54 protein-coding genes and 2 pseudogenes (1 of these 56 only partly in view) are annotated in these 56379 nt (G+C 70.1%); 21 read left to right on the forward strand and 35 right to left on the reverse strand.

Features of this window, described 5'->3' with window-relative positions; translation table 11 throughout:
• Positions 1-785: transposase (locus AB0H84_RS43995; protein ID WP_357618320.1), on the reverse strand; the 785-nt coding region annotated here is incomplete at its 3' end.
• 176 nt (positions 786-961) lie between these two features.
• Between AB0H84_RS43995 and AB0H84_RS44000 the strand changes: the two genes are divergently transcribed.
• Both AB0H84_RS44000 and AB0H84_RS44005 read left to right on the forward strand, forming a co-directional pair.
• Positions 962-1246 carry a hypothetical protein gene (locus AB0H84_RS44000; RefSeq protein ID WP_357618323.1) on the forward strand — a complete coding sequence of 95 codons (285 nt, stop codon included), beginning with the start codon at positions 962-964 and terminating at the stop codon, positions 1244-1246.
• Positions 1243-2328, forward strand: coding sequence for a transglycosylase SLT domain-containing protein (locus tag AB0H84_RS44005; RefSeq protein ID WP_357618326.1), 1086 nt, complete (start codon positions 1243-1245; stop codon positions 2326-2328). The genes AB0H84_RS44000 and AB0H84_RS44005 overlap by 4 nt, the downstream gene beginning before the upstream one ends.
• A gap of 1626 nt (positions 2329-3954) precedes the next feature.
• On the opposite strand, the pseudogene AB0H84_RS44010 reads toward AB0H84_RS44005, so the two are convergent.
• From AB0H84_RS44010 to AB0H84_RS44020, 3 genes and pseudogenes are all read right to left on the reverse strand, one after another.
• A pseudogene (locus tag AB0H84_RS44010) lies at positions 3955-4647 on the reverse strand (protein kinase); the annotation flags it as partial.
• 98 nt (positions 4648-4745) lie between these two features.
• Positions 4746-5912, reverse strand: a complete 1167-nt coding sequence (locus AB0H84_RS44015; RefSeq protein ID WP_357618329.1) for a S8 family serine peptidase — start codon at positions 5910-5912, stop codon at positions 4746-4748.
• A 99-nt stretch (positions 5913-6011) separates the two neighbouring features.
• The gene (locus AB0H84_RS44020; RefSeq protein ID WP_026214895.1) at positions 6012-6284 is read right to left on the reverse strand and encodes a WXG100 family type VII secretion target; all 273 of its coding nucleotides are present in this window, start codon (positions 6282-6284) and stop codon (positions 6012-6014) included.
• 131 nt (positions 6285-6415) lie between these two features.
• Here AB0H84_RS44020 and AB0H84_RS44025 point away from each other — a divergent pair, with 131 nt between their 5' ends.
• From AB0H84_RS44025 to AB0H84_RS44045, 5 genes are all read left to right on the forward strand, one after another.
• On the forward strand, positions 6416-7135 hold the full coding sequence (locus AB0H84_RS44025) for an SDR family oxidoreductase (RefSeq protein ID WP_357618332.1): 720 nt from the start codon (positions 6416-6418) through the stop codon (positions 7133-7135).
• 27 nt (positions 7136-7162) lie between these two features.
• Positions 7163-8914 (forward strand): biotin carboxylase N-terminal domain-containing protein, encoded by a 1752-nt coding sequence (locus tag AB0H84_RS44030; protein ID WP_357618335.1) that lies wholly within the window; start codon positions 7163-7165, stop codon positions 8912-8914.
• Between the two features lie 163 nt (positions 8915-9077).
• Positions 9078-9512 carry a helix-turn-helix domain-containing protein gene (locus AB0H84_RS44035; RefSeq protein ID WP_357618338.1) on the forward strand — a complete coding sequence of 145 codons (435 nt, stop codon included), beginning with the start codon at positions 9078-9080 and terminating at the stop codon, positions 9510-9512.
• Positions 9461-9700, forward strand: a complete 240-nt coding sequence (locus AB0H84_RS44040) for a transposase (protein WP_357618341.1) — start codon at positions 9461-9463, stop codon at positions 9698-9700. Before AB0H84_RS44035 ends, AB0H84_RS44040 begins: the two co-directional genes overlap by 52 nt.
• Positions 9701-9854: 154 nt before the next feature.
• Positions 9855-11255 carry a hypothetical protein gene (locus tag AB0H84_RS44045; RefSeq protein ID WP_357618344.1) on the forward strand — a complete coding sequence of 467 codons (1401 nt, stop codon included), beginning with the start codon at positions 9855-9857 and terminating at the stop codon, positions 11253-11255.
• 355 nt (positions 11256-11610) lie between these two features.
• Here AB0H84_RS44045 and AB0H84_RS44050 read toward each other — a convergent pair whose 3' ends face one another.
• A complete protein-coding gene (locus AB0H84_RS44050; protein ID WP_357618347.1) occupies positions 11611-12168 on the reverse strand; it encodes a hypothetical protein in 558 nt (185 codons plus the stop codon).
• Positions 12169-12296: 128 nt separating this feature from the next.
• Here AB0H84_RS44050 and AB0H84_RS44055 point away from each other — a divergent pair, with 128 nt between their 5' ends.
• Positions 12297-12824: an AAA family ATPase gene (locus AB0H84_RS44055; RefSeq protein ID WP_357618350.1), complete on the forward strand. Its 528-nt coding sequence runs from the start codon at positions 12297-12299 to the stop codon at positions 12822-12824.
• A complete protein-coding gene (locus AB0H84_RS44060) occupies positions 12825-13376 on the forward strand; it encodes a GNAT family N-acetyltransferase (protein WP_357618353.1) in 552 nt (183 codons plus the stop codon).
• On the opposite strand, the gene AB0H84_RS44065 is transcribed toward AB0H84_RS44060, so the two are convergent.
• From AB0H84_RS44065 to AB0H84_RS44125, 13 genes and pseudogenes are all read right to left on the reverse strand, one after another.
• Positions 13336-14460, reverse strand: a complete 1125-nt coding sequence (locus AB0H84_RS44065) for an FAD-dependent oxidoreductase (protein ID WP_357618356.1) — start codon at positions 14458-14460, stop codon at positions 13336-13338. The genes AB0H84_RS44060 and AB0H84_RS44065 overlap by 41 nt on opposite strands.
• A gap of 105 nt (positions 14461-14565) precedes the next feature.
• Complete coding sequence (gene sigJ / locus AB0H84_RS44070; RefSeq protein WP_357618360.1) at positions 14566-15456, reverse strand: RNA polymerase sigma factor SigJ; 891 nt, start codon at positions 15454-15456, stop codon at positions 14566-14568.
• A gap of 70 nt (positions 15457-15526) precedes the next feature.
• The gene (locus AB0H84_RS44075) at positions 15527-15808 is read right to left on the reverse strand and encodes a gas vesicle protein K (RefSeq protein WP_357618362.1); all 282 of its coding nucleotides are present in this window, start codon (positions 15806-15808) and stop codon (positions 15527-15529) included.
• Entirely contained in the window at positions 15805-15996 is a 192-nt protein-coding gene (locus AB0H84_RS44080; protein ID WP_357618365.1) for a gas vesicle protein, read from the reverse strand. The genes AB0H84_RS44075 and AB0H84_RS44080 overlap by 4 nt, the downstream gene beginning before the upstream one ends.
• Positions 15993-16889, reverse strand: coding sequence for a GvpL/GvpF family gas vesicle protein (locus tag AB0H84_RS44085; protein WP_357618367.1), 897 nt, complete (start codon positions 16887-16889; stop codon positions 15993-15995). The genes AB0H84_RS44080 and AB0H84_RS44085 overlap by 4 nt, the downstream gene beginning before the upstream one ends.
• On the reverse strand, positions 16886-17176 hold the full coding sequence (gvpJ, locus tag AB0H84_RS44090) for a gas vesicle protein GvpJ (protein WP_357618625.1): 291 nt from the start codon (positions 17174-17176) through the stop codon (positions 16886-16888). Before gvpJ (AB0H84_RS44090) ends, AB0H84_RS44085 begins: the two co-directional genes overlap by 4 nt.
• 28 nt (positions 17177-17204) lie before the next feature.
• A complete protein-coding gene (gene gvpO, locus AB0H84_RS44095) occupies positions 17205-17540 on the reverse strand; it encodes a gas vesicle protein GvpO (protein ID WP_357618370.1) in 336 nt (111 codons plus the stop codon).
• 4 nt (positions 17541-17544) lie between these two features.
• Entirely contained in the window at positions 17545-17775 is a 231-nt protein-coding gene (locus tag AB0H84_RS44100) for a gas vesicle protein GvpG (protein WP_357618372.1), read from the reverse strand.
• A 3-nt stretch (positions 17776-17778) separates the two neighbouring features.
• Complete coding sequence (locus AB0H84_RS44105; protein WP_357618375.1) at positions 17779-18591, reverse strand: GvpL/GvpF family gas vesicle protein; 813 nt, start codon at positions 18589-18591, stop codon at positions 17779-17781.
• A gap of 206 nt (positions 18592-18797) precedes the next feature.
• Positions 18798-18971: pseudogene (gene gvpJ, locus AB0H84_RS44110) on the reverse strand (gas vesicle protein GvpJ); the annotation flags it as partial.
• A 168-nt stretch (positions 18972-19139) separates the two neighbouring features.
• Positions 19140-20144, reverse strand: coding sequence for a LacI family DNA-binding transcriptional regulator (locus AB0H84_RS44115; protein ID WP_357618378.1), 1005 nt, complete (start codon positions 20142-20144; stop codon positions 19140-19142).
• On the reverse strand, positions 20141-22909 hold the full coding sequence (locus tag AB0H84_RS44120) for a glycoside hydrolase family 3 C-terminal domain-containing protein (protein WP_357618380.1): 2769 nt from the start codon (positions 22907-22909) through the stop codon (positions 20141-20143). Before AB0H84_RS44120 ends, AB0H84_RS44115 begins: the two co-directional genes overlap by 4 nt.
• Before the next feature lie 99 nt (positions 22910-23008).
• On the reverse strand, positions 23009-24208 hold the full coding sequence (locus AB0H84_RS44125; protein WP_357618383.1) for an ROK family transcriptional regulator: 1200 nt from the start codon (positions 24206-24208) through the stop codon (positions 23009-23011).
• 177 nt (positions 24209-24385) lie between these two features.
• On the opposite strand from AB0H84_RS44125, the gene AB0H84_RS44130 reads away from it, so the two are divergent.
• From AB0H84_RS44130 to AB0H84_RS44140, 3 genes are read left to right on the forward strand one after another with little or no spacing between them, the layout of a single operon-like run.
• Positions 24386-26023, forward strand: a complete 1638-nt coding sequence (locus AB0H84_RS44130; RefSeq protein WP_357618386.1) for an extracellular solute-binding protein — start codon at positions 24386-24388, stop codon at positions 26021-26023.
• Between the two features lie 34 nt (positions 26024-26057).
• Positions 26058-27029 (forward strand): ABC transporter permease subunit, encoded by a 972-nt coding sequence (locus AB0H84_RS44135; protein WP_357618389.1) that lies wholly within the window; start codon positions 26058-26060, stop codon positions 27027-27029.
• Positions 27026-27943: a carbohydrate ABC transporter permease gene (locus tag AB0H84_RS44140; RefSeq protein WP_357618392.1), complete on the forward strand. Its 918-nt coding sequence runs from the start codon at positions 27026-27028 to the stop codon at positions 27941-27943. The genes AB0H84_RS44135 and AB0H84_RS44140 overlap by 4 nt, the downstream gene beginning before the upstream one ends.
• 8 nt (positions 27944-27951) lie before the next feature.
• Here AB0H84_RS44140 and AB0H84_RS44145 read toward each other — a convergent pair whose 3' ends face one another.
• From AB0H84_RS44145 to AB0H84_RS44160, 4 genes are all read right to left on the reverse strand, one after another.
• On the reverse strand, positions 27952-29070 hold the full coding sequence (locus tag AB0H84_RS44145) for a CU044_5270 family protein (protein ID WP_357618395.1): 1119 nt from the start codon (positions 29068-29070) through the stop codon (positions 27952-27954).
• Positions 29071-29075: 5 nt separating this feature from the next.
• Positions 29076-29606 carry a sigma-70 family RNA polymerase sigma factor gene (locus AB0H84_RS44150; RefSeq protein ID WP_357618398.1) on the reverse strand — a complete coding sequence of 177 codons (531 nt, stop codon included), beginning with the start codon at positions 29604-29606 and terminating at the stop codon, positions 29076-29078.
• 144 nt (positions 29607-29750) lie between these two features.
• Positions 29751-30959: a serine hydrolase domain-containing protein gene (locus tag AB0H84_RS44155; RefSeq protein WP_357618401.1), complete on the reverse strand. Its 1209-nt coding sequence runs from the start codon at positions 30957-30959 to the stop codon at positions 29751-29753.
• Between the two features lie 37 nt (positions 30960-30996).
• Positions 30997-31374 (reverse strand): hypothetical protein, encoded by a 378-nt coding sequence (locus AB0H84_RS44160; RefSeq protein WP_357618404.1) that lies wholly within the window; start codon positions 31372-31374, stop codon positions 30997-30999.
• 229 nt (positions 31375-31603) lie between these two features.
• Here AB0H84_RS44160 and AB0H84_RS44165 point away from each other — a divergent pair, with 229 nt between their 5' ends.
• Entirely contained in the window at positions 31604-32491 is an 888-nt protein-coding gene (locus AB0H84_RS44165; RefSeq protein ID WP_357618406.1) for an NmrA/HSCARG family protein, read from the forward strand.
• A 405-nt stretch (positions 32492-32896) separates the two neighbouring features.
• On the opposite strand, the gene AB0H84_RS44170 is transcribed toward AB0H84_RS44165, so the two are convergent.
• Positions 32897-33589: a TetR/AcrR family transcriptional regulator C-terminal domain-containing protein gene (locus tag AB0H84_RS44170; protein ID WP_357618409.1), complete on the reverse strand. Its 693-nt coding sequence runs from the start codon at positions 33587-33589 to the stop codon at positions 32897-32899.
• A gap of 117 nt (positions 33590-33706) precedes the next feature.
• Between AB0H84_RS44170 and AB0H84_RS44175 the strand changes: the two genes are divergently transcribed.
• Positions 33707-34894: an FAD-dependent monooxygenase gene (locus AB0H84_RS44175; protein ID WP_357618412.1), complete on the forward strand. Its 1188-nt coding sequence runs from the start codon at positions 33707-33709 to the stop codon at positions 34892-34894.
• Between the two features lie 23 nt (positions 34895-34917).
• Here AB0H84_RS44175 and AB0H84_RS44180 read toward each other — a convergent pair whose 3' ends face one another.
• Together AB0H84_RS44180 and AB0H84_RS44185 are read right to left on the reverse strand one after the other, a co-directional pair.
• Positions 34918-35136: a DUF397 domain-containing protein gene (locus AB0H84_RS44180; protein ID WP_357618415.1), complete on the reverse strand. Its 219-nt coding sequence runs from the start codon at positions 35134-35136 to the stop codon at positions 34918-34920.
• Complete coding sequence (locus AB0H84_RS44185) at positions 35121-35624, reverse strand: DUF5753 domain-containing protein (protein WP_357618418.1); 504 nt, start codon at positions 35622-35624, stop codon at positions 35121-35123. The genes AB0H84_RS44180 and AB0H84_RS44185 overlap by 16 nt, the downstream gene beginning before the upstream one ends.
• Here AB0H84_RS44185 and AB0H84_RS44190 point away from each other — a divergent pair.
• The gene (locus AB0H84_RS44190; RefSeq protein WP_357618421.1) at positions 35602-35967 is read left to right on the forward strand and encodes an ATP-binding protein; all 366 of its coding nucleotides are present in this window, start codon (positions 35602-35604) and stop codon (positions 35965-35967) included. The two genes, AB0H84_RS44185 and AB0H84_RS44190, sit on opposite strands and share 23 nt — an antisense overlap.
• A 16-nt stretch (positions 35968-35983) precedes the next feature.
• Here the strand turns inward: AB0H84_RS44190 and AB0H84_RS44195 are convergent, their stop codons facing one another.
• Together AB0H84_RS44195 and AB0H84_RS44200 are read right to left on the reverse strand one after the other, a co-directional pair.
• Complete coding sequence (locus AB0H84_RS44195; protein WP_357618424.1) at positions 35984-36805, reverse strand: patatin-like phospholipase family protein; 822 nt, start codon at positions 36803-36805, stop codon at positions 35984-35986.
• Positions 36806-37110: 305 nt separating this feature from the next.
• Complete coding sequence (locus tag AB0H84_RS44200; RefSeq protein WP_357618428.1) at positions 37111-39816, reverse strand: cellulose binding domain-containing protein; 2706 nt, start codon at positions 39814-39816, stop codon at positions 37111-37113.
• A 201-nt stretch (positions 39817-40017) separates the two neighbouring features.
• Here AB0H84_RS44200 and AB0H84_RS44205 point away from each other — a divergent pair, with 201 nt between their 5' ends.
• The gene (locus AB0H84_RS44205; protein WP_357618431.1) at positions 40018-40764 is read left to right on the forward strand and encodes a glycoside hydrolase family 16 protein; all 747 of its coding nucleotides are present in this window, start codon (positions 40018-40020) and stop codon (positions 40762-40764) included.
• Here AB0H84_RS44205 and AB0H84_RS44210 read toward each other — a convergent pair.
• The 7 genes from AB0H84_RS44210 to AB0H84_RS44240 all read right to left on the reverse strand — a co-directional run bounded on the left by AB0H84_RS44210 (position 40715) and on the right by AB0H84_RS44240 (position 51036).
• Positions 40715-41179, reverse strand: a complete 465-nt coding sequence (locus AB0H84_RS44210) for a hypothetical protein (protein WP_357618434.1) — start codon at positions 41177-41179, stop codon at positions 40715-40717. The two genes, AB0H84_RS44205 and AB0H84_RS44210, sit on opposite strands and share 50 nt — an antisense overlap.
• A gap of 116 nt (positions 41180-41295) precedes the next feature.
• A complete protein-coding gene (locus AB0H84_RS44215) occupies positions 41296-44175 on the reverse strand; it encodes a glycoside hydrolase family 3 C-terminal domain-containing protein (RefSeq protein ID WP_357618437.1) in 2880 nt (959 codons plus the stop codon).
• 14 nt (positions 44176-44189) lie between these two features.
• On the reverse strand, positions 44190-45011 hold the full coding sequence (locus AB0H84_RS44220; RefSeq protein ID WP_357618440.1) for a carbohydrate ABC transporter permease: 822 nt from the start codon (positions 45009-45011) through the stop codon (positions 44190-44192).
• Positions 45008-45871: a sugar ABC transporter permease gene (locus tag AB0H84_RS44225; RefSeq protein ID WP_357618443.1), complete on the reverse strand. Its 864-nt coding sequence runs from the start codon at positions 45869-45871 to the stop codon at positions 45008-45010. The genes AB0H84_RS44220 and AB0H84_RS44225 overlap by 4 nt, the downstream gene beginning before the upstream one ends.
• Positions 45872-47179 (reverse strand): extracellular solute-binding protein, encoded by a 1308-nt coding sequence (locus AB0H84_RS44230; RefSeq protein ID WP_357618446.1) that lies wholly within the window; start codon positions 47177-47179, stop codon positions 45872-45874.
• Positions 47180-47197: 18 nt separating this feature from the next.
• Positions 47198-49486: a TIM-barrel domain-containing protein gene (locus AB0H84_RS44235; protein ID WP_357618449.1), complete on the reverse strand. Its 2289-nt coding sequence runs from the start codon at positions 49484-49486 to the stop codon at positions 47198-47200.
• Between the two features lie 161 nt (positions 49487-49647).
• The gene (locus AB0H84_RS44240; RefSeq protein WP_357618452.1) at positions 49648-51036 is read right to left on the reverse strand and encodes an NAD(P)H-quinone dehydrogenase; all 1389 of its coding nucleotides are present in this window, start codon (positions 51034-51036) and stop codon (positions 49648-49650) included.
• 195 nt (positions 51037-51231) lie between these two features.
• Here AB0H84_RS44240 and AB0H84_RS44245 point away from each other — a divergent pair, with 195 nt between their 5' ends.
• Positions 51232-51723: a gamma-glutamylcyclotransferase gene (locus AB0H84_RS44245; RefSeq protein WP_357618455.1), complete on the forward strand. Its 492-nt coding sequence runs from the start codon at positions 51232-51234 to the stop codon at positions 51721-51723.
• On the opposite strand, the gene AB0H84_RS44250 is transcribed toward AB0H84_RS44245, so the two are convergent.
• Positions 51720-53021, reverse strand: coding sequence for an MFS transporter (locus AB0H84_RS44250; RefSeq protein ID WP_357618458.1), 1302 nt, complete (start codon positions 53019-53021; stop codon positions 51720-51722). The two genes, AB0H84_RS44245 and AB0H84_RS44250, sit on opposite strands and share 4 nt — an antisense overlap.
• A 110-nt stretch (positions 53022-53131) precedes the next feature.
• On the opposite strand from AB0H84_RS44250, the gene AB0H84_RS44255 reads away from it, so the two are divergent.
• The 4 genes in view from AB0H84_RS44255 to AB0H84_RS44270 are tightly spaced (at most 28 nt apart) and all read left to right on the forward strand, a layout consistent with a single transcriptional unit that may run on beyond the window.
• Positions 53132-54124 (forward strand): Lrp/AsnC family transcriptional regulator, encoded by a 993-nt coding sequence (locus tag AB0H84_RS44255; RefSeq protein ID WP_357618461.1) that lies wholly within the window; start codon positions 53132-53134, stop codon positions 54122-54124.
• On the forward strand, positions 54121-55425 hold the full coding sequence (locus AB0H84_RS44260; RefSeq protein WP_357618463.1) for a M20/M25/M40 family metallo-hydrolase: 1305 nt from the start codon (positions 54121-54123) through the stop codon (positions 55423-55425). The genes AB0H84_RS44255 and AB0H84_RS44260 overlap by 4 nt, the downstream gene beginning before the upstream one ends.
• Positions 55426-55428: 3 nt before the next feature.
• Positions 55429-56232, forward strand: coding sequence for a purine-nucleoside phosphorylase (locus AB0H84_RS44265; RefSeq protein ID WP_357618466.1), 804 nt, complete (start codon positions 55429-55431; stop codon positions 56230-56232).
• Between the two features lie 28 nt (positions 56233-56260).
• Positions 56261-56379: the start of a phospho-sugar mutase gene (locus AB0H84_RS44270; RefSeq protein ID WP_357618469.1), read on the forward strand. The gene runs 1510 nt beyond the window's last position; 119 of the gene's 1629 nt are visible here — the first part of the coding sequence; the start codon lies at positions 56261-56263; the stop codon falls past the right edge of the window.

Here is a 56379-nt window from a genome sequence, read left to right on the forward strand (position 1 = left end):
GCCTTGTGCGCGCCGTCGAGGCGCTGCCTGCGCACCTTGGCGTGCAGCGCGGCCACCCGCCAGGCGGCCTTACGCCGCCGCTTGCTGCCCCGCTTGGTGCGGGCGAGGTGGCGCTGGGCATTGGCCAGACGGCCGGCGGAGGTGGTCAGGTGGCGCGGGTTGGCCAGGTGCTCGCCGTCGCTCGTGGTGACCAGCGACGCCACGCCCATGTCGATCCCGGCGACCGCTCCGGTCGCGGGCGGGGGCACGGCGGGGACGTCGTCGCACGACAGCACGACGTACCAGCGGGAGCCTTCCCGTTTGACGCCGATCGTCTTCACCCGGCCCTTCACGGCCCGGTGCTGGTGCACCCGCACATGTCCGATGCCGAGCAGGTAGACCCGCCGCACCGGTTCGTGCGGTTGGGAGTCCCACCTCGCGCCGTTCTTGGTCGCGGGCCACTCCACGATGTCGAACCGGCCCCGGCCCTTGAAGCGCGGGTACCCGGCCTTCTGCCCGGCCCTGACTCTGCGGAAGAACGCCGCGAACGCCCTGTCCAGACGGCGCAGGGTCTGCTGCTGGGAGCCTGCCGACCAGCGGCCCTGCCCGTCAGGGTCGGCTCTGCCAATCTCTTTCAGCTCCGCCGACTGCTCGCCGTAGCGGATCGTGACACCGGCCTTGGCGTAGGCGGTGCGGCGGTGCTCCGGCGCGGCGTTGTACAGCTGCCGGTGATCTTCCAGGCACTGCGTGAGCGCGGCGGCCTGCTTGCCGGTGGGGCGCAGCAGGAACGTGAACGACCTGCGCACTCCCACCTCCCACGTTCGGTAACGAGACGACCACGGTATCGGCCGGCACCGACAAAACCCGGAAGGACAGCTGTGATGCGCGGACCAGGCAGGTCAGGGCACGCTCGGGCCTTGACGGCCCTCCCGCTCCCGATTCCCCCGACGGCTGAAGCCGCCGGTCCCCTCGGGAGCATCTGATGGCAGGACTGGACATCCACTTCGACGCGCTCGACGACTGCCGGTCGTCCGCCAAGACGTTGATCGGCAAGTTCGGCGACCTGGCCGACGGCTACCCGGCCGGCCGGCCCGACTCGACGATCTTCGGCAAGCTGGGCGACTCCTCCGCCCTGGCGGACGCCGTGAGCACCGTCGAGACCACGGCGGACAGCGAGTTCGGTCAGGTCAAGAGCCTGGTGGAGAGCGTCGAACGGGCGCTCGACCAGGTGCAGGAGAACGTACGGAGAGCGAACGACCCGTCATGAGCGCACCTGAAGGCATTCGCGAGCTGCCCAACGGCCCGGAGCTGGCGGCCATGGCCGACAACGTCACCGGCAGCCCCTCCTCGATCCGCGCCATCGCCAAGCGCTGGCGTGCGGCCGCGAGCAGCGTGCTCTCTCACACCGGCACGCTCGGCTCCGCCGTGACCACCGTGGACCTCGCCTGGGAAGGCGCGTCGGCGGACGCGTTCGTGACCTACATGGCCGACTACGGCAAGGCCGGGCAGGATCTCCACGACGCGCTGCTCAACTGCGCCACCTCGCTGGACAACGCCGCCGACGCCCTGGAGACCGCCCAGGGGAAGGTGGACGGCATCTGCGACCGCCTCCTCACCCGGGTGAGGACGTACAAGAGCAACAACCCCGACGCCAAGCAGGACGAGCTCGACAGCGCGATCGGCCGCATGGTGAACGAGGAGATCGAGAACGCGCGTAAGCCGGTCCAGGAGGCCAAGCAGGCCGTCACCGACGCCAAGGACGCGATCGGCAGGCACATGAAAGAGCGGAAGACCACGTTCGCGCAGATCAAGAGGGCCGGCGAGCAGGAGTTCGTGCCCGGCCCCGGGCACCGGCTGGACTGGCGGCGGACGGTGAGCTACACCGCGCAGTCCGCCGAGACCGGCGTCGGCGGCAGCCCGATCGCCGCCGGCGCCGGCGGGTACGGGCCCAGCGGCCTGCCCCCCGCGAACGGCGGGGGCGCGGCTCCTTCCGGCAAGGTCAAGGAGTGGATCGAGCAGGCCATCGCCATCCTGCGCGAGCAGGGCTACCCCGTCGACAAGATGAACCCCAACGACATCGGGACGATCATCCAGTTCGAGTCGGGCGGCAACCCCCACGCCATCAACCTGTGGGACTCCAACGCCGCCGCGGGGCACCCGTCGAAGGGCCTGATGCAGACCATCGACCCGACCTTCAACGCCTACTCGATCGCCGGCCACAAGGACATCTACAACCCTGTGGACAACATCATCGCGGGCGTGCGCTACGCCATCGAGCGCTACGGCTCAGTGTCCGCGGTGCCGGGGATCGTCGGGATGAGGACCGGAACCGGCTACCGCGGTTACTGAAACCCGGCTCTAGCCGCAGTTGCCCCAGTCGGAGCTGGTGCGGCCCGAACCGGCGCTGCCGGAGTACCGCACGCACTTGCCCTTGGCGGTCAGCTTGACGGGGCCCGCGTAGTACTCGTAGTTGCCCGAGTCGGTGTTGCTTTCGCCGCCCTGCACCTCAAGCGTGGCGCTGACCGGGGTGGCCTTGCCGACGTCCGGGCCCGACTTGATGGTGACCACGCAGTTCTGGCTCGTGCTGTTGTTCCAGAGCTGGTACGTGGTGCCGCCGTTGAACGAGCTCGACCGCTGGACGACGAACCCGCTGCCGCACACCTGGGTCGCGGTGTAGGGGTTCGTCTTCGGCGGCGGAGGGGTCGTCTTCGTCGGGGTGGGCTTCGCCGTGGTCTTGGTGGGGGTCGGCCTCGCCGTGGTCTTCGTCGGAGTCGGCTTCGCCGTCGTCTTGGTCGGGGTGGGCCTCGCCGTCGTCCGCGTCGGCGTGGGAGTCGGCTCCGGCTCCCTGGTGGGCTCCTTCGTGGGCTCCTTCGTGGGCTCCTGAGTCGGCGTCGGCGTGGGGCTGGGCGGCACGGTCTTGGTGACCGTGGCTGTCGGCCTGGCGTGCTTGGTCGCCTTGGACTTGGTCGGCTTGCCGCTCGCCACCGGCTGCGTCTGCGTCGGCTGCACCGTCGCCGTGACCGTGGGGATGGGGACCGGCTGGGTCACGATCTGCGTCGGCGTCGGCACGGTCGTCAGGACCGGCACCTCAGGGCCGCCCGTGGCGCTGTCGGTCGGGAGCGTCATGGGACCGACCCCGCTGTCGTCAGGGGTGGGGGTGGCGGCCCACGGCGCCGTCACCTCCGTCTGCGGCTGCGTGGGCGCGCCGCTCACGGATCCCTGGGCGGCGAAGGCGTCGGCCTGCTCCTGCTGCTGCTTCGTCGGCTCGCCGCTGGCCGCGGCGGCCGGTGCGAAGGTGACCTTGTCGGAGTACTGGCTCGCGCCCCACAGGCCGAGCCCCGACAGGAGCACGACCGCGGTCACACCGGCCACGAGGCCGACCGGGAACGGCTTGCGCGGCTGGCTGTCACCCTGCCCGCCGGGCACGACGGTGGGGGTCCAGCCGGGGGGCTGGCTCGGCGGGCCGGGCGGAGGCCCCCAGATCTGCGTCGGCTCCACCGGGCCGGGCTCCATGGGGCTGTGCTGCATGGAGCCCGGCTGCATGGGGTTGTGCTCCATGGGACCCGGCTGCATGGGGCCGTGCGGCATCGGGCCCTGCTGCATGGGGACCGGGCCCATGGGGCCGTGGTCCGCGGGGCTGGGCTGCATCGGGCCCGACTGCATGGGGCCGGGCTGGATGGGGCCGGGCGGCATCGGGCCCTGCGCCATCGGCCCCTGCGCCATCGGCCCCTGCGCCATCGGCGCCTGTGGCATCGGGCCTTGGGGCGGCATCACGGGCGTCTGCGCGCCTTCGATGGACAGCTGGATGGGCAGGATCGCGGGCGGCGCCTCGCCCCCGGGGTGCGCCTCGAGCAGGGTGGTGGGGCCGTCGCCAGGCGCGGGCGGCGGCACCGGCACGCCCTCGATCGCCGGGGCGGGCATCGCCACGTTGCTGTCGCCGAGCAGCCGCAGCAGCGCCGTGTACGTCGTCGGCCGGCCCGACACGTCCTTGGACAGCGCGGCCAGCACGACCTGCCGCAGCGGCTCGGGCAGCTCGCCCACCTCGGGCTCGCCGTTCAGCACGGACTCGGCGTCCTGCCCGAACGGCGCCGACCCGGTCGCGGCGAACACGACGGTCGCGGCCCACGCGAACAGGTCCGCGTACGGGCCGTACCTCAGCCCGTTGATCTGCTCGGGCGCACGGTAGCCGAGCTCGCCCGCGGGGTCGCCGATCTCGATGTCGGTGACGCGGAGCCCCTCGTCGGTGAGGATCACGTTCGACGGGGTGAGCCCGCGGTGCGCGAACCCGGCCAGGTGGACCGCGGTCAGCGCGGTCAGCATCCCCACGGCCACGCGCTCCAGCGAGTCCCCGCTCAGGGGCCCGTCGGCGGCAACGGTCTCGGCCAGCGTGCGGCCCTCGACGTGCTCCCTGACGACGTACGCCAGGCCGTTGTCCATGCCGGCGTCGATGGTCCGGGCCACGTAGGAGCTCGACACCTTCGCGACGCTCTTGAGCCTGCCCACGAAGCCGGGGTCGGCGGGGTCTTCCTGCAGCGTCTTGATGGCGACGCGTGCCGCGCCCTCGGACTCCTGTCCCAGGTATACGACGCCCCGAGGCCCTTCGCCGAGCCGGTCCACGATGTCGTGGCCACCGATGTGCTCAGGCAAAGAGGAGTCCTTCTCGGCCATGACCGTCCTTCCGAGCTTTCCTCGTGATCACGGGACATTTAATCAAATAAGCCACATACGCATCAGTAGTTTCGGTCGGGCGATCTGACTGTTAACCGTCAATTCGGACCGGAGCCGGGAGTCGCTCCCGTTGCGGCGGTGCGCGAGCCAGCACGCCAGCCTCGCCGGCGACCCATCGGGACGATCATCCAGAACGCCATCACCACCGCGGTCAGCGACAGCCCGCCGGCCGCCACGGCGGTCGCCACCTCCATCGAGCGGCTGTCAGGGGGCACGGCCTTGCGTACCGCCGAGGCCGGGAGCGGCGGCGGCACCGGCGCGGCCACCGCCACCTGCTCGGACGGCAGGAGCATGGTGACCGCCAGGAACGGGTTGACCATGCCGGCGCCGGTGCCCTTGCCCGAGGCGCCGTCCGCGGTCAGCATGATGCGGCGGCGTACGCGTACCTGGTCGAGGTTGGGGAAGCGGGCGCGCACCAGGGCGGCGACGCCCGCCACGTACGGCGCCGCGTAGCTCGTGCCCTCCAGCTTGCTCTGGTAGCCCTTGCCCGTCCACGTCGAGCTGATCTCCTGCCCCGGGCCGAGCACGGCGACCGCGTTCGGGTTGGAGAACGTCGAGCGCCCGCCGCTCGGCGTGGCCGCGCCCACGGCGAGCACGCCGTCGTAGGCCGCCGGGTAGGAGGGGGACGACGTGCCGTCGTCCTTCTGCTGGTTGCCCGCGGCCGCGACGATCACGATGTCCCTGCCGAGCGCGTAGTTGACGGCCGCCCTGAGGTCGGGCTGGTCCTGCGCCTCGATGGAGACGTTGATCACGTCGGCGTTCTCGTCGGCGGCGGCCCTGATGGCCTTGGCCAGCACTGACACATCGCCGGACGTGTCGTTGGACTGTTTGATCGACAGGAGCCTGACGCCCGGCGCGACGCCGTAGAACGGGACGTCGTTGCGGGGCTGGCCGGCGATGATGCCCGCCACCGCCGTGCCGTGCCCGACGCAGTCGCGGTAGGTGGTGTTGGTGAGGTCGGCCTTGCCCGCCAGGCGGATCTGGGGGTGGGTCTCGTCCACGCCGCTGTCGATGACGGCGACGGTGACGCCCTGGCCCATGGTGAGCGGCCAGACGCGCTGGACGTTCAGTCGCCGCTGGGCCCAGCTCTCGGCGATCGCGGGGCTGGCCCTCTTGGGGTTGCACTTCACCGGCTCCTGCGCCAGCGCCGGGGCGGCCGAAAGGTGCAGGGCGAGCGCGCTCGCCACCAGGGCGCGACCAATCATGGGGGAAAAGCGTAGCTTGCCCGGTTCACCCGATCGCGTGGTCCGCCGGAATCAACGGAACGAAGCCCCGGCATCTTCGCCAGGGCCTCTGTCCGTTGCTCATTTCGTTGCGGACTCGATGTTCTGGCGGTAGGTGCCGATGACCCGGGAAGCCTCCTGCAGCTCCTCGGTCATGCGCTGGAAGGCCGTACGGTAGTTCTGCCACGCCTGCTGGAAACGCTGAGCGCCCGGCCCCGTCCACGCCGTGCCGACCTTGGCGGCCTCCCGGTCGAGCGCGGTCATGGTGGTGCGGACCGCCTCCGACTGCTGCGTGAACTGGCTGGCCATCTGCTGCATTTCCGCGGGGTCTCCGCCGAGCATGCTCTGGCTCATGCATACCTCCTGGAACATGGGGAAAGCGCCCTCAACTTAAAGGGGGGCCACCGGCCGTCGCCGGAGTTATGCCAAGCGGCTATGGTCTACCCGAGGATTGTTCGGATTCGTCCCTGGGAGCTGTCCGTCACATGCGCGAGGTTGTGGTGACAGGCGGAGGCACCGGCATCGGGTACGCCGTTGCCGCCGCGTTCGTCTCGCTCGGCGACCACGTCACCATCACCGGCCGGCGCGAACACGTCCTCAAGGAGGCCGCGTCGCGGCTCGGGGCGGCGTACGCGGCCTTCAACGCCGCCAGTCCCGTCGCGGTGAAGGAGGCGCTCGACAGCCTGCCGCGGCACGTGGACGTGCTGGTCAACAACGCCGGCGGCAACACCAACCTCGACCGCAGGCAGTCCGGCGAGCTGATGGACGTGGCCGAGGCCTGGTGGGCCAACCTCAACGCCAACCTGATGTCCGCCGTCCTCGTGACCACCGCGCTGGCGCCGCGCATCAGGGAAGGCGGCCGGGTCGTCTCCATCGGCTCGATCGCGGCACGCGGCACGGGCTCCGGCTCGTACGGCGCCGCCAAGGCCGCCCTGGAGTCCTGGACCGCCGACCTCGCCGCCGAACTCGGCCCCAGGGGCATCACGGCGAACGTCGTCTCCCCCGGTCTCGTCCTGGACACCGAGTTCTTCCGCGGGCGGCTGACGGAGGAGGGCATCAAGGCCCGCGTGCAGAACACGCGCAACGGCCGCCCTGGCACTCCCTCCGACGTGGCGGATACCGTTCTCTTTCTGGCCTCCGCGGGAGCCAGGCATGTCACCGGGCAGGTGCTTCACGTGAACGGCGGCGCGTACCTGGGTCGCTGAACTCTCTCAAGGAAGGACGTCGGGTCGGTGCGGAAGGTTCTGATCGCCAATCGGGGCGAGATCGCCGTACGTGTGGCACGCGCGTGCAAGGACGCCGACATCGGCAGCGTCGCCGTCTACGCCGACCAGGATCTCGAGGCGTTGCACGTCAAGGTCGCCGACGAGGCGTACGCGCTGGGCGGCCAGTCCCCTGCCGAGACCTACCTGCACATCGACAAGCTGCTGGAGATCGCGCGCCGCTCCGGTTCGGACGCCGTGCACCCCGGATACGGCTTCCTGTCCGAGAACGCCGCCTTCGCGCAGGCGGTCATCGACGCGGGCCTGACCTGGATCGGCCCGCCGCCGTCCGCCATCGCCGCGCTCGGCGACAAGGTGCGGGCCAGGCATATCGCGCAGAAGGTCGGCGCGCCGCTGGTCGCCGGTACCAAGGACCCGGTCTCCGGAGCCGGCGAGGTCGTCGCGTTCGCCGAGGAGCACGGGCTGCCGATCGCGATCAAGGCGGCGTACGGCGGCGGCGGCCGCGGCATCAAGGTGGCGCGCAGGCTGGAGGAGGTCGCCGAGCTGTACGAGTCGGCCGTGCGCGAGGCCGTCGCGGCGTTCGGGCGGGGCGAGTGCTTCGTGGAGCGCTACCTCGACCGGCCCCGCCACGTCGAGACGCAGTGCCTGGCCGACTCCCACGGCAACGTGGTCGTGGTCAGCACGCGCGACTGCTCGCTCCAGCGCCGCCACCAGAAGCTCGTGGAGGAGGCGCCGGCGCCGTTCCTGTCCGAGGAGCAGGTCGAGATCCTCTACACCAGCTCCAAGGCCATCCTGAAGGAGGCCGGATACGTCGGGGCCGGCACGTGCGAGTTCCTCGTCGGCCAGGACGGGACGATCTCGTTCCTGGAGGTGAACACGCGGCTGCAGGTCGAGCACCCGGTCACCGAGGAGGTCTCGGGCATCGACCTGGTCCGGGAGATGTTCAGGATCGCCGACGGGGAGGCGCTCGAATACGGCGACCCTGCGCTGCGCGGCCACTCGATCGAGTTCCGGATCAACGCCGAGGACGCCGGGCGCAACTTCCTGCCCGCTCCCGGGACGCTGACCGTCATGCGCGCGCCCTCCGGCCCCGGGGTGCGGCTCGACTCCGGGTACGAGGCCGGGATGACGGTACCGCAGACGTTCGACTCGCTCGTGGCGAAGCTGATCGTCACGGGGCGGACGCGGGACGAGGCCCTGCAGCGGGCCCGGCGGGCGCTCGCGGAGTTCGAGATCTCGGGGATGCCCACCGTCCTGCCGTTCCATCGGGCCGTCGTGTCCGATCCGGCCTTCGCCTCGGCGCCGTTCTCGGTGCACACGCGGTGGATCGAGACCGAGTGGGAGAACACGGTCGCGCCGTACGACGCGGAGAGCGCCGCCGGGCCGGCCGCCGCGGCGCGCGAGACGGTGACGGTCGAGGTCGGGGGCAAGCGCCTGGAGGTCGTCCTGCCCGCCGGGCTCGCCGCGTCCGGACCCGGCGCCGCCGCCCCCGGCAAGGCGCCGCGCAGGGGCGGCGGCTCCAGGAAGTCGTCGGCGGCGGGCGGTGACGCGCTGGTCAGCCCGATGCAGGGGACGATCGTCAAGGTCGTGGCCGGCGACGGGGACGTGGTGGCCGCGGGCGACACGGTCGTCGTCCTGGAGGCCATGAAGATGGAGCAGCCGCTGGCGGCCCACAAGTCGGGCACGATCACGGGGCTCACGGCGGCGGTCGGGCAGACCGTCACCTCCGGCGCCACGATCTGCGAGATCAAGGACGCCTGACCAGATCAAGGGCTTCTGGCCCGCATCCATCAGGTTCGCGCGGAGGGGGCCGCCTGCTTCAACCGGCGGGAAATCCGCGCTCCCTGCCCCCGGATTTTGTCGGCGTCTGCCGATAGTGTGGTGGTCTCGTTACAGAGCGTGGGAGGTGGGGGTGCGCAGATCGTTGAAGTTCCTGCTGCGCCCCACCAGCAAGCAGAGCGCCGCGCTGGCGGCGTGCCTGGAGGACCACCGGCAGTTGTACAACGCGGCGTTGGAGCATCGGCGCACGGCCTACCGCAAGGCCGGCGTCACCATCCGATACGGCGACCAGTCCGGGGAACTGAAGCACATCCGCGCCGACGACCCCGAGGGGCAGGGCCGATGGTCGTTCTCGTCCCAGCAGGCCACTTTGCGCCGTCTGGACAAGGCGTTCGGGGCGTTCTTCACGCGGGTGCGCCAGGGCTGTACGCCGGGTTTTCCCCGGTTCAAGGGGCGCGGCTGGTTCGACACAGTGGAGTCGCCGCGAAGTCCGGGCTCAACCGAAGCATCCTGGATGCGGGTTGGGGGGTGTTCCTGCGAGTCCTCGCGCACAAGGCTGAAAGCGCCGGTCGAGAGCTGATCGCGGCGAACCCCGCCGGCACCTCCCGCACCTGCGCCCGGTGCGGGCACAGCGCTCGGGAGAACCGCCTTGGCCAAGCCGTGTTCCGATGTACGGCGTGCGGGCATAGCGCGCACGCCGACGTGAACGCGGCGATCAACATTCTCAGGGCAGGGCTTGCCCTTCGCGACGCTGCGCAAGCGGCTTAGCGAGAAGCCGCTCCCTTCAGGGGTACGGAGGAGTCACGGCTCCAGGCTCTTCTGCCACGGTGCGCGCTTGCGGGCGCGCCTGAGGGTAGCGTGCCCAGTGAGGAACTTTGCCGATCGCCCGTTCGTCCTCATGGGCGAAGGAGGCTTGCTGCCAATGACCCATTCGCTGCGCCGCGCAGGGGCCGCGATCGCGGCCCTGATCGCCGGTCTGATCGTCGTTCTTGCGCTGTCCCCTGCCGCCAACGCGGCGGCTCCCCCTGATGCTCAGTCGGTGGTGTCCTATTGGAAGGACAAGAAGGACCCGCTCTTCGTGGAGTCGGGCTCGCCGCTGACCTCTGATCAGCAGAGTGAGATCCGTGACGCGCTGAAGGGGGCCGACAGCAAGATCTACGCTGTGGCGCTGCCCGACGGCACGATCACCGACTCCAATGTTGCGTCCTACATGAGCTCGCTCAACTCCGCGCTGACGGCCGCGGGCCGCAACCGGGCCACGTTCGCCGTGCTCGACGGCCAGACGCTGTTCGCCGCCTCCAGCGCCATCCGCCAGCCGGGTGTCGCGGGCCGGCTGGCCGACCTCTCGGTCACCGCGAACTCCGGCAACGTCGTGGACGGGATGAAGGACTTCGTCAACCGCGTGGACCTCGCGGTGAAGGGCGACCGCTCCGCCCTCGACACCGGCAGCCAGGCCAACCCCGGCGCCGGCGGCACCGCGGCGCTGATCGGCCTGGGCGCGCTGGCCCTGGTCGGCGGTGGCGGCTACTTCCTCTACTCCAGCAACAAGAAGAAGAAGCGGGCCATCCAGGAGGCCAAGGACCTGGCGGCCGTCAAGCAGACCGTGGACGAGGACGTCACCAAGCTCGGCGAGGAGATCACCGCCCTCGACACCGACGTGACGCTCGCCGGCCAGGGCGGCAAGCACATCGAGGAATGGCAGCAGGCGCTCGACTCCTACGAGAAGGCCAAGACGCAGCTGGCCACCGTCCAGCGGGCCGACCAGGTTCGCGACGTCACCCAGACCCTCGAGGACGGCCGCTACGCGCTGGCCGTGGTCAAGGCCAAGGTCAACAACGAGCCGGTCCCCGAGCGGCGCGCCCCCTGCTTCTTCAACCCGCAGCACGGCCCGTCCGTCCGTGACGTCCGCTGGGCCCCGCCCGGCGGCGCGCTCCGCGACGTGCCGGCCTGCCGGATGGACGCCGAGGCCGTGGAGCGCGGCTTCGACCCGCAGCTGCGCGAGGTCATGGTCGACGGCCACCGCCGCCCGTACTACGACGCCGGCCCGGCGTACCAGCCGTACGCGTACGGCTACTACGGCGGTTTCGGCGACGTCATGACCGGCATGTTCATCGGCACCATGATGGGCAGCATGCTCAGCGGCGGCTGGGGCTACGGCGGCTACGGCGCCGGCTACGCCGAGGGCTACGCGGACGGCGGAGGCGACTTCGGCGGGGGCGGCGACTTCGGCGGCGGCGGCGACCTGGGTGGCGGCGGCTGGGGCGACTTCGGCGGCGGCGGCGGAGACTTCGGCGGTGGCGACTTCGGCGGCGGCGACTGGTAAGCCCTGAGGCCCACAGGTAGGGGCCTCCGCAGGGGGCGTTGCGCGGATCATCTCCGGGCAGCGCCCCCTTCGCGTTCCCCGCAAGGCGGGGTCCGCGCATGGAGACGCGCCACGCGCGAAAGAGAGCTCGGGCAGCGCCCTGTGGGGGCAGGCCCCACACCCCCGGCAAGGCATGGAGGGGCGCTGGAGGGGCGCCGGCCACTTCCACGAAGCCCGTCAGGTCAGGCCGTACAGGCGTGGCAGGTCGACGAGGATCACGTCGGCGCGCGCCGGCCGCCCCGATGAGGTCTTGGGTGAAGCCCGTAGTGGAGAAGACGGCCGTGATCATGCCAGCCGTCTCCTGGCGCTGCTGAACTCAGGCTTTCTCAGGCCATCGGCCCTCGATGTAGTGGCAGACGAGCGCAGCGTGGGAGAGCGGGGTGGCGGGGTCGTCGACGTCGCCGTTGGTCGTGTAGTCGAGAAGAACGACGTCGCCGCTGTCGGCGAGCCGCCGCAAGCGCTCCACGAGACTGCTCACCCTGTTCTCCAGGACCCAGCGGTAGGCGGGTAGATAGATGCGGTGCCGTGCGGTCGGGTAGTCCAGCAATCGGCTGCCGTAGAGGCCGTCTCGGTGGCCGCGCACCAGCCCGTGCTTCCGCACGGTGCGTTTGAGGCCGGTCATGTTGGTGATGTCGAGCTTGGTGGCGTCGACGTCGGCGGTTTCGAAGACCTTGAGTGCCTGCCAGATGCCCTCGACCGTCTGGCTGTAGACGCCCGGGGTCTGCGGGACGGGGATGCCGCCGTGCGGGAAGAACGGGCTCATCCTCACCCAGGGCTCACCCGCCTTGGAGGTCACGTCGATGATCTGGGCACCGGGATGGGCCTTGGCGAGCGAGGCGGCTGAACGGCGGCGGCCGGCGACCTGAATCGGCATGGTGACAACCCTTCGGTCAGGAACGGACGCGGTACAGCTTGGCCGTAGGGGGCGACACTTTCGCGACCGCCGGAGCGGGCTAGGGCCCGCTGAGGCGACCTTCGCGCATTTCGGGCAGCATGAATCCCATGCTCATCGTCATCGGTGGCCTCCCCGCGACAGGCAAGACGACGCTCTCCCGCCTCCTGTCCACCCGCCTCGGCGCGGTCCACGTGCGTATCGACACCATCGAGCAGGCGATCGTCCGCTCCGGTCTGGCCCGCCAGCCCATCGGCCCCGCGGGCTACATGGTGGGGTACGCCCTGGCCGCGGAACATCTGCGCCAGGGGCTGGGCGTCGTCGCGGAGTCGGTGAATCCCCTGGCCGTCACCCGCGACGCGTGGCGGGAGGTCGGGGTCAAGGCAGGCGTACCGGTGGCCGAGGTGGAGGTGGTCTGCTCCGATCGGGAGGAGCACCGGCGCCGTGTCACCTCGCGCTCGATCGACATCCCCGATCTGCGGCCGCCCACCTGGCAGGAGGTCGTCGACCGCGAATACGAGCCGTGGGATCGCGGGCGCATCGTCGTGGACACCTCCGGCCAGACACCGGAGGAGTCGCTCGGCGTCCTCCTCAGGAGCCTGGATCAAGACAAACTCGAGATCCGTACTATCGGCTGAATGACCTACCTCGCCGAGGGAGCCCGCGTCGGGATCCGCCACATCAGCCGCCAGGACCGCGCCGAGTTCCTGGCCCTGAACCGGGAGAGCGCCGACCTGCTCGCCCGCTGGATGCCCGGTGAGCCCATCACCACCGATGAGGTCTTCGAGGGGTACGTGGCGCGCTTCGACGGGCCGGCCAACGAGGGCCTCGTGATCTGCCGCCTCGACACCGGTGCGATCGTGGGCCGGGCCAACATCAACAACATCGTCCGGGGCACCCGCCAGGACGGCACCCTCGGATACTGCGCCTACTCCTCCACGACCGGGCGCGGGTATCTGACGGAGGGGCTGCGCCTGCTGGTCCGGTACGCGTTCGGCGAGCTGGGGCTGCACCGCATCGAGGCGAACATCCAGCCGACGAACGCCCCCTCGCTGAGCCTGATCAAGCGCGTCGGCTTCCGGCGAGAGGGCTTTTCGCCGAACTTCCAGTACATCGACGGCGCGTGGCGGGACCACGAGCGGTGGGCGATCACCGTGGAAACGGCCGGTACGGGCCCGGATGGCGCATAGCCCAGACGGTGCCGCGCGAGATGGCCTCCTTGAACGCCGCGGAGGCCGGGCCGGTGAGTACGGCGTCGACCGGACTGTCGTCGCCCCGGGTGAACTGGGTGACCCCGTCGTGCCGGCCCAGGCTGATGTTCTGCCAGACGTACCGGAACCTGGCGCGCCGCGGCTCACGCCCGGTCAGCAGGTCGGCCACCGCCTCGCCCCCGTAGATCCCCATGGGCAGGCCCGTCTGGCAGGCCATCCGGGTCGGCCGCCCGCTCCGGTCGGCCGCCGCGGCGTCGCCGATGCCGAACACCTCCGGATGTGACACCGACCGCAGTGACCGGTCCACGAGCATGCGGCCGTGCCGGTCCGTGGCCAGCCCCGCCGCGGCGGCGAGATCGGGTACGCGGAACCCGGCCGCCCACACCACGGTCTCGGAACGCAGCTCATCCCCGGACTCCAGCAGCGGGCCGCGGGGCCCGACCTTGGCGACCGACGCGTGCTCGCGTACGGCGATGCCCATGCGGGAGAAGGACCTGTGGAGGTGGCGGCGGGCCCGTGCGGAAAGCCCCTTCCCGATCAGGCCGGCGGAGAGGAGGGAGACGCGCAGCCCGGGGATGGTCTCGGCGAACTCGGTCGCGGCCTCGATGCCGGTCAGCCCGCCGCCGATCACGGTCACCTCGCGGGTCTCCGCGAGCCGCGCCCGCAGCCGGACGGCCTCGTCGGCGGTGGCCAGCGTGTACGCGTGCTCGCGCACCCCCGGCACGGCGTCCAGCTCGGCGGCGCTCCCGAGCGCGTAGACGAGCAGGTCATAGGAGAGGTCGTACGGGGCCGCGTCCAGGCGAACCCTCCTCGCCTCCGGGTCGATCCCGATCACCCGGGCGACCACCAGCTCGATGCCGGTGCCGGCGAGCAGGCCGGCCAGCGGCAGGTCGGGCAGCCGCTGGCCCGCGGCGAGCTGGTGGAGCCGGATGCGCTCCACGAAACGCTCGGTCGCGTTGACCAGCGTCACCCGGACGTCCGCGCCCCGCAGCCGCCGGGCGGCCCGCTTGGCCGCCCCCAGCCCCGCGTAGCCGGCGCCCAGCACCACGATGTGGTCGGTCATGGTTCCTCCAGAGTCCGAAGTCCCCACTTGAACCGGCGAGCCGGCCCGTCCGTGACACCTCCGCACTGTGATCGCGCTCACACCAGCCCCCAGAGCGGGTCGGCGTCAGGCGAGCTGGGCGGCGGCGAAGGCGAGTTTGGCCGGGCTGACCATGGTCCGGATCGCGACGACGCGCTCCCCGGCGATCTCGAGAGCCATGATCGCCAGCACGTCACCGCCCAGCTGCCGGATCAGCACCGCGGGCTCCCCGTTGACGTCCAGGACCTCGGCCCGCACCCCGGCCGCTTTCGGATGCGAGGGCAGCCCGCCCAGGTAGCGCAGCACCTTGGCCAGTCCGAGCACGGGCCGGCGTGCCGCGGTCGCGCCGCCGCCGTCGGCCCAGGCGACCACGTCCTCGGCGAGCAGCCGCTCCAGGGCGGCGACGTCCCCGGTCATGGCCGCTTCCAGGAACCCCTTCACGATGCGGCGGTGATGCTCCCGGTCGCTCTCGAACCGCTTGCGCGGCTCCCCCACGTGCGCCCTGGCCCGCCGGTGGAGCTGCCGGGAGTGGGCCTCGTCGACGTCCAGGATGTCGCCGATCTCCGCGTGGCTGTGCCCGAACGCCTCCCGCAGCACGAACACCGCCCGCTCCGTCGGCGTCAACCGTTCCAGCAGGATCAGCATGCCCAGCGACACGGATTCGCGCTGCTCGACCGTCTCCAGCGGACCGAGCGCGCCGTCAGCGGTGAGCACCGGCTCCGGCAGCCACGGCCCCGCGTAGCTCTCCCGCTGCCGCCGCGCGGAGGCGAGCTGGTTGAGGCAGAGGTTGGTGACCACCTTGGTCAGCCACGCGGCGGGCACCTCGACGGGCCCGGAGGCCCGGCTCCAGCGCAGATACGTCTCCTGCACCATGTCCTCGGCCTCGGAGGCGGAGCCGAGCAGCCGGTACGCCAGCCCGAACAGCCGGGCCCGCTGCCCCTCGAACACCTCCACCGACCCCGCGCCATGGCCATCCATCCGATCGATGCTAACCAGAGGCCGTTCCGCCCCGGTTCGCGGCACCGGCGAGCGGGGCCGCTGGAGGCCGCTAGAGGAGGGTGCCGAGGGGGCCCAGGTCCAGGTTGAGGTCCTCGGGCGCCAGGCCGAAGCGGTCGCAGAGGTCGGTCATCGCCTCCTCCAGGCGCATCAAGGTCGCCCCGAGGGCCTCGATCTGCTCGTCCGACAGGCTCCCCTGCTCCATGCGCCGTACGCACTGGCGCTCCACGAGCTGGCGGATCAGCTCGACCAGCGTGAGCACGAGGCGGCTCAGGTCGCGCTCGATCGTCTCCGAGTCGGCGGCTATGCGCAGGCCGGGACGGTCGACGCTCACGCGGCCTCATCCCCCTCGATCGAGACGATGATCGTACGGAGCGAGATGCGCACGAGGTCCACGTCCGCGATCGACAGGACGACGTCGCCGGTCAGGACGACGCCGCCCTCCAGCAGCCGGTCGAGGAGGTCCACGAGGGCCACGCGTTCGGGCGGGATCCGGTCGTCGGCCACCACGTCACGTCTCAACGCGCCTCCATGACGGTGAAGGAGTACGGGGCCCACGGGCCGGTGAGACGCACCTCCACGCCGTCGCCGCCGAGGCTGCCGGCCGTCGCGGCGAACTCCTCGTCGCGCTCCTCGTCCACGAGGTAGGCGCCGTTCAGCAGCATCGCCTCCTTCCGGCCGGAGAGCTGCGGGTCCTGGGCGCGGTGGCGGCAGCTGGCGACGGCGAGCGACGACAGGGCGGCGTGAATGTGCTCGGCGCGGCCGGCGATCTGCCGGCGGGCCCGCTCCCGGCCGCGCAGGCTCGCCTGACGGCGCTGGAGATACGCGGTCCCGGCCCCTCGAACGCCGTCCCCGGCCGCGCGATCTACGTCTCCCTGTGCCCGGTCGCCGTCCCCGGCCGCGCGGTGGCCGCCTTGCGCTGCCCGGTCGCCGTCCCCGGCCGTGCGATCTACGCCTCCCGGTGTCCGGTGGCCGTCCCCGGCCGCGCGGTCGCCGTCTCCGGTCGCCGGCGGTGACGACGGCGTGCTCGGACTGACGTATGCCTTGACGCCCCACTCCCTCCTCCCCGCGACGTGGGAGAGCACCTCCAGGAAGTCGTCCCTGCGCCGTTCCAGCAGGCCGCGCACCTGTGCGTCGTCCGCGTACACGGTGACGAGCCGGACCGGCGCCGTCGGGCCGGCGGCCGCCACGGCCTCCACCACGCGGTGATGGGCGCGGGCCGTCACCGCCAGCCAGTCCAGGTCCTCCAGGGAGCGGCGCAAGGGCTCCTCCCCGAACTCGCCCAGCGGCACCGTGCTCACGTAGGCCACCAGGCCGTCGGCCCCGGCGACCGTACGCACGGGCGCGACGCCCTCGCATGGGCACTCGACGGCAGAGCGGGCGACCGCGTACACGTACGTGCCGGTGCCGGTCATTCCGCGCCCCGCGCGGCGAGCTGGCGGCGCAGGCGGCGGTTCTCCTCGATCAGCTCGCGGTCCCGGCCGGACAGCCAGGGATCGTGCTGCCACCAGTCGATGCCCAGTTCCCTGGCCGTGTCCACCGAGGCGATCAGCAGGCGCAGCTTGATCGTGAGCAACTCGATGTCCAGCAGGTTCACCCGGATGTCGCCGGCGATCACCACACCCCTGTCGAGCACGCGCTCCAGGATGTCCCCGAGATTGGCCGGCTCGCGGCTCGTGCCCCCGTACGGTTGGCGCACCACAGGGGTGGCCGTTCCTGCTCTGTCCACGTCACAACGCCTCACCGGTGTCGGCGTTGGAGCGCCGGTACCGCCGTAGCCTCCGATATGACAGCAAGGTGCCCTCCGTGTCCATCTCGGTCTGGTAGAGGGCGAGGATGTCGCCCGACGAGGGGATGCGGCGGTCTTCGACGACCTCCACGCCGACCTTCCAGCCGCCCTCCACGGGTTCGACGGCTGTCACGCCCTCGATCTGTTTCGTCGTGAGATCGGCGATATGTTGGAGCCCGGCTTCACCGGCCGTGGCGGCGGTCAACTCCCTGCGCCTGGGCTCACGGGCTTCACCGCCCTCACGCGGCCGGGTGGTCGTGGAGCGCTTCTCGATCATGCGGTTACCTCCGCCCCGCGGCCATCAGCTGGAGCACCCGCTCGACCGCCTGGCTCTCCTCTTCCTCGGAGATCTCCCCGGCCTCTCTGGCCGCCTCGATCTCCTCCAGGTGCCGCCTGACCGAGGCGGGGTTCCTGGTCTCCATGTCGACCTGCTCCTGGAACAGCTCCGCGAGCCAGAGCAGCCCGCGGAAGGGGGCGAACGGCAGCCCGAAGATCAGCCCGAGCAGTCCCATGCGTCATACCCCCGGCTCCTGCGCGATCACGAAGTCGTAGGGCGCGAGCGGCCCGAGCAGCCGGAGGTTCACCCGTCCGTCCCAGGTCTCGCCGAGCTCGCCGAGCGCCTTCTCGAGCGCCCGCTGCTCGCCGGTCCTGGCGAGCATGGCCACGTGCACGGCGTCCTGCTCGTGCGACGGCGGGCGTACCATCGCCGTCGAGTAGTGCGAGGAGAGCGCATCGAGCAGCGTGCGGGTGTCCAGGTCGCGCTTGGCCTCGATCGTAGCCGCGATGAGCTCCCCGAGCCTGATCCGCTCGTTCCTGGTCACGTCCTCCGCCTGGCCGCGGATGGCCTCGCGCAGGGCGGCGGCCTCCGGGTTCTCCGCCAGGATCTCCCTCATCAGCGCGGACTCCACGTAACGGCCCTTGACGATGTACTCGGCCTGGCCCTCGAGATCCCTCAGCGCACCCAGGAACTCGTCGTGGAACGGCGTGAGCAGCTCCTCCACGATCGCCTCCGGGCTCGCCAGCACCGCGCCGAACCGGAACGGGAGCACGGGCCCCTTGGCGGCGACGGAGTCGAGCAGCCGCTCGTAGGCCAGCAGGTCGTCCGGCTGCCCCAAGGGCTGGTCCACGTTCACGTCGCTCACGAGGGCGGCGACCTCGCCGTGCCGGACGAGCTGGACCTCGCCGGGCGGGTCACCGAGCCCGCGATCGTCCGACGCGAGGTTCAGGTCCGCGGGCACGACCCCGTAGAGGTATGACGCCATGTTCTGCTGCCGCGGCGTGGCCTGCTCGGGTACGGAGCCGCCGGAAACCTTGGTGGATCGTCCCATCTCCCTCACTCTTCCTCTTCGCGCCGGCGAGGGGCCTTCTTCTTCATGCCGTGGCTCTCGACGATGTCGGTCAGCTTCTCGTCCGCCGCCTCCAGGACCCCCTGGACCACCTTCTTGGTACGGTCCGCGCTGGGAACGCCCTTCGTGGTCTCCAGGACCTCGGGCAGTCCCTGCTCCCCGGTCTCGGCCATGTCGAGCCGGTTCGCGGCCTCCGCGAACCGCAGGTAGGTGTCGACGCTGGCCACGACGACGCGTGCGTCGACCGTGAGGACCTCGATGCCGACGAGCGAGACCCTGACATAGGCGTCGATCACGAGACCCTTGTCGAGAATCGTGTCGATGACGTCGGCCAGGCCCGTCGGAGACGGACGTCCGGCCATCTGGCCGGTCGCCGCCGGTTGCACAGACGTAGTCATCATTCCTCCCCTTGCCTCCGCCAGCCTGCCCTTAAAAGCGACACCGAACCACACAGCACACAAAAACGGGCAGGGCTTGACGTACTCGGCTCGCTACTCTGCGCAACTTTTAGGGGAAGGGGAGGTTCCGCGTCAGGTGCTGGCGCGGACCGCGAGGATGGGGGCGAGCAGGGTGGAGTCGGGCACCACGCGGCCTTCGAGCTTCTCCATGACCAGGCGGACCGCCTCACGGCCCACTTCCTCGGCGGGGATCAGCACCGAGGTGAGGGGCGGGCCGGCGCGCTCGGCCACGTCGTCGGGGCAGATCGCGACCACCGCCACGTCGTCCGGCACGCGCCGGCCGAGCTGGCGCAGCGCCGCCAGCACGTGGCTGACCGCCGCCTCGTTATGCACCACCAGCCCGGACACCCCGGGATGGTCGAGGAGCAGGTCGCGCACGGTCTCGTGGACCTCGTCGAACGTCTCCTCGCACGGCAGCGCGACGCCCTTGAGCGCGTGGGCCTCCACCGCCTCCACGAACCCCTCGCGCGTCCGCCGGGCGAACCCCGTCCCCCGCTCGTACACCACCGACGGCGCTCCGAGCAGCGCGATCTCCTCGTGGCCGCGTTCGGCCAGGTGCTCCACGCAGCGCGCGCCCGCGGCGGCGAAGTCGAGGTCCACGCACGTCAGCCCGGCCGGCTCGGCGGGGAAGCCGATGAGCACGCTCGGCTCGGGCAGCTCGCGCAGCAGCGGCACCCGGCGGTCGTCCAGCTCGACGTCCATGAGCACCAGCGCGTCCACCATCGCGCTCGCGGCCACCCGCCGGATGCCGGCGGTGCCCTCGTCGGCGGTCAGCAGCAGCACGTCGTGGTCGAAGCGGCGCGCGGCCGTGACGACGGCGCTGGCGAAGCGCATCAGGACGGGCACGTGCATGCCCGCCCGCAGCGGCAGCACCAGCGCGATCACGTTGGAGCGCTTGCTGGCCAGGGCGCGGGCGCCGGCGTTGGGGTGGTAGCCGAGCTCGCTGATGCTGTCGAGCACCCGCCGCCTGGTGTCGGCCGAGATCGTCCGCTTGCCGCTGAGCACGTAGGAGACCGTGCTGACGGCCACGCCCGCGTGCTTGGCGACCTGGGCGATCGTGACCGTGCGCCCGCTCAAGCCCCGGCTCCGAAGTCGAGCTGGACCAGGGTCACGCCGTCGTTCTCGAACACCACATACAGATCGTGCACGCCGTCCACCGCCGGGAGCGAGGCCGTGATGGCGTGATAGCCGTAGCGGTCGGTCCTCGGCACCGGGAACGTGGCGAGGGCCTGGCCGTAGAGGGGGTCGCCGCGGCGGACGGTGATCACGCCGCCTTCCGTGCTGCCCGCCGTCGCCACGCAGGTCGTGGCGGCGCCGAGGTCCACCTGCCGGAACAGGATCCACGCGCCCTCCGCGTCGGACCTGACGGCGTCGCCGTCCGCCTTGGTCTCGTCCACGAACGTGATCGCGTCGTACTCGTCGTGGGCGGCGGCGCGCAGCAGCCCCGACTGGGGCGGGACCGTCTCGCCGTCGACCTCGAAGCGGGCGCTCAGGCGCAGGTCGGTGGCGCTGCGGCCGACCATGAGCTGGTGCGACGCGCTCTCCACGACGAACCCGCCCCTGGTCACGTCCCAGAAGGCCAGCTCGGAGACGGGCAGCGTCAGCGTGACGGCACGGCTCTCGCCGGGCGCGAGGCGTACCTTCTCGAAGCCGCGCAGGCGGCGCAGCGGCTGCTTGACGCGGGAGCGCTGCTGGTGGGTGTAGAACTGGACGACCTCGACGCCGGGCCTGGTGCCGGTGTTCGTCACGGTGGCCTCGGCTCTGACCACGTCGCCTTCCAGGCGTACGCGCAGGTCCGCGTAGTCGAAGGTGGTGTAGCTGAGGCCGTGGCCGAACGGGTGGAGCGGGACGCCGCGGAAGTACAGGTACGTGGCGTCGGAGGCGATGATGTCGTAGTCGAGCAGGTCGGGCAGCTCCTGCTCCGAGCGATACCACGTCTGGGTGAGGCGGCCCTCCGGGTCGGCGTCGCCGAAGAGCACCTCGGCCAGCGCGTGGCCGTACTCCTGGCCGCCGTGCGCGGACCAGAGCACGGCCGGGAGCTCGTCGTCGGTCCAGGTCAGCGGGTAGCCGCTGGTGATGACCATGACGGTGCGCGGGTTCGCCTTGCGGGCGGCCCGCACCACGGCGTCCTGGGCGGGGGCGAGGGCCAGCGTCATGCGGTCCTCGGTCTCGCGGCCGTTCACGAGCGGGTGGTCGCCGACCACCACGACCGCGACGTCGGCCGCGGCGGCCAGGAGGGCGGCCTGTTCGGTGCCGCTCCTGACCACGTCCATGGCCAGCCAGACCGCCTGGTCGGCGTCGTCCACCAGGCGCAGCACGCCGTCGTCGCCCGCGCCGACGTAGCAGCCGGTCGAGATGTGGCGCAGGGCGAGCGTGCCGCGCGGCCGCTCTTCCAGCCTGAACGTCTGGCGCACCTCCCACCCGTTCGGCCCCGGCTGGTCGTTCACCAGCGTGACGCCGTCCACCGACACGAACCGGCCGGTCGCCACGGCCCGCAGCGCGTAGGCCCCGCCGCCCCAGTCGAACAGGTCGAACGTGCCCGCCTCGGCCGCCCCCACGCTCAGCGGCCCGCCCGCGGGGTCGGCGGCCACAGGCCCCGCCTCCGACGACAGCGTCACCCGGTCCACGGCCTCGCAGAACACGGTCTCGCACCGCTCGCCCAGCCCCTGGCGGGCGGTGACCGCGTACGGGAGGGTGCCGCTGTACCAGTCCTCCATGAGCGCGTCGCCGAGCTGCCCGATCACCGCGATCTTCGTCACGCCCTCGAGCGGCAGCACCCCGTCGTTCTTCAGCAGCACGAACGAGCGCCGCGCCGCCTCCCTGGCCAGCGCCTGGTGCTCGGGGCAGTTGACCACATTCCCGTTGACGTCGTCGTACGGCGTCGCCGGGTCGAACTCCCCCAGCCGGAACCTGATCGACAGCGCGTGGCGGACGGCCCCGTCCACGTCCTCCTCGCTCAGCAGGCCCTTCGCGAGCGCCTCGCGCAGGTGGCCGAGCGTGGCCTCGGAGCGGTCGTCGTCCTGGGTGAAGCTGTCGAGCCCCGCCTTGATCGCGTGCGCGTACGCCTCGGGCAGCGTGTCGTGGTAGCCCTGGAGCGCGGTGAGGTTGCCCGGCGCGTACGCGTCGCTGACCACCAGCAGCTCGTCGGGCGCCCACGCGCGCAGCACCTGCCCGATCAGCGGGCTGAGGTGCGCCGGACGGCCGTTGACCAGGTTGTACGACGGCATGACCGCCACGGCCACGCCCTGCTCGATGGCCGGCCTGAAGGCGGGCAGCTCGTACTCGTGCAGCACTCTCGGCGGCACGTTGCTGGAGGTCGTGCAGCGGTCGGTCTCGTTGTTGTAGGCGAGGAAATGCTTGAGTGTCGGGGCGGTCTTGAGAATTTCGGGAGCGCTCCCACGTAGTCCGCGCGCATAGGCCGCGGCCATGACCCCGGTCAACCACGGATCCTCGGAGTAACCCTCCTCGTTCCGCCCCCAGCGGGGGTCGCGCAGCGGGTTCACCACGGGCGCCCACACGTTGCGGCCCGCGCCCGACGGGTCCTTGTGGTGGAAGGCCAGCACCTCGTCACTGGTCGCCTCGCCCACCCTGCGCACGAGGTCGGGGTCCCACGTCGAGGCGAGCCCGACGGCCTGGGGGAAGACGGTGGCCGGGCCGAGCCAGGCCAGCCCGTGCAGCGCCTCGGTGCCCGTGCGGAACGCCCCGACGCCCAGCCGCTCGACCGGGGCCTGGTACTGGTGCAGCAGGCCCACCTTCTCCTCGAGGGTCAGCCGGCGCACCAGGTCGTCGATCCGGTCGGGAATCGGAACAGCGGGGTCGCGGAAGGGTTCTTGCATGGTCATCCCTCTGAAACTGTCGAAGCGCTTCGACGACCGGCCTGGGGGAAGTTACGCGGACATTTCGGTGGATTTACTGAAGAGTGCCCGCCCTCGCGACCCAGGTCAAGGGACTCGGGGCAATCTTCCCGAATCTATGGAGTCCAGCACCCTCGCGGCGCCGCCGAGCGCCGCCGCGTCATGGCCCAGCGTCGAGGCCACGACCTGGCAGCCGCCGGCCTCCGCGGCGATCACGCGGTCACCCATCTCCTCCTGGACGGCGGGCAGGAGCCACGGCGCCAGCGGGACGTAGTAGCCGCCGAGGATCACCACCTCGGGATTGAGCAGGTTCGCCAGGATAGACACGCCCTTGCCGAGGCTGCGGCCCACCGACTCCAGCGTCGCCAGGGTGGCGGGGTCGCCGGCGCGGGCCAGCCGTACGGACTCCTCGATCTCCATCTGGATCTCCGCGGGCGAGGGGTCCTTGCCCAGCACGGCGCCGATCCCGGCCATGACCTCCAGGCAGCCGCGGCGCCCGCAGTGGCACTCGGGGCCGTCGGGGTCGAGCTGGACGTGGCCGAGCTCGCCGCTGAACCCGAGGCTGCCGCGGCGCAGCCGCCCGTCGAGGATGATGCCCGCGCCCACGCCGATCTCCCCGGTGAGGTAGATCAGGTCGGAGGCCCCGGCGTGCGCGCCGAAGCGCTGCTCGGCCAGGGCGGCGAGGTTGGCGTCGTTGTCGACCTGGATGGGGAAGCCGGGGTCGCGCAGTGCCTTGGCCAGGTCTCCGCCGAGGTCGGCGTCGTGCCAGCCGAGGTTGGGCGCGATGCGTACGGTGCCCTGCACGTCGACCAGTCCCGGCACGGCCACGGCGAGCCCCAGGACCTGGCGCTCCTCCCTGGCCATGCGGCTGACCACCCGCCTGATGATCGCGCCGACCCCCGCCACCCCCTGGTTGACGGATTCGCCGCCCGAGAACGAGCGCCGCCACGTCAGCAGCCGCTCCCCCGCCAGGTCGGTGGCCACGGCGGAGACGTAGTCGACATTGATCTCGACACCGATGGCGGCGTACGGGGAGCCGTCCAGCATCAGCATCGTGGCGGGCCGGCCGACCCGGTTCTCGGTCAGCCCTGTCTCACGCACGAGCCGCCGGTCGATGAGGTCGGCCACCAGGCTGGAGACCGTCGCCTTGTTGAGCCCGGTGGAGGCCGCGATGTCGGCCCGCGAGCAGGGCGCGTGCTCCCGGACGAACCGGAGCACGACCGCGAGGTTGGTGGCCCGTACGTCGGCGAAGTCGGCCGGCTGAGGGCCGGTCGTAGAAGTGATCAATATCAGCCCCGTTCCCGCCAAAGGATGACCCCAGCATGCCGCATCGTGGGCTCCCTTCACCAACCTGTGACCGTCGCGATCCCTTGTGGCTGCGGACACAGTCTACTAATTTGTTTGGTCGGAATACCAACTAATTTTTTATCGAGGCCATCCCACTGAGAGAGAAGGGAGCGGGCCATGGCAACCAACACGACTCGCCGCGGGTTCCTCGGTCTGGTCGGTGCCAGTGTTCTGGTGGCGGGCTGCGCCGAGAAGAAGCAGCTGTCCAAGGGTACGGCTGTCGCCGCCGACAAGCTCAAGGGCCTGGTGCCCACCCGGGTCCCGTTCGAGATCCCCGGACTCAAGCCGGACCTCCCGGGCAGTGAGTTCGTCGCGCCCGGTTTCCTGACCCGCCCCGCGAACATGGTGCAGGCCGTCACCACCAAGCCGCTGACCAGCGGCAAGGAGGTGACGGCGATGACGCCGCTGTGGGGCACGGTGCCGCCCGGGCCGGGCAGCAACTCCTACTACGACTACATGACCGAGCGACTCGGCGGCTCCGTGCGCTTCAACATCTCGGACGGCAACACGTACGGGCAGAAGCTCAGCACCCTCCTGGCCAGCGGCGACGTGCCCGAGATGATCTGCGTGCCCCAATGGGAGCTCATCAAGATCGCTCACTTCACCGAGGCGGCCAACAAGCTCTTCGCCGACCTGGGCCCCTACCTGGCCGGCGACAAGGCCAAGGAGTTCCCCCTGCTGGCCAACTACGCCACGGCGGCCTGGCAGTACAGCGTCTTCGGCGGCATCCTGCAGGGCATCCCGTGGCAGAACGAGCCGTTCCCGTTCGCCACGTTCGTCCGCGGCGACATCCTCAAGGACCTGGGCCTGGAGCACCCCAAGAGCGCCGACGACCTGATGACGCTCGGCAAGGAGATCACTGACCCGAAGAAGAAGCGCTGGGCGTACGGCGGCATCGACCAGGAGGTCCAGCGCGCCTTCGGCGCCCCGCGCGAGTGGCGGAAGAAGAGCGACGGCACGCTCGAGTACAAGTACGAGACCGCCGAGTGGGCCGCGCATGTCGAGTTCATGGCGAAGCTCTTCGCGAACGGGTACGTCCACCCGGACGTCGTGGCCAACAAGGACGCCGACAACAAAGCCATCTTCGGCAGCGGCCAGATGATCATCTACAAGGACGGCACCGGCGCCTGGCACGAGAACCTCAACCGCTTCCTGCCGGACAACCCCAAGTTCAAGATGGAGATCGTCAACCCCTACCCGGCGCACGCCGGAGAGACGCCCATCGTCTGGCGCAACGAGCCCGCCAGCATGTTCGCCTTCATCAAGAAGGGCCTCGGGGACGCGCGCACGCGCGAGCTGCTCGCCCTCGCCAACTGGACCTCGGCGCCGTTCGGGACGCAGGAGTACGACCTCGTCACCAACGGCGTCGAAGGCAAGCACTACACGGTCGACAACGGCGCCCTCAAGCAGACGGCGCTCGGGCGCAAGGAGGTCGCGCCCACGTACATGTTCCTGTCGGGCCGCCCGAGCGCCAACGCGACGAGCGAGTACGAAGGGCTCGTGCAGTCGCTCTACGACTGGCAGACGGGTGCCGCGAAGTTCCTGTCCAACGACCCCTTCGTCGGGCTCCGGGTGGAGACGCCGTCGAAGATGGCCGGGCTCGTCACGCCGATCGAGGACAAGATGCAGGAGATCTACCGGGGCAAGCGGCCGGTCTCCGAGTGGCCGACGGTCGTCAAGGAGTGGCAGGACCAGGGCGGGAATGAGGCGCGGGAGTTCTACATGAAGGTCGCGCGGGAGAACGGCAGGCTTTGAGATCCATGAGTACCCGTGCTAGAAGGGGCCTCTCATGGGCGTGATCACGGCCGGACGGACCGCTCCGCAACCCAGCAAGGCCGCCCCGCAGGAGCTCACCTGGCGGGCCAAGCTCCGCCGGGACTGGCCGCTGCTGGTGATGAACCTGCCGATGCTCCTGCTCGTCCTCGCTTTCTGGTGGCTCCCGGCCCTCGGCAACGTCATCGCGTTCCAGGACTACAACCCGTACACCGACGGCATCGCCGGCAGCCCGATCATCGGCTTCACCAACTTCGCGCTGCTCTTCCAGGACCCGCAGTTCCTGCGCGCCGTCGGCAACACCCTGTCCATCACCGCCTTCCAGCTCGTCTTCTACTTCCCCGTACCGATCATGCTGGCGCTGCTGCTCAACAGCATCGTCTCGGCGCGGCTGAGGGCGTTCGTGCAGGGCGTGGTCTACATGCCGTTCTTCTTCTCCTGGGTGCTGGTCATCGCCGTCTTCCAGCAGATGTTCGGCGGCGCGGGGCTGCTGGCGCAGATCCTGCGCGAGCATGGCCAGCAGGGCGTCGACTGGATGACGAACTCGGACACGTTCATCCTGCTGATCACGTCCCAGACCATCTGGAAGGACGCGGGCTGGGGCGCGATCATCTTTTTGGCCGCGCTCAGCACCATCGACCCCAACCTGTACGAGGCCGCCGCCGTGGACGGGGCGCGCAGGTGGCGGCGCATGTGGCACATCACGCTGCCGGGGCTGCGCCCGGTGATCGTGCTGCTGCTGATCCTGCGTCTCGGCGACGCGCTCAACGTCGGGTTCGAGCAGTTCATGCTGCAGCGCGGCGCCGTCGGCAGCCAGGCGTCCGAGGTGTTCGACACGTTCGTGTACTGGTCGGGCATGCGTACCGGGGACCTCGGGTACGGGGCGGCGGCCGGGCTGTTCAAGGGCCTGGTCGGGCTGCTGCTCATCGTGGCGGCCAACCGGGTCGCGCAGGCGTTCGGCGAGCGAGGGGTGTATTCACGATCATGACCGTCCTGACATCACGCCCGCGCGGAGGCGGCCGCCTGGCGCCATGGGAAGAACGCCCGTCGCCGGTCGGCCGGCTCGGCAAGGGCACCCTGGTGACGCTGATCGTCCTGGTCGTCCTCGGCCCCCTCTACACGATCGTCCTGACCAGCCTCAGCTCGGCCGCCACGGTCAACCGCGTGGGCGGGCTGGTGCTGGTGCCGGACGGGATCACGTTGGAGGCGTACCGGCAGATCTTCTCCGACACCGTGGTCAGCAGGGCCGTCCTCGTCAGCACCGGGGTGACCCTCGTGGGGACGCTGATCAGCGCGGGGGTGAGCATCCTGGGGGCGTACTCGCTCTCGCGCCCGGGTTCGTTCCTGCACCGCCCGCTGCTGTTCAGCATCCTGCTGATGTTCGTCTTCTTCCCCGGCATCATCCCCGTCTACCTGATGGTCAGCGGCCTGGGCCTGAAGGACACGTACTGGTCGCTGATCCTGCCGAGCGCCGTCTCCGCGTTCAACGTGGTGGTGCTGCGCTCGTTCTTCATGAGCATCCCAGGGGAGATCCTGGACAGCGCCCGCATCGACGGGGCCGGCGAGTTCCGCATCCTGTGGCGCATCGTCCTGCCCATGTCGAAGGCCGTGACGGCGGTCGTGGCGATGTTCTACGCGGTCGGCTACTGGAACGCGTGGTTCAACGCGATGCTCTACATCGACGACACCCGCAAGTGGCCGCTCGCGCTGATCCTGCGCCAGTACGTGGTGGACTCCAAGCCGCTGCCGAGCGCCACGGCGGGCGTGATGGGCGACGCGCCGCCGACCCTGGCGATCAAGATGGCCATCGTGGTGATCGCCGTGATCCCGGCCCTGATCATCTACCCCTTCGTGCAGCGCCACTTCACCAAGGGCGTGATCGTGGGCGCCATCAAGGGCTGAGTCCGATGTCATCCCCGCATGGTCGCGTGCGGCGGAAGCACCGGCGTGGCGTCCGTCCAGCCGGACGCGGTCACCGCGGTCCACGCCGTGACTTCGCCGGTGCAGTCGGGAGAGCGTTCCTGCACGGCCAGCAGCTGTCCCGCCGGCTCGTCGATGATGAGCTGTCCGCCGCAGCCATCCAGTTGGATCCCCGTCCCGGTACGTCCCAGCGGGTCCTTGATCATCCCGATGTTCTGCACATTGGGAAGGTCCGCCAGGACGCGGTAGAGGGCGGCCCGGACCCTGGGGGTCGTCGGCAGTTGCGTGAGCAGGCTGGTGGCCTGCATGAACGGGAAGCCCTGGGCGTCGGCGTATCCGCCACGCCGGGCCCACTCGTTGAGGACTCTCCTGAGCCCGGCCGGATCGGCCGGCAGGTTCATGACCTCCGCGGTGGTGACGTGCGTGGCCCCGACCTGAGGATAGGAGACCTCGGGGTGGCGCTCGTCGTCGAGCTGGACGGCGAACGGTGGCGCGGGGGCTGCACCGCCCACCCCCGGGACGCCGGCGCCTTCGCAGGCGCCGAGGCGGTAGGCGCCTTGGCTGCGCCAGGTCTCCTCGTCGGCCTTGGTGAGCGGTTTACCCGATTGCGCGGTGACCAGGAGCCAGGTGGGGTCACGCCGCGATCTGGCCGTCCAGAGTTCGTGGGTGCACGTCACCCGGTAGTTGACCATGCGGGGCTCCTGGCCGCGGGGCGCTCGCCCCTCCTGCCCTATCGCCATGCTCTGGCCGACAGTGTGCCAGTACCGGCCGGTCGCCGGGTTCTGCGTCTCGATCCGTTCGGCGGCGGCCAGCAGCACCGTCCGGGCGGGGGTGAAGCCGGATGCGTCGGGTGCGGCGCCGTCGGGATCCGCGTTGCGGACGAGGACGACGGCGGCGATCGCCACAGCCGTCATCGCGACGGCGAGACGGACGACGATCGACGGGCGCCGCCGAGGACGCGACGGCCTGGGCGAGCGCTGCTCGTGCGGCGGCTGGGCGGCGGCCTTGACCAGCAGGTCAGCGGCGGAGAGGCCGGATCCGCGATCCAGCGAGGCCGGGCGGGCCGTGGTCAGCAGTCGCATCTCGTCGTCGTCGGGCTGGTGGCTCATCGCAGTCACTCTCCGGGAACGGTCATGGGATTGCGGGAGGAGGTCGCGGCGGTCGCGTCGATCGCCGACCGCAGGCGGCGGCGTGCTCGGTGCAACCGCACGTAGAAGGTGGCCTTGGTGCATCCGAGCACGCCGGCTGCCTCGTCGGGCGACAGGCCGTGCCAGGTGGTCAGGGTGAGGAGCTCCTTGTCCTCGTCGGACAAGGTGGCCAGCGCGCGCAGGACAGTGACGCGCTCGATCGCCTCCTCACCCGCGTCGGCGCCCGCTTCGTCGATCCACGTGCGCAGTTCGGCTTCCAGGGACGCGTGGCGAGTGGCTTGGCGGAGGTTGTCGCGCAGGATGTTGCGGGCGACGCGGAAGAGCCACTGCAGTTGCGCCTGGTCGGGAATGTCGTCCAGACGCCGCCAGGCGACCAGGAAGGTGTCGCTGACCAATTCCTCCGCGAGCTGGTGTCCGGCTCGGCTTGCCGCATAGCCATACACCCGGGCCTGGTAGGCGTTGTAGAGCGCGGTGAAGCGCTCGTGTCGGTCGGGCAAGCCACGTCCTTCGGTCGGGGGGCATGTCTTTCATCGACATGTGGTCCGGCAGAAGGATTTCTTACCTTTCACCCAGGACTTTCCGACCACATCGGCATCTCCCGGCTCCATAGCAAGGCCGTCATCACCCTCGCCTTCAGCGCTTCATGGGCGCGGTCCGAGGCCGCGAGCCTGCATCGAGCTCCGGACCGCGGCGAGCAGGTTCGCGGCCCTCAGGTCCGGTACGCCTTCCAGGACGCGGTTCATGACGTAGCCGAACGCGAGGCCGGTCGCCGGGTCGGCGAAGCCGAGCGATCCGCCGCGGCCGGGGAAGCCGAAGGCCGTGGGTGAGTACCAGAACGCGTCCGGCGTCGGGAGGCCGAAACCGGTGCCGATGCGCACGGGTACGCGCAGGATGCGGTCGATGCCGGCGGCCTGTTCCGCGGTAGCGGCGGCCAAGGTCGCGGCGGTGAGGATGCGGTGCCCGTCGACCTCGCCGATGAGCGCGGCGTAGAAGCGGGCCAGGGCGCGGGCCGTGCAGATGCCGTTGGTCGAAGGCATCTCCGCAGCCTGCTCCTCCGGCCTGTTGTGGTCCAGCGGGGGCGTGACGACCGCGAGCGAGCGCCTGGTCAACGACGCCGGATCGGCGTAGGCCGCCATGATCTCGCGCATGGGCTCGGGCAGGGCGTTCAGGTCGATCCGGCCCATGGCCTCCCAGTCGGGCGGGGGCGCGATGATCCGGCTGACCCGGTGCTGCTCGGTCTTTGGCAGCCCGATCCACAGGTCCAGCCCGAGCGGTGCGGCGATCTCCTCCGCGAGGAACGTGCCGATGCTCCGGCCGGACACCCGCCGGACGACCTCTCCGACGAGCCAGCCGTACGTGAGCCCGTGGTAACCGTGCTCCGTGCCCGGCTCCCAGTACGGACGCTGGGCCGCCAGGGCGGCGACCACGGGCTCCCAGGCGATCGCTTCCTCCGGCGTGACCGGGTGGTCGAGCGCGGGCAGCCCGGCCTGGTGGGTGAGCAGCCAGCGGACCGGGAGGCGCTCCTTTCCGTTGGCGGCGAACTCCGGCCAGCATTCGGCCACGGGCGCGTCGAGGTCCAGCTGTCCCCGCTGGGCCAGCAGGAGGGCGCAGGTGGCCGTGACCGCTTTGGTGGTGGAGTAGACGAGCTGCAGGGTGTCGCGCTCCCACGGGCGGCCGGTCTCGGGGTCGGCGATCCCGCCCCACAGATCGACGACCTTCCGGCCGTGCAGGTAGACGCTGACCGCGGCCCCTATGTCCGCGCCGCCGGCCAGGTTGGCCGCGAACGCCTCACGTACTGCTTCGAATCCCGGTGCGGTGTCCCCACCGACTATTGGGCCGATTTCGGGCATGCGTCATCGCCTTCTGTGCTGATGATGAAGTGAAGGGCTAGCCGCGCCATTTCCCGACGAGCCAGGCGCAGATCTCCGGCTCGGTCATCTCGGGAAACTCCTCGGTGAACGTGGCGAGCGCGCGTATCGCCTCGTCACGGGTCAGGCCGCGCGCCGCCGCTTCCTTGAGGTACTCCTGGCGCGCGAGGGAAGGGCGCCCCCCGCCCGCGCCGCGGCCGGGCAGCCCCTCGCGCCACTGCACGATCTCCGTCAGCCGGTCCGGCCGCCAGCCGGGAGCCCCGTCGACCTCGACGTCCGGCACGGGGAACGGGTGGTCGGAGTCGTCCGAATAGCGGCTGCGCCACTTGTGCACCGCATGCCTGGTCACGCCCAGGGCCTCGGCGATGCCGAGGACACCGAGGTAGCGCTCGGTCATGGGTGCCCCTGCTTGTCTGTGCGGCCTCCTTCGCGGATTCCCAGTACTACCACGCCCGACGCAGGCGTCCCCCAACGTCGTCTCTGATGAAGACAACGTTAGCGTCTGACGGAAACATCGTCTACATAAGAGACGAACTTTCCCTCTTGGCCTTAGTTGACTAAATTTCAAAAATCGTCATATAGTCACGTCTCGTCAACCGGCCGCACTTCCGAAGCAGGAGCACCTCATGGACACTCAGGACAAGACCGTCCTCGTGATCGGCGCCACCGGGAACCAGGGCGGCGCCACCGCCCGCCACCTGCTGGCCGACGGCTGGCGGGTCCGCGCCCTCGTGCGCGACGACACCGCGCCGGCGGCCGCCGGACTCGCCGCCGCCGGCGCCGAACTCGTCCGCGGCGACCTCGACGACCTCGCCTCCATCACCGCGGCGGCGAGCGGCGCGTACGGCATCTACAGCGTCCAGTCCGCCAACGACAACGAGATCGCGCAGGGCAAGAACGTCGCGCAGGCCGCCAAGGCGGCGCGCGTGCGGCACCTGGTGTACTCGTCAGTCGGCGGCGTCAAGAGCCAGAACCGGTTCTACGTGGAGCACGGCTGGGGTGCCATCGACAAGTGGCAGATCGAGGAGCACATCCGCGAGTTGGGGGTGCCCGCGACGATCCTGCGCCCGGCGGGGTTCATGGAGGACTTCACCAGCCCGGCGCGGTTCTTCCAGAACGGCTCGCTCAACGTGCCCTGGCGGGACGACCTGGTCATGCAGCTCGTCGCCATCGACGACATCGGGGCCATCGCCGCGCTGGCGTTCGCCGACCCTGCCACGTACCTGGGCAAGGCCCTGGACGTCACCGGCGACAGGCTGACCGCCCCGCAGATCGCCGCCGCGCTCAGCACGGCGGCCGGCCGCCCGATCCCGCACACCCGGATCCCGATCGAGGTCCTCTGGGAGCACGACCCCGAGGTGGCCAAGGTCTTCACGTGGGCCGACGAGTCCTACTACGACTCCGACCCCGCGCCGCTGCGAAAGGCCCACGCCGGCCTCATGGACTTCGGCACCTGGCTGGAGCGATCGGGCAAGGCGCGACTCCTCGCCCAGCTGGACTCCCTGCCTGCGTAACCGCGCGCGCCCGCCCGCGGCCGGAGCCGTGCTCCTTCTGACCGGCTTCGGCCGTGAGGCCCCGCCCACCGTGACCGCCACCCTCGACGCCCTGTCGTGACTTCTCCTCCCAGCCCTGGCCGATGTCCGTTTTCGGCGTAATGTGAACAAATGGGGGGATATCCCTCTGGTGGGTCGGGGATACGCCATGACGTATCGAAGGGGGCGAGGCCATGTCTTTCCCGCGTTACATGTCCGCCGCGAGAATCTGCCTGCTCGTACCCGCTGGACTGGGGCCGGATCCGGTGCATCCGCGCAAGAAGATCAACAGTGACAGCAGCAGCCGTTCCCGGCACCGTCGCAGTCGTCGTTGAGCCACGCCGGCCGTCCGCTCCGCGGGAGCGGGCGGCCGGCGCATGAGCGGGGTCATTCCCGACGCCGGCGGTCGAGCTCGCCGAGGATGCCAACCAGGCCCAGCTCGAAGCGGTGGGTCAGGCCGGGGCGGGCGGTCAGCTCGTCCGCGACGGCCGTCAGGTGGGGGTAGCGGTCGGCGGGCAGGTCGCGCAGGAAACCGGTGATCTGGCCGAGGCGGGCGTGGTTCTCGGGGCCCTTGCCGAAGGCGATCTCCTGGCCGGCGAAGCCGACGACGTAGAAGAGCAGGAGCAGATAGCCGTAGCCGGACAGGCGGTTGTCGAACCCCGCCTGGCGCAGGACGCCGATGATGTGGTCGGCCAGGCGCAGCCCGTTGGGGCCGAACGGGACCCGGCCCGGCAGGAGGCGGGTGGCCGCGGGGTGGGCGAGCAGGACCTGCCGGAGTTCGAGGCCGAGGCCGACGAGCCGCTCCTCCCATGACCGGCCGTCGTCGTCAGGCAGCGGGCACTTGCCCACGACCACGTCGATGAGCAGGTCGAACAGCTCGTCCTTGCTGCGTACGTGCCAGTAGAGCGACGGCGACTTGATGCCGAGCGCGACGGCGAGCTTACGCATGCTGAACGCGTCGAAGCCCTGTTCGTCCAGGAGATCCAGTGCCGCCTGAGCGATCTGGGCGCGGTCGAGCCGCGGTTCCGCCTCCTCGATGCCGCCGGGAAGGCCGGGAATGTCGGGTTCTTGACGTGCCATACGGGACTCCCCTTTGGTCTCTGCGCCCTTCTCAATCTAGCAGTGCAAGGGAATCCCTAGCAGTGTTAGGGTCTCCCTTGCACTGCTAGGGAACTCACGGGAGAAGGGACGGCTGAGATGCCGCGTCCGCATGTGATCGTCATCGGTGCCGGGCTGGGCGGACTGTGCCTGGCGCAAGGGCTCCGCCAGAGGAACATCGGCGTCGCCGTGTACGAGAGCGACGCCTCACTGACATCCCGGCAGCAGGGCTACCGGATCCACATCGACGGGCACGGCGACCGGGCCCTGGCCGGCAACCTGCCCGCGCATCTGCACCGGCTCTTCCGGGCCACCGCCGGCGTCCCGCGCGCCAGCACCCCGGTCTTCGACCACCGGCTCGAGCGGCTGGCGGTCCTGGAGTCGCCCGACGACGGCGTGCACCTGGCGGTCAACCGCCTGACGCTGCGGCAGATCCTGCTCGCGGGCCTGGAGGACGTGGTCGCGTTCGGCAAGCACTTCACGCACTACCGCGTCGGCGACGACGGCCGCGTCACCGCGTACTTCTCCGACGGCACCACCGCGAGCGGCGACGTGCTCGTGGCGGCGGACGGCGTGAACTCCCCGGTGCGCAGGCAGCACCTGCCGCACGCGCGCGTGGTGGACACGGGCCTGCGGCAGCTGTACGGCAAGGTGCCGCTCACGGCGCAGACCCGCGAGCTGTTCCCGGACGACATGTTCGCCGTGTTCACGCCGATCGTCGGCCCGGACGGGAGCTTCGTCGGCGTCGCCCCGGTGGAGTATCCCGAGCCCGTACGGCAGGCCGCCGCCAGGCTCGCCCCCGAGGTCGGACTGCGTGACACCCAGGACTACATGACCTGCTCCTTCGGCGCCCGCCGCGAGCTCCTGCCGCCCGACGACGAGCTGCGCGCGATGTCCGGGGCCGAGCTGCGCGCCATGACACTGGGGATGATCGACGGCTGGCATCCCGGGGTGCGCGCGATCATCGACCACTGGGACACGTCCACGATCTTCCCGCTGACCCTCCGTACCAGCGTGCCGATCGAGCCCTGGCCGACCACCGCCATCACGCTGCTCGGGGACGCCATCCACGCGATGAGCCCGGCGGGCGGGGTCGGCGCGAACACCGCCCTGCGGGACGCGAGCGCGCTCGCCGCCGCCCTCGGCGCGGCCGCCGCCGGCCGGCCGCTCGTCCAGGCGCTGGCCGAGTACGAGGCGGCGATGGTCGCCTATGGGTTCGATGCCGTACGCGCCTCCGCCGAGAACGGGCGGCGCCTGCTCGGCCAGGACCCTCTTCCGGCGGCCTGAGGGGTGGAGAGGGGATCTTCGGCTCAGGCGGGACGCTCGAAGACCCCTCTCTTCATGCCGTTGGAGAAGGCGTCCCAGACCGGGCCGCGGACCACCAACGGCTCCAGATCCGGCCGCTCCGAGTCACGAATGGCCACCCGCCCACCGCTCAGGAAGGCCACGTAGATGCAGTTTCCCTGATTGTCGCTCGACGCCGTGACCCATTCAGCGTCATCAATCTCTCGTTTCAGCTCCAGATCCACTCTTCCGCCAATCTCTTCCTGATCAGTTCAATCGAAGTGCGCTGCGGATAAACCTCTGCTCGCATCTTCTCCAGCCTGCGCTTCAGCATTTCGAGTTCTTCGCCTTGGTCGCGGATCTGCCCGTAAAGCGTCCCCTCGATATAAGCAGCGTCCGGCTCCCCGTCGATCGGGAGAAGGGTGAAGCTGCCGCCCAGTCCTGTGGTGCTCATGGCGAGATATGGGAGCAGCTGGATCGTGACGTTGTCTCTCTCCGACATTTCGATGAGGTGCTCGAGCTGCCTTCGAGTGATCTCTTCGCTGCCGATCGGGCGATACAGGATCCCCTCGTCCAGGAACGCCCAAAGTAGCACCGGGTGCGGTTCGGCACGAGCGAGGATCGCCTGACGCAAATTCGAGAACGCGACCGCGTGGCGGGTCGCAACGCTGCGACGCAGCGACGAGGCACCAGGACAGGCGCGCCGGCTGATGAAGCTGTGGCTCGCCGACATCCCTTCCCTGGTGTGCCCTGATGCACCCCTTCAGATCGTTTCAGAGCTGGTGAGCAACGTCATCCAGCACGTTCCGGCGGGCCCCCGACGCGACTGGATCAAGGTTCGACTGGGTCTCGGCGAGGGCTTCGACTTCGTCCGACTGGAAGTGATCGATCCAGGCATCGCGGAGCCGGAACCGCGCTTCGTCCCCCTGGAGCTGGGCTCCATGTCGGAGTCGGGCCGAGGACTAGGGATCGTTGCCTCACTGAGCAAGCGGTGCGGCACCTATGTCCTCGAACGCGGCCACCGCGCTGTCTGGGCCGACCTGGGCATCGGATCGTCTACGGCCTCCTGCGAGTAGCAAGCATGGCCAGCGGTCAGGTGACGGAAGCCGCGTCCCAGACGGGACGCAGCATCGCGACCACCGGCGGAGCCTGTCGGACCCCGGCGCGGTAGGCGGGCGTCCATGCCTCCCGGTTGCCGAGATCGGGGCCGAACGCCGCCAACGCCTCGGCATCCGGTCCGATGCGCACGCCCTGGAACTCGCTCGCCGGGGAACGGTCGGCGAGCGGCTCGACGAGAACGCGGGTCACGGCGGTGGCGGCGAGGTCGGCGTTCACGCCGTCGCGCAGCGCGCCGTCCATGTACCGGCGGCCGTTGACGGTGATCGGAGCGACCGTTCCGGGGAACGCGGAGCTCGACGCCACGGCCTCGACCAGGGTCGCCTCGCCGCCGCGCGCCCACACCTTCGGTTCGCCGGTCTCGGCATCCACTGCGGTGATCAGCAAGGGGCGGTCGGGCCACGTCTCGGTCCCGACCAGGGAGCCGATCCCGGCCAGGTGCCCGTCCTCGGACGGGGCCTCGGCAGCGAGCGCGATTTGCCCGGCCCGGCGGCGTTTGTCGTCCGGTTCCAGAGTCGGGTCGACCAGCATGGCGAACGCCTGTCCCATCGCGGCCAGGTCCGGTGGTCCGGAACGTCCGGCGCGCGGGGAGGGCAGCACCGCCACATCGGCCAGGTCCCGGCCGGTGGTGAGCATCGCCGCGACGATCGCTCCGGCCGAGGTGCCCACGATGAGGTCGGCGTCGGCGAGGTCGATGCCCTCGCGGCGCAGCCCTGCGGCGAGGCCCGCCAGCCAGGCCGTGCCGACAAGTCCGCCCGCACCGAGGACCAGCGCTTTTCCGTACTGAGGAGAGGTCATGCCGCTGATTCTGCTTCCTCAACTTTGCTTGAGGTCAACGCCTCATGGCGGCTGCATCGGCGCGGCCCTCGATCGCGCGGAACGAGAGCCGGAACACGGGCGGGGTCCAGTAGGCCCACCCGGTAACCAGGCAACGGGGTGGGTGCCGGCGAGCGCAGCGAGCGGGGGTTCGGGGATCGAAAGGGGCGGAGCCCCTTGGGAGGCGCTGTCTGGAACCCCTGCGCGAAGCGCCCCCTGTGGAAGGCCTCGCTTTTCCCGTCGGGTGCCCCTGGGAGGCCGGCGCGTGGCCTCCCAGGGGCGTTCCCTTACGCCGGGGTGCAGGTGAGGGTGGTGGGTGGGGTGTTGGTGCCGGTGTAGGAGCCCGTGAAGCCGAACGACGTCGTCGCGTTCGACGCAAGCGAGCCGTTGTAGCTGGCGTTCACGACGCTGACGTTCGTGCCCGTCTGGGTCGGGGTGCCGTTCCAGAGCTGGGTGATCTTCTGGTTTCCTGACCAGGTCCAGGTGACCTTCCAGCCCGAGATCGGCGCCGTGCCCGTGTTCTTGACCGTGACCTCCGCCTGGAAGCCGCCCGACCACTCGTTAGTGCTCTTGTACGTCGCCGAGCAGCCCGAGCCCGTGGTCGGCGTCACCGTAGGCGTGACCGTGGGGGTCACGGTCGGGGTGACGGTCGGGGTGACCGTGGGCGTGACGGTGGGGGTGACCGTGGGCGTGACGGTGGGGGTGACGGTTACCGGTGGGCCCGTGCGGTCGCCGTACAGGATGCCGCGGCCGTTGGTGCCGACGTAGACGCGGCCGTACACGCGCGGGTCGCCCGTCAGGGCCTCGCCCATGTTGCCCCACTGGTGCTTGTCGTCGTTGATGCGCACCCAGTTCGCCCCGGCGTCGTCCGAGCGGTACAGGCCCGTGACGCCGCCGATGGTGGCCACCGTGAAGACCGCCATGTACGTCCCGCCGGGCGCGGCCTTGCCGAAGCCGACGTTCACCGAGCTCGTGATCCCGGAGAGCTTGGCGAAGGACGCGCCGCTGTCGGTCGAGTGCCACAGGCCGCCGTCACCGGCCAGCCACAGGTCGCCCTCCTTGCCGGGGACCGCCTTGAACTTGCCGGTGGTCGGCAGGCCCGTGGCGGCGGTGGCGGTGAAGGAGGCGCCGCCGTTCGTGCTGACGTACAGGCGGCCGCCGCTGAAGCCGTAGAACTTCGACGCGTTGACCCGGTCCGACTCCACGATCGCGTCGGTGGGGAGGCCGGAGGCCTGCTGCCAGGAGTTGCCGAACCCCACCGAGTAGACCGGCGTGGCGCCCTTCGGCGCCCAGACGAAGCGGGAGCCGTCGGCGGCCGCCGCCACCGTGCCGCCCTCGTCGATGCCGCCCGGCTCGGTGCCCTGGAACCAGTTGGCGCCGCCGTCCGTGGAGAAGGCCACGTGGCTGTCGTTCGGGCGGTCGGAGTCCTTGAAGCTGCCCGCCCTGACCATGATCGACGGCGACTTCTCCGCGTAGTCCAGGCTGGTGCTCGTGGTGAAGATCGGAGCCGTGAATATCATCGACGGTACGGCGTCCAGGTTCGTGTGTCGGAAGCCGCCGATGTCGCCCAGGGCGCTGACCAGGGGCGGGCCGCTCGGCGGGCTGATCAGGTCCAGGACCGCCGTCTCCTCCAGGCCCTTGGCCATGGGCTTGATGGTGAACTGACCGCCCGAGTCCCACTTGGTCAGGTCCTCGGTGCCGTAGATCGTGGCGCCGGTGCCGTACATCATCCGGTTCGAGTCGAACGGGTCGATCTCCAGCGACTCCGTCATCCAGCCGAGCTTCGGCGCGAGTTCAGGAGGCTGCGGGTTGGCGCCGAACGTCAGCCACGGGTTCTCCGTGATGTCCTGCTTGTAGCGGAAGCTGCGGTTCGGGTACGAGGTCCAGTCCCACACGCGGGTCCAGGTCGCGCCGGAGTCGGTGGAGCGGAAGAAGATCACGTCCGGCCACCACGAGACCTGCGTGGCCACCATGATCGTGCCAGGCTTCTGCCGGTCGATGGTCAGGCCGCTGTAGCCGAAGGTGTCGTCGGAGCTGGAGGAGGGGACGGGGCTGATCCGGGTCCAGGCGCCGGTCGCCGTGTTGTAGCGCCACACGTCGCCCTTGCCCCCGTCGTACGGGCCGCCCGTGTCGCTCGTCGCGATGTAGAGGTAGCCGTTGACCGTGTCCAGCACGCCCTTGTGGGCGAGGTAGCCGGTCGGCTGGCCGGCCACGCGCGACCAGGTGGCGCCCGCGTCGGTCGTGCGGTAGACGCTGTTCTCCTTGTCGGCGACGCCCACGTAGATGGTCTTGGTGGTGCTGCCCTTGGCGGACGAGCGCGGGTCGTAGGTCACCCAGACCACGCCCGGCCTGTGGCTCAGGTAGCCGGTGGAGTCGTTCGGGTCCTGGGCGTAGTTGCCCGCGTTGGGGAAGCTGGCCACCTTGGCCCAGGTGGCGCCGTAGTCGGTGCTGCGCCACAGCCCGTTGCCGTTGGGGGCGCCGAGGTAGAGGACGGCGTTGTTGTTCGGGTCCACCGACAGCGCCTCGCCCATGCCGCGGCCGGGCATGTTCCCGCCGAGCTTGAACGGCAGCGGCGTGACCTGCCAGTTGTCGCCCTTGTCGGTCGAACGCAGGATCGCGCCGTTGTTGGGATCCCAGCTGTTGGTGTACATGCCGACGGCGGCGTACACGCGGTTGGTCTGAACGGGGTCGGTGGCGAGGCTGATCACGCCGTTGTAGCCATACTTGTCCCATCCGACCCAGTCCAGCAAGGGCGTCCAGGACTTGGTCGACTGGTTCCACCGGTACGCACCGCCGATGTCGGTGCGGGCATAGATGAGGTTCTTCTCCGTCTGGTTGAAGATGATGCCGGGCACGAAGCCGCCACCGTCGATCCTGACGTTCTTGTACGCGTACGGGTCCGAGGCGACGGCCGAGACCGGCGACATCCGCACGACCGCCGCCACCAGCAGGGCGGCGGCGATCGTGAGCATGACGAATAATCTTCTTCGCATGCGCGGCTCTTCCTTTCCAGGCACGCCGACAGGCGCCCCCAAAGGCTGCAGATGACCGCCATGCACGAGCAGAATGCAGGACCCTGACCGTCGCCGCGCCTTCGCGCATGAGCTCTTACCAGAAGGCTCACATACGGGTGTGGCGAGGGTCAATAGTTTGGACGTCCGACGAATTAAGGCGAAGAGTTAGAGGAAGCGATCATGTTGGAGTTCGAGGAGACCTTCGAGGGCGGCCGCCTCGACGGGACGAAGTGGTTCCCTTTCTACTTACCGCAGTGGACCACCCGGAAGGCCGCCGCGGCCCGCTACCGGCTCGGGGACGGCCGCCTGACCCTGCTGATCGAGGAGGACCAGCCGCCGTGGGCGCCCGATCTCGAGGGCGGCCTGCGGGTCTCCTCCCTCCAGACGGGCCTGTTCGCCGGGCCCGCCGGCAGCCGCATCGGGCAGCACGGGCGCGGCGCGGTGGTCCGGGAGGAGCAGCCCGAGATGCGGCTCTACACCCCGCAGTACGGCCGGATCGAGATGCGCGCGAAGGCGACCGACGACCCCAACTGCATGGTCGCGCTCTGGATGATCGGCTTCGAGGACGCGCCCGAGCGCTCGGCCGAGATCTGCGTCGCCGAGATCTTCGGCCGCGACGTCGGGGCGGGTGAGGCGCGGATCGGCATGGGCCTGCACCCCTTCGGCGATCCGGGCATCACCGACGATTTCACGGCGGAGACCCTGGCCCTCGACGCCCGCGAGTTCCACGTGTACGCCGCCGACTGGGCCCCGGACCACGTCTCCTTCTCCGTGGACGGCGTGCACGTCAGGACGGTGAACCAGTCGCCGGCGTACCCGATGCAGCTCATGCTCGGCATCTACGAGTTCCAGCCGGGCGGCACGTATCCCAAGGAGTTCACCGTCGACTACGTTCGCGGGTATTCACCGCCGCCCACAGCGCGATAGCGATGTAGAGGACCTGCTCGGGGATCCGCTGCCACAGCGGCGTCACGGCCTGGCCGGCGAGCGCGGCGTACACGTTCGCCGGGAGCAGGCCCACGAAGAGCAGCGCCAGGCAGATCCCGGCGGCCCTTCGGGTCCTCTCCAGCACGAGCCCGGCCGCCCCGGCCAGCTCGAGCACGCCGGTCAGGTAGACCACCAGGGCCGGGAAGGGAACGAACGCCGGCACCATGGCCACCATGTCCGCATGATTGGGCATGAAGGTCACGCCCGCCGGGACGAAATGCGCGCTGGCCGTCATCACCAGCATGACGGCCAGCCCATGCGCGGCACTCACGCTCCAGGAGCCGAACCGCCGCACGCCCAGGGCCCCCAGGAGCCGGAACGCCACCGTGGCGACCAGCAACACGATCACAACCACCGCAAGCCTCCATTGGATAACTCAACTATCTAAATATTAGATAGCACAACTATCCATATGGCGGCAAGCAGGAGTTCCGTGGCGGCCACGACCATGCTCATGGCCGCCACGGAACGTCATCGGGCGAGGGCGAAGTCCTTGATCCGCAGGTCACCCTTGAACACGAGGTACAGGCTGCCGGTGCCCGCCTTGACGGAGGCGGTCGCCGTACCCCACTGGTAGATCCCGCCGGTGGCGGGCACCTGGACGGTCCCCAGCAGGGCGCCGGTCGGCGAGCCCGAGCGGAGCTCGATGGCGCCGCCGCTCACCGACGACACCCCGGCCGTGAAGCGGGAGCCGAAGGAGGCGCCGGTGAAGGAGATCCAGTCCCCGGCCGACCCTTCCACGGCGTCGCCGCCGGCCTTCGTCTCGTCCACGAACGCCACGCCCGCGTAGTCGTCGAAGTCCATGGCCCGCGTGGTCCTGGACAGGTCGCGTACGGGGATGGTCTCGCCGGAGACGCGCAGCGTCGTGGACAGGCGGATCCGGTCGGAGGAGGAGCCGACGAGCACGTCATGGGTGGCGTTCTCGACGGTCCACTTGCCCCGGGTGTAGTCCCAGACCGCCAGGTCCGACTTCTTCAGGGGGAAGGTCACGGTACGGCTCTGGCCCGGGTTCAGCGTGACCCGCTGGAAGCCGCGCAACTGCTTGACCGGCTGCTTGAAGCGGGACTGCTGCTGGTGGGTGTAGAGCTGGACCACCTCGTCACCCTTCACCTTGCCGGTGTTGGTGACCTTCACACTCACCACGTTGCCCTTGACGCTCAGCCCCTGGTAGCCGAACGTGGTGTAGCTCAGGCCGTGCCCGAACGCGTAGAGCGGCTTGTCCTTCCCGTACAGGTACGTCATCCCGGTCTTGGCCAGGTCGTAGTCGTAGATGCTCGGCAGGTTGTCGGTGGCGGGCCAGGTCTGGGTGAGCCGGCCGGCCGGGTTGACGGCGCCGAAGAGCACGTCGGCGACCGCGTGGCCGGTCTCCGGGCCCGCGTGCGTGGTCCACAGCAGGTTCGGGGCGTCCACGATGACCGGGTAGCTGGTCTCCAGGACGACGACCGTGCGCGGGTTGGCCTTGCGCACGGCCTCGATCAGCCGCCGCTGCCCCTCGCCGAGCTGCAGGTTGGCGCGGTCGTGGACCTCGCGCCCCGCGACGAACGGGTTGCTGCCCACCACCACGACCGCCACCTCGGCCTTGGCGGCCTGCGCGGCGGCCTCGGCGATGCCGTCAGAGACGACCTCCTTGCCGAACTTCGCCGCCTGGTCCTTGGTGCCCAGGCCGAGCGTGCCGTCGGCGGAGACCGTGACGTACGGCTCGGGCAGGCCGTACCAGCCGTCGCCGGTCTCGTAGCCCGCGTACCTGATCAGGTAGCTGCCGTCGGCCTGTGCTTGGAGCTCGAACTGCTGCTGCACGTACCAGCCGTGGGGCTCGTCGTCGTCGGTGTCGAGCGAGCGCCAGTCACCGCCGAGCAGCTTGCCGTTGCCCGCGTTGCGCAGCGTGGACACGCCGCTGGTCCAGTCGGTCAGGTCCCACTCGGAGGCCGCGGTGGGCGCCGTGTCGACCAGGGCCGCGTTGTCGTCGGGCCCGGTGCCGGTGGCGGTGATGTACTTGCCGGAGGCCAGGTGCTTGAGCGCGATCCGCTCCAGCCCGGTGCCGGTGCTCACGTCGGCGACGCGCTCCTTGATCCCGTCGAGCGGCGTCACCTGGTACGGCATGGTGCCCCCGTACCAGTCGTGGTACAGCGTCCCGGCCAGCGGCCCGACCACGGCCGCCGACTTCGGCCCCTTGAACGGCAGGGCGCCGGAGTTGCGCAGCAGCACCGCCGCCTTGCCCGCCGCCTCCCGGTTGAGCTTCTGGTTGGCCGGGCTGTTGATCACGTCCTTGGTGATCTTCTTGTACGGCCCGCCGTCCGGGTCGAAGTGCCCCAGCCGGGTGCGGATGGTCAGGACGTTCCGTACGGCCCGGTCCACGTCGGCCTGCGTGATGAGCCCCTTGTCGAGGGCGGCCGTGAGGTTCTCGACCAGCGGCCCGGAGTTGTTGTCGTCGATGGTGAAGCTGTCGAGCCCGGCCTTGAGCACCGCGGCGAACGCCTCGGGCTTGGTGTCGTAGTACTTCTCCACGTCGGTGAGCGCGTGCGGCCCCCAGGCGTCGCTGACGTTGTAGAGCGTCTTGTCCGTCCACGACCTGACCGTGGTGCCGAGGTCGGGGTTGACGTGGTTCGGCCGCCCGTTGACCAGGTTGTACGACGCCATGACCCCGGTCGCGGCGTTGGCCGAGATGGCCGCCTTGAAGGCCGGCTCGTAGTACTCGTGCTTGAGCTTCGGCGTCAGGTTGGAGGAGCTGAGACTGCGGTTGCTCTCGTTGTTGTAGGCGAGGTAGTGCTTCAGCACGGGCGCGGTCTTCAGGTAGAAGGGGTCGTCGCCCTGCAGGCCCTTGCCGTAGGCCGTGGAGATCGCCCCGGTCAGGAGCGGGTCCTCCGAGTAGCCCTCCTCGTTACGGCCCGCCCGCGGGTCGCGCAGCAGGTCCACGACGGGCGCCCACACCTGCAGGCCCCACACGGCCGGGTCCACGGCGTTGTAGCCGCGGGCCTCGTCGCCGACGGCGGAGCCCACCTTCTTGATCAGCGCCGGGTCCCACGTGCTGGCCAGCCCCACGGCCTGCGGGAACATGGTGCCGCTTGCGAGCTTCTGGCTCCACTTGTCGTTGATGTCGTTGGACCAGGCGACGCCGTGCAGCGCCTCGGTGCCGTTCTTGTGGTACGCGATGCCCAGCCGCGGGATGGCCGCCTGCGACTGGTGCAGCAGCCCCAGCTTCTCCTGGAGCGTGAGTCGGCCGAGCAGGTCCTCGACCCGCTGCTCCACCGGCAGGGCCGGGTTCTGGAACGGGTAGTCGGCGGCCTGGGCGGGGGGCGCGGCCAGCAGCGCGGCCGCGAGGGTGAGGGCAGCTAGTATCGGGATTTTTCGCATTGGGGGGTTCTCCATCACTTGATGGCGCCGACCGTCACACCACGGGTCAGCGTGCGCTGGAAGATCAGGAAGAAGGCGACCGCCGGCACGACGCCGAGCAGGGCGGAGGCGCTGGACATCGTGGCGTCCATGTACTTCTCGCCCTGCAGGACGCCGAGCGCCACGGGCACCGTCTGGGTGTCGTTGGAGATCAGGAAGATCAGCGGAAGGAAGAACTCGTTCCAGGTCCAGATGAAGAAGAAGATCAGCAGGACGTTGAGGGTGGGCCGGCTGATCGGCACCACGATCCGCCAGAGCGACCGCAGCCGCCCCGCACCGTCGATCGCCGCCGCCTCGAGGATCTCCTTCGGGAACTGGCCCAGCACGGCGCTCAGCAGGTACGTGCCGAACGCCGCCTGGATCACCGTCATGACGATGATCACGGAGAGCCGCGTGTCGTACAGCCCGACGGCCTTGGCCAGGTAGTAGAGCGGGTAGGCCAGCGCCTCCTGCGGCAGCGTGTTGGCCACCAGGAACAGCACGAGGATCGACAGCCGGCCCTTCACCCTGCCGATGCCCAGCGCGTACGCGTTGAGCACCGACAGCACGACGGCGAACACCGCCACGGAGGCGCTGATCAGCAGGCTGTTCCAGAGCTTCGTGCCGAACTCGACCCGGTTCCAGAAGTCGATGATCCCCTGGAGATAGAGCCCGTCAGGCAGGCTCAGCGGGCCCTGAGAGCTGTACTCGGCCGGCGACTTGACCGCGTTGATCGCCACGATCGCGAACGGGAACACCATCACGACCGCCAGCACGACCAGCGCGAACAGCACCGCCCAGCGCCCCGGCCCCCTCATTGGTCACGCTCCTGGACGCGCAGGAACAGGAACGTCACCACGATGATGATCAACGCCAGCACCGTGGCGATGGCCGAGCCGTACCCGACGTTGCTCTTCTGGAAGAAGTTCAGGTACGAGAAGTACGACGGGACCATGGTGGAGTTGCCGGGCCCTCCGCGGGTCAGCACGAAGATCGGCCCGAACACCTTCAACGCGGCGATCGTGCAGGTCAGCAGCACCACGAAGACCTCCGGCCGGATCTGCGGCAGCGTGATGTGCCAGAACTTGCGCCACCACGAGGCCCCGTCGATCTCGGCCGCCTCGTAGTAGGCCGGATCCACGCGCTGCAGCCCCGCCATGAAGATCACGACCGGGTAGCCGAGCTGGAACCAGACCATCACCGCCATGACCGTGGCCAGCGCCAGGTCGGGATCACCGAGCCAGTCGAGGTCCAGGCCGAAGATCTGGTTGACCGCGCCGTACGACGGGTGCAGCATCCAGCCCCACACCACGCCGGCCACCGCCACCGGCAGCACCTGCGGCAGGTAGTACATGGCCCGCAGCGCGGAGGCCGTACGCGGCCCGAACCGCTTGCCGATGTAGTCGAACAGGGCGGCCGCCAGCACGAGGCCGATCGCGGTCGGCACGATGGCCATGGCCACGATCAGGCCCACGTTGTGCTGGAACGACTGCCAGAACCGCTCGTCCTTCAGCAGCCTGGTGTAGTTGTCGAACCCGATCCACCGGGGCGTGCCCACCCCCGACCAGCGGGTGAAGCTCGCGCCCACGTTCATGAGGAACGGCACGACGATGACCACCAGGAACAGCAGCAGGCTGGGGATCAGGTAGAGCCAGTATCCCCTCGTGCGCTCTCTCATCTAGTTACCAATGTCGGCGAGGTTGTCCTCGTACGGCTTGGCGATCTCGTCCAGCACCGCGGCGGGGGCCTTGCTGCCGTTGATGAGGTTCTGGACCCCGGCGACGAGCACGTCGTAGTAGCCGGGCGCGGGCCAGTCAGGGTAGAAGGCCAGGCCGTCGCCGGTGGTCACCTTGTTGAAGGTCTCGATCAGCTCCTTGCTCTTGGCGTCGGTGATCGCGGCCGGGTCCGCGGCCACGGGGACGCCGCCGGAGTTGCCCAGCAGGTTCTGGATGTCCTTGCTCATCGTGATGTCGATGAAGTCGTAGGCCAGGTCCTTGTTCTCCGACTTCTCGGGCACCACCCAGATGTTGCCGCTGGAGCCCGGGTACATCGTGGCGCCGGGGAAGAGGAAGTGGCCCCACTCGAACTTCTTGATCTCCGAGGCGAAGCGGCCGTACCACCAGCTGCCGCTGATCATCATGGGGAACTTGCCGTTCATGAACGCCACGCCCATGTCCTCGGCCTTCACCCCCGAGGAGTTCTTGGCGATGTAGCCCTTCTTCACCCAGTCGGCGAACGTGTCGGCGGCGTAGGTGAACTCGGGGCCGTGGAAGTCCACCTTGCCCTTGTAGGACTGGAAGGCATCGAGCCACGGCTTCTGCGCCTTGGAGAGCGCGAGCTGGTAGAAGATCTGCTGGGCCGGGTACTCGGCGCCGGCGGTGGCGATGGGGGTCACCCCTGCCTTGACGAACGTGTCCATCGCGGCCGTGAACTGCTCGAACGTCGTCGGCACCTGGACCTTGTGCTTCTCGAACAGCTCCTTGTTGTAGTAGACCATCACGAACTCGCCGTAGTTGGGCACGCCGTACCACTTGCCGGAGCCCATGACGCCGCGGTCGTCGTACTTGGCGGTGGTCTGCAGGCCGCCGGGCAGCAGCTTGTCCCAGCCGCGCTTGGTGGCCTCGTCGCTGAGGTCGGTGAGCAGGCCCTGCTTGGAGAGCAGGCCCGCGGTGGCGTTGCCCTTGTTGTACTCCATGATGTCGGGCGCCTCGTCCGAGTTCAGCACCATGCTGGCCGTCTTCTGGATCTGTTCGAAGCCCTTCTCCTCGAACTTGACGGTCACGTTCGGGTGCGACGCCTGGAACTTCTTGATCGCCTCGGCCCACGCCTTGCCCATGGCGCTGTCGGCCGATTCGTAGTGCCAGAGCTTGAGTGTGCGCGGCTGACTGCTGTTCTGGGCGGCCGGGGTCTCCGAGCCGCCGGAACCGCACGCCGACAGGACCAGGACCGCGGCGGCGAGCACCGCCGCGGCTCTTGACTTGACCATGATCCCTCCAGGGGGGTGTTACTGGATGACGGCCCGTGCGGGAGCTCCGGTCACCGGGGCGATCTCGACCCCGGTGACGCGCTTCGGGCCGGTGACGGCGACACGCAGCACGTCGCCGTCCCTGGTGGCGACGGCGATCGTCACGCCGTCCTCGTCGTGGATTTCCACCGTCGCGTCGCCGCCTCCGAAGGCGACGAGGGTGATCTCGGCCGGCACGTCCACCGTGCCCCCAGGGGCGGTGGCGACCGGGATGATCGCGCCGTGCCGTACGAAGAGGGGGATCTGGTCGAGCGGCTTGCTGACCGTGACGTATCGGGAGCCTTCGAGCACCTCGCCCGTCCAGTAGTCCACCCACTGGCCGCGCGGCAGGTACACCTGCCTGATGCCCTCGGGCGCGGTCATGGGGGCGACAAGCAGGTCGCGGCCGAACAGATACTGCAGGTCGGCCTGCCAGGCCACCGGGTCGTCCGGGAAGTCGACGCACATCGCCCGCATCATGGGGGCGCCGGTGCGCGCCGCCTCGACGGCCGCCGAGTAGATGTACGGCATCAGCCGGTAACGCAGCTTCAGCGCGCCGACGGCCTGCTCCTCGACGGCGGGGAACTCCCACGGCTCGCGGGTGGTCGTCCCGTGCAGGCGGATCAGCGGGGAGAGCGCGCCGAACTGGGTCCAGCGCACGTACAGGTCGTCGGTGGGCCGGCCGGTGAAGCCGCCGGCGTCGTGGCTCCAGAACGGCACGCCGGACAGGCCGTGCGCGAGGCCGCCCCTGATCGTGCTGCCCATGGCGGCGTAGCTGGTGTAGGTGTCGCCGCCCCACTGGGCGCTGTGGCGCTGGCCGCCGAGGTAGGAGGAGCGGGCCCAGACGAGCTCGTGGCCGTGCACCTCGCGGGTGACGGCGGCGACGGCGTCGTTGAACAGCAGCGTGTAGACGTTGTGCAGGTCGGTGCCGGTCATGCCGTTGAAGGCGACGGCGTCGGCGGGCACGCCCTCGGCGAAGTCGGTCTTGAACGCGTCCACGCCCTGGCGGAGCAGGTCTCTCAGCAGCCCGGTGAACCACTCGACGGCCTGCGGGTTGGTGAGGTCCACGATCCCGCACGGCGGGAAGGACCCGTGCCAGCAGTCGGCGACGTAGGTCTCCCCCTCCTGATTCTTCAGGAAATATCCGGCTTTTGCGGCCTCGGGGAAGGCGGGGCTCAGGTGGGAAATATACGGATTCATCCACAGACAGAGCCGGAACCCCATGCCCTTGAGCTCGCCCAGCATCCCCTCCGGGTCGGGGAAGTTCACCGGATCCCACTGCAGGTCCGACCAGTGCCCGTCGGCCTGCCAGTACGTGTCCAGGTGCAGCACGTCGCACGGGATGCCGCGCTCCCTGATCGTCCGCGCCCTGGCCAGCACCCGCTCCTGGCTGTCCACGCAGAACCCGGAGGAGATCCAGGTCCCGAACGCCCACTTCGGCGGCAGCGACGGGCGGCAGGTCAGCAGGTCGTAACGGTCCAGCACGTCGGAAGGCGTCGGACCGGCGATCACGTAGTAGTCCATCACGTCGTCGGGCACGACGATCTGCACGACGCTGTGCGTGGACTGGCACACGTCGAACTCCGTCGGGGCCCCGCTGTCCACGAGGACTCCGTAGCCCCTGCTGGAGACGTACAGAGGGACGTTCTTGTACGCCCGCTGCGACTCGGCGCCGAACGCGTCGAAGTTCCACATGAGCGGGCGCTGGCCGCGCTTGTCGAGCCGCGTGAACGACTCGCCGAACCCGGCGAAGGCCTCGTCCGGGGCGGCGGCGAAGCTCTCGTGGTAGGCGACGGGGGCGCCGTTGGAGCTGGAGCGGCCGAAGGGGAGCGTACGCAGCCGGCCACTGATGTCGGTGTGCCCGCGGTCCTGCTCGACCAGCGTCCTCCCGGTGGCGTCGGTGAAGCGCAGGTGCCACGGCGCCAGGCTGATCTCGGCCCGCAGCGAGCCCGCGTCCACGACGATGGGCTCCCCCGGCGCGGCCCCGGCCCGTGCCCCGCGGTACGTGCCGGGGGTCACCAGCGAGATGGCGCCTTCCGAACGCGGCCTGGCGGTCGCGTCCTCCGACAGCCGCACCCTGATGACTCCCTCACCGGCCACTCCCACCTGGACGACCAGCGTCTCCTCCGCCGTGGTGACGGCCTTCAGCAGCACCTCGGCACCGTCGGCCGCGACCAGCTCCGCGGCGGTCACCGCCGACAGACCACCCTCGCCTCGTGCGCGAACCGGAAGCTCGGGCGGGTCGGCGACGAAATACTCGTGCGCGACCAGCGGGGGACGATAGGGCATGGAAGCTCCTCAAGAACGGCTGCGCCAACTCGGGAATTAGTTTGCTGTCCATACCAACAAACGTCAATGGTCAGAGCCCTACTTCCCCCTGATGACGGTGGGCGGGCATGCCAAAGAGCGCCTCGGCGGGCGGCGGGCGCGGAGACGGAGAGAGTCGCGAGTTAGATGGACACGCCCGGCTGCATCAGGCGGCGGGCCGCCTCCGTGATCGACCCGGACAGCGACGGGTAGACGGCGAACGTGTGGGCGAGCTGGTCGACGGTCAGCCGCTGCTGCACCGCCACCGACACCGCCAGGATCAGCTCGGAGGCCCGCGGCGCCACGACCACGCCGCCCAGCACGATGCCGGTGTGCGGCCGGCAGAAGAGCTTGACGAACCCGTCGTTGAACCCCTGCATCTTGGCCCGCGCATTGGTGGCCAGCGGCAGCTTGACCACGTTCGCCTCGACCTCGCCGGCCTCGATGACCTGCTGCGCGACGCCGACCGCCGCGATCTCCGGGTCGGTGAAGATGTTGGAGGCCACCGTGGACAGCCGCAGCGGCTGAACGGCCTCACCGAGCGCGTGCCAGACCGCGATGCGCCCCTGCATGGCCGCCACCGAGGCGAGCATCATCACGCCCGTGCAGTCGCCGGCCGCGTAGACGCCGGGCGCGGACGTGCGCGAGACCTTGTCGACCTTGATGAAGCCGCCCCGGTCGAGCTGGACCCCGGCCTCCTCCAGGCCGATGCCGGCGGTGTTGGGGATCATGCCGACCGTCATCAGCGCGTGGGAGCCCTCGGCCGTGCGGCCGTCCTCCAGGGTCACGACCACGCCGTCGGCCGTGCGCTTGACACCGGCGGCGCGCGAACGGCCCATGACGTTCATGCCGCGGCGGCGGTAGACCTCTTCGAGCACCTCGGCGCCGTCGGCGTCCTCGTTGGGCATCATCCGGTCGCGGCTGGAGACCAGCGTGACCTCGGAGCCCAGCGAGCGGTACGCGCCCGCGAACTCCGCGCCCGTCACGCCCGAGCCGACCACGATCAGGTGCTCGGGCAGCTCCTCCAGGTCGTAGAGCTGGCGCCAGGTGAGGATGCGCTCGCCGTCGGGCTCGGCGGTGGGCATCACGCGCGGCGTCGCCCCGGTGGCCAGGAGCACCACGTCGGCCCTGATCGTACGGTCGCCCGCCCTGACCACCTGCGGATCGACCAGCCGCCCGCGCGCCCTGATGATCTCGACGCCCTCGGCCTCCACGCGCGTGGCGATGTCGGCCGACTGGGCCTGGGCCAGCTCCTTGACCCGCTTGTTGACCAGAGGGAGATCGACCCCGACCGTGCCCGTCTCGCCGTCGGACCCGCCGTCGAAGGAGACGCCCAGCGACGGCGCGTCGAGCAGCGCCTGCTTGCGCACGGAGGTCGCGATCAGCGTCTTGGACGGCACGCAGTCGGTCAGCACGCACGCGCCACCGGGGCCGTCCTGCTCGACCATCGTGACCTGTGCGCCTAGCTGTGCGGCCACCAGGGCCGCCTCGTAACCGCCTGGTCCGCCACCAATGATCACGATCCTCGTCACATGTCCCATTGTCCCGCATGAGCTGGGTAAGGCGGCAACTGGCCCATGGGGTCGCGAGAGAACGCCTGGAGCTTTGACCACGAAGCGTGACACGTCGTCCACCGGAGTGCGGCCGATGGACCGAGACGGCCGTCCAGCGTGGCAGGATGGCGCGGTAGCTGGATGACGAGCGGCACCCGGCGAGAGGGGTGGATCGTGGCGTGGCTTTCAGGTCCTTCAGGTAAGCCGAGTGATCTCCGGCTGTATGCCGCGTACGGCTCCAACATGGACCCGGAGCAGATGGCCATGCGTGCCCCGCACTCCCCGATCTGGGGTGTCGGCTGGCTGACCGGATGGCGGCTGACGTTCGGCGGATACGACCCCGCCTGGGACGGCGCGCTCGCCACGATCGTCGAGGACCCCGACGAGCACGTGTTCGTGGTGCTCTACGACGTGCCCGACTGGGAGGAGACCTCGCTCGACCAGTGGGAGGGCGCGGTCCGCGGGGCCTACCACAAGGTCCGGCTGCGCGTGCAGACCCTCGAGGGCGAGGTTGTGGCCTGGTTCTACGTGCTCGACGGCTACGAGGGCGGCCTGCCCTCGGCCCGCTACCTCGGCAGCCTGGCCGAGGCGGCGGAGCGGGCGGGCGCACCCGACGACTACGTCAAGGAGTTGCGGGAGCGCCCCTGCACCTCGTACGGCGGTTAGCTCAGCGGCTGGTCCTTGGTCTCCTTCAGCACGAAGATGTAGACCAGCGTGGAGATCAGCGCCAGCGCCGACATGTAGTAGGGGAACACCTCGACGTTGCCCGCGTCCTTGAGCGCCGTGCCCAGGAGCGGCGCGGTGCCGCCGAAGAGCGCCACGGTCAGCGAGTACGGGAAGCCCGCGCCGGCCGCGCGCACCCTGGTCGGGAAGAGCTCGGAGTTCACCGCGGCCGAGATCGAGGTGAAGCAGCCGAGGAAGAGCATGCCGATCAGCTGCACGGCCAGCAGGCTGCCGAACGAGTTGGACAGCAGGCTGAGCAGCGGCACCGGCAGCACCACGAAGGCGACGCCGAAGGTGATCAGCATGGGCTTGCGCCCGATGCGGTCCGACAGCATGCCGAGCAGCGGCTGCAGCACCATGAAGAAGAAGAGCGAGACCGTGCCCACCTGGAGCGACTGCGCCGCGTCGAACTTGACCGTGATCTGCGCGTAGATCGGCAGGAAGCTCGTCCAGGTGTAGTAGGCCACGGTGCCTGCGATCGTGATGCCGACGATCGTGGCGGCCGCCTTCGGGTAGCCCACCAGGAACTCGAAGAGCTTCGGCCGCTTGGCCTCACCGCGCTGGATCTCCTCCGCCACGGCCGAGGTCTCGTCCGCGCCCTTGCGGATCCACAGGCCCACGAGGCTGATCACCGCGCCCACGATGAACGGGATGCGCCAGCCGTACGAGCCCATGTCCTCCTTCACGAGGCTGGAGGCGAGCAGCGCGGCCAGGCCGGAGGCCAGCAGCTGGCCGATGGTGGTGCTGACGTACTGGAAGCTCGAGTAGAGGCCGCGCCGTCCCTGCGGGGCCGACTCCACCAGGAACGTCGTGGCGGCGGCGAACTCGCCGCCCACGGACAGGCCCTGGATGAGCCGGGCGAGGGTGAGGATGATCGGCGACAGGAGGCCGACGGCCTCGTACGTCGGCGTCAGGCCGAGCAGCAGCGACCCCGCGCCCATCAGCACGATCGTGAACGTCATCGCGGCCTTGCGCCCGAACCGGTCGGCGAACGCGCCGACCAGCAGACCGCCCAGCGGGCGCATGAAGAAGCCCACCGCGAACACCCCGTAGGCGCTCAGCAGCGCCACGAGGCCGCCCTCGCTCTTGGGGAAGACCTGGGCGGAGAAGTAGGTCGCGAGGAAGGTGTAGGCGTACCAGTCGTACCACTCGACGACGTTGCCGATGCTGGCCGCCATGAGCTGGCGGACACGACTCTTGGGGATGCCGACTGGCGAATGTGTCACGGGGGAGGTCGCCACTGGGGGCTCCTTTGCTGCAAGTGCGGAGATGGCTTACTGTGCAGTTGGACGACCGAAACAGTCAAATCTCTGGCCAGATATTTACAAACCCGACACAGAACAGGTTGCAGGTGGATGATCTCGACCGGCGCCTCGTCGCCGCGCTCCAAGTCAGTCCGCGCGCCTCGTGGGGCGAGATCGGCAGAGTGGTGGGCGAGCACGAGCGCACGGTCGCGAGGCGGCTGCAGCGCCTGATCTCCGAGGGGGTCGTCCGCGTCACGGCCATCTACGACGACCTGCGCACCGGACACGGGCGCCCGGTGCACCTGCACGTCCAGGTGCGACCCGGCACGGCGGGCAAGGTGGCGCAGGCGCTGGCCGACCGGCCCGACACGCGCTCGGTCTACGCGCTGACCGGCGCCGCCGACATCGGCTGCGAGCTGGTCTCGCCGTCGCGCGAGCAGCTGCACCACATCCTGTCCGCGCAGGTCTCCGAGATCGACGGCGTGCGGCAGACGCAGGCCATGGTCGTCCTCCACACGTTCAGGACCGTGGCCGAGTGGCACGCGCCCTACCTCAGCGAGCAGGAGGTGGCCGAGCTGCGGCCGGCGCCGCCCCCCGAGTGCCGGCCCGACGAGGAGGGCCTGTCGCCTCTGGAGGAGGAGATCGCCGGGCTGCTCGCCGCCGACGGCAGGATCGCGTTCACGACCGTCGCCGAGCGCCTCGACGTCTCCGTGCCGACCGCGCGCAGGCGGGTGACCTCGCTGATCGAGCGGCGGCTGCTGCTGCCCCGCGCCGAGGTGGAGCCCGCGCTGCTCGGGCTCGAGGTCGAGGCCATGCTCTGGCTGAAGGTGCGCCCGTACGGGCTGGACCTGGTCGGGCAGCGGCTGGCCGCGCACCCCGACGTACGTTACTGCGCCGCCACCTCGGGCACCCACTCGCTGATCGTGCAGGTGGTGGCCGCGCACGAGGCCGACCTCTACCGCTTCATGACCCGCGTCGTCGGACAGTTCGACGAGATCACCGACAGCGACCTCACCCTGATCACCCGCGCCTACAAACGCGGTCATCTCCATAAGTCCGGACTGCTCACGTTGGATCACCGTTGGGAGAAAACGCCATGACACCCGCCGAGAAGGAAGTCGCCGACCTCTGCGTGGAGCTGATCCGCGCCGACAGCAGCAACTACGGGGACGGCAGCGGCCCCGGCGAGCGGGCCGCGGCCGAGGTCGTCATGGCCCGGCTGTCCGAGGTCGGGATCGACTCCACGTACATCGAGAGCGAGCCCGGCCGCGGCAACGTGATCACCCGCGTCGAGGGCACCGACCCGTCACTGCCCGCCCTGCTCGTGCACGGGCACCTGGACGTGGTGCCCGCCAACGCCGCCGACTGGTCCGTCGACCCCTTCGGCGGCGAGGTCCGCGACGGCTACATCTGGGGCCGCGGCGCGGTGGACATGAAGGACATGGACGCGATGATGCTGGCCGTGCTCCGCCAGCTGAAGCGCGAGGGGCGCAGGCCGCGCCGGGACATCGTGTTCGCGTGGGTCGCCGACGAGGAGGCCGGCGGCGTGTACGGCGCCAAGTACCTCACCGCGAACCACCCCGAGCTGTTCGAGGGCGTCACCGAGTCGATCAGCGAGGTCGGCGGCTACTCGCTGGAGGTCGACCCGTCGCTGCGGCTCTACCTGATCGAGACGGCCCAGAAGGGCCTGGCCTGGATGAAGCTCATCGCCGACGGCACGGCGGGGCACGGCTCGATGCTGAACTCCGACAACGCCGTCACCGAGGTCGCCAAGGCGGTGGCCAGGATCGGCGACCACGACTGGCCGCTCACCTACACGCCGACCGTGCGGCGCTTCCTCACCGAGGTCGCGGACGCGTTCGGGATCCCGTTCGACGAGGACGACCCGCAGCCGGTCCTGGAGAAGATCGGGCCGCTCGTCCGCTTCGTCGGCGCGACGCTGCGCAACACGGTCAACCCGACCCAGCTCGACGCCGGCTACAAGTCGAACGTCATCCCCGGCCAGGCCACGGCGGTGATCGACGGGCGGTTCCTGCCGGGATTCGAGGAGGAGTTCTTCAAGACCGTCGACTCGCTGCTCGGGCCGAAGGTGCGGCGCGAGTTCGTGCACCACGACATCGCGCTGGAGACCTCCTTCGACGGCGCGCTGGTCGAGTCGATGATCGCGGCGCTCAAGGCCGAGGACCCGGCGGCTCGCGCGATCCCGTACTGCATGTCGGGCGGCACCGACAACAAGACGTTCTTCGCCGACCTCGGGGTGCGCGGGTTCGGGTTCGTGCCGCTGCGGCTGCCCGCGGACATGGACTTCGCCTCGATGTTCCACGGCGTGGACGAGCGGGTGCCGGTGGACGCCCTGCAGTTCGGCGTGCGGGTGCTGGACAGGCTGCTCCTAAACTACTGAGTTGTGACCATCGACGCATACACCCTGGCCTCCGAGGCGGCCGCCGCTCTCCGCGACGCGACCGGCCTCGACACCTTCGACGTGGCACTTGTCATGGGGTCGGGGTGGGTGCCCGCCGCCGACGCGATCGGCGAGTCGGTGAGCGAGGTGCCGTTCACCGACCTGCCCGGGTTCCGTGCGCCCGCCGTGGCGGGGCACGGCGGCAAGATCCGCGTCGTGCGCACCTCGGCGGGGCGCCACGCGCTGGTCTTCCTCGGGCGCACCCACCTGTACGAGGGGCTCGGGGTGGACGCGGTCGTGCACGGCGTACGCACGGCGGCGGCGGCCGGGGTGCGCACGCTCGTGCTCACCAACGCGGCCGGCGGCCTGCGCCCCGAGACGCAGGACGTCGGCGACCCGGTCCTGATCAGCGACCACATCAACCTGACCGGGGCCAACCCGATCACCGGCACCACGTTCATCGACCTCACCGAGGTCTACTCGCGCCGCCTGCGCGCGCTGGTGCACGAGATCGACCCGAGCCTCGCCGAGGGGGTGTACGTGGCCTTCCGCGGGCCCACCTACGAGACGCCGGCCGAGATCCGCATGCTGCGCACGCTGGGCGGCGACATGGTGGGCATGTCCACCGTCCTGGAGGCCATCGCCGCCCGCGAGGCCGGCCTGGAGGTGCTCGGCGTCTCCCTGGTCACCAACCCGGGCGCGGGGCTGTCGGGCGAGCCCCTCAACCACGAGGAGGTCCTGGAGGTGGGCCGCGCCACGGCGGCCCGCATGGGAGTCCTCCTGGCCAAGGTGGTGGACAAGCTGTGAGTGAGCGCGCCGATCCGAAGGAGGGCCTGTGACTCTGGAACGGGCCGTCAGGGAGTGGCTGGCCCAGGACCCGGACCCGGAGACCCGCGCCGAGCTCTCCGGGCTGCTGGAGCGCTGGGACCTTCCCGCGCTGCAGGACCGCTTCGG

Source organism: Nonomuraea sp. NPDC050786, assembly GCF_040654115.1.
GTDB lineage: Bacteria > Actinomycetota > Actinomycetes > Streptosporangiales > Streptosporangiaceae > Nonomuraea.

Bases quoted from the DNA above. Each gene is read 5' to 3' on its own strand.
- AB0H84_RS44000 (WP_357618323.1), top strand. From the start codon at position 962: ATGGCAGGACTGGACATCCACTTCGACGCGCTCGACGACTGCCGGTCG.
- AB0H84_RS44005 (WP_357618326.1), top strand. From the start codon at position 1,243: ATGAGCGCACCTGAAGGCATTCGCGAGCTGCCCAACGGCCCGGAGCTG.
- AB0H84_RS44015 (WP_357618329.1), bottom strand. From the start codon at position 5,912: ATGATTGGTCGCGCCCTGGTGGCGAGCGCGCTCGCCCTGCACCTTTCG.
- AB0H84_RS44020 (WP_026214895.1), bottom strand. From the start codon at position 6,284: ATGAGCCAGAGCATGCTCGGCGGAGACCCCGCGGAAATGCAGCAGATG.
- AB0H84_RS44025 (WP_357618332.1), top strand. From the start codon at position 6,416: ATGCGCGAGGTTGTGGTGACAGGCGGAGGCACCGGCATCGGGTACGCC.
- AB0H84_RS44045 (WP_357618344.1), top strand. From the start codon at position 9,855: ATGACCCATTCGCTGCGCCGCGCAGGGGCCGCGATCGCGGCCCTGATC.
- AB0H84_RS44050 (WP_357618347.1), bottom strand. From the start codon at position 12,168: ATGCCGATTCAGGTCGCCGGCCGCCGCCGTTCAGCCGCCTCGCTCGCC.
- AB0H84_RS44055 (WP_357618350.1), top strand. From the start codon at position 12,297: ATGCTCATCGTCATCGGTGGCCTCCCCGCGACAGGCAAGACGACGCTC.
- AB0H84_RS44060 (WP_357618353.1), top strand. From the start codon at position 12,825: ATGACCTACCTCGCCGAGGGAGCCCGCGTCGGGATCCGCCACATCAGC.
- AB0H84_RS44065 (WP_357618356.1), bottom strand. From the start codon at position 14,460: ATGACCGACCACATCGTGGTGCTGGGCGCCGGCTACGCGGGGCTGGGG.
- sigJ (WP_357618360.1), bottom strand. From the start codon at position 15,456: ATGGATGGCCATGGCGCGGGGTCGGTGGAGGTGTTCGAGGGGCAGCGG.
- AB0H84_RS44085 (WP_357618367.1), bottom strand. From the start codon at position 16,889: ATGACCGGCACCGGCACGTACGTGTACGCGGTCGCCCGCTCTGCCGTC.
- gvpO (WP_357618370.1), bottom strand. From the start codon at position 17,540: ATGATCGAGAAGCGCTCCACGACCACCCGGCCGCGTGAGGGCGGTGAA.
- AB0H84_RS44100 (WP_357618372.1), bottom strand. From the start codon at position 17,775: ATGGGACTGCTCGGGCTGATCTTCGGGCTGCCGTTCGCCCCCTTCCGC.
- AB0H84_RS44105 (WP_357618375.1), bottom strand. From the start codon at position 18,591: ATGGGACGATCCACCAAGGTTTCCGGCGGCTCCGTACCCGAGCAGGCC.
- AB0H84_RS44120 (WP_357618380.1), bottom strand. From the start codon at position 22,909: ATGACCATGCAAGAACCCTTCCGCGACCCCGCTGTTCCGATTCCCGAC.
- AB0H84_RS44130 (WP_357618386.1), top strand. From the start codon at position 24,386: ATGGCAACCAACACGACTCGCCGCGGGTTCCTCGGTCTGGTCGGTGCC.
- AB0H84_RS44135 (WP_357618389.1), top strand. From the start codon at position 26,058: ATGGGCGTGATCACGGCCGGACGGACCGCTCCGCAACCCAGCAAGGCC.
- AB0H84_RS44140 (WP_357618392.1), top strand. From the start codon at position 27,026: ATGACCGTCCTGACATCACGCCCGCGCGGAGGCGGCCGCCTGGCGCCA.
- AB0H84_RS44145 (WP_357618395.1), bottom strand. From the start codon at position 29,070: ATGAGCCACCAGCCCGACGACGACGAGATGCGACTGCTGACCACGGCC.
- AB0H84_RS44155 (WP_357618401.1), bottom strand. From the start codon at position 30,959: ATGCCCGAAATCGGCCCAATAGTCGGTGGGGACACCGCACCGGGATTC.
- AB0H84_RS44160 (WP_357618404.1), bottom strand. From the start codon at position 31,374: ATGACCGAGCGCTACCTCGGTGTCCTCGGCATCGCCGAGGCCCTGGGC.
- AB0H84_RS44165 (WP_357618406.1), top strand. From the start codon at position 31,604: ATGGACACTCAGGACAAGACCGTCCTCGTGATCGGCGCCACCGGGAAC.
- AB0H84_RS44170 (WP_357618409.1), bottom strand. From the start codon at position 33,589: ATGGCACGTCAAGAACCCGACATTCCCGGCCTTCCCGGCGGCATCGAG.
- AB0H84_RS44175 (WP_357618412.1), top strand. From the start codon at position 33,707: ATGCCGCGTCCGCATGTGATCGTCATCGGTGCCGGGCTGGGCGGACTG.
- AB0H84_RS44190 (WP_357618421.1), top strand. From the start codon at position 35,602: ATGAAGCTGTGGCTCGCCGACATCCCTTCCCTGGTGTGCCCTGATGCA.
- AB0H84_RS44185 (WP_357618418.1), bottom strand. From the start codon at position 35,624: ATGTCGGCGAGCCACAGCTTCATCAGCCGGCGCGCCTGTCCTGGTGCC.
- AB0H84_RS44195 (WP_357618424.1), bottom strand. From the start codon at position 36,805: ATGACCTCTCCTCAGTACGGAAAAGCGCTGGTCCTCGGTGCGGGCGGA.
- AB0H84_RS44200 (WP_357618428.1), bottom strand. From the start codon at position 39,816: ATGCGAAGAAGATTATTCGTCATGCTCACGATCGCCGCCGCCCTGCTG.
- AB0H84_RS44205 (WP_357618431.1), top strand. From the start codon at position 40,018: ATGTTGGAGTTCGAGGAGACCTTCGAGGGCGGCCGCCTCGACGGGACG.
- AB0H84_RS44215 (WP_357618437.1), bottom strand. From the start codon at position 44,175: ATGCGAAAAATCCCGATACTAGCTGCCCTCACCCTCGCGGCCGCGCTG.
- AB0H84_RS44220 (WP_357618440.1), bottom strand. From the start codon at position 45,011: ATGAGGGGGCCGGGGCGCTGGGCGGTGCTGTTCGCGCTGGTCGTGCTG.
- AB0H84_RS44225 (WP_357618443.1), bottom strand. From the start codon at position 45,871: ATGAGAGAGCGCACGAGGGGATACTGGCTCTACCTGATCCCCAGCCTG.
- AB0H84_RS44230 (WP_357618446.1), bottom strand. From the start codon at position 47,179: ATGGTCAAGTCAAGAGCCGCGGCGGTGCTCGCCGCCGCGGTCCTGGTC.
- AB0H84_RS44235 (WP_357618449.1), bottom strand. From the start codon at position 49,486: ATGCCCTATCGTCCCCCGCTGGTCGCGCACGAGTATTTCGTCGCCGAC.
- AB0H84_RS44260 (WP_357618463.1), top strand. From the start codon at position 54,121: ATGACACCCGCCGAGAAGGAAGTCGCCGACCTCTGCGTGGAGCTGATC.